Source organism: Stenotrophomonas sp. GD03794 (assembly GCF_029842145.1).
Classification (GTDB): domain Bacteria; phylum Pseudomonadota; class Gammaproteobacteria; order Xanthomonadales; family Xanthomonadaceae; genus Stenotrophomonas; species Stenotrophomonas riyadhensis.
Genome location: NZ_JAOCFV010000036.1, coordinates 1 through 47,204 on the forward strand (window position 1 = coordinate 1; position 47,204 = coordinate 47,204).

Annotated in this window: 42 protein-coding genes and 1 pseudogene; 14 read left to right on the top strand and 29 right to left on the bottom strand. The window is 66.5% G+C overall.

Features of this window, described 5'->3' with window-relative positions; translation table 11 throughout:
* Nucleotides 1-276 precede the first annotated feature (276 nt).
* Nucleotides 277-1,254: a 2-oxoglutarate and iron-dependent oxygenase domain-containing protein gene (locus tag N5D91_RS16885; protein WP_110712988.1), complete on the bottom strand. Its 978-nt coding sequence runs from the start codon at nt 1,252-1,254 to the stop codon at nt 277-279.
* Nucleotides 1,255-1,407: 153 nt separating this feature from the next.
* Between N5D91_RS16885 and N5D91_RS16890 the strand changes: the two genes are divergently transcribed.
* From N5D91_RS16890 to galE, 4 genes are all read left to right on the top strand, one after another.
* Nucleotides 1,408-3,288, top strand: coding sequence for a DUF3413 domain-containing protein (locus N5D91_RS16890; RefSeq protein ID WP_180853737.1), 1,881 nt, complete (start codon nt 1,408-1,410; stop codon nt 3,286-3,288).
* A gap of 18 nt (nt 3,289-3,306) precedes the next feature.
* Complete coding sequence (locus N5D91_RS16895; RefSeq protein ID WP_110712990.1) at nt 3,307-4,452, top strand: glycosyltransferase family 4 protein; 1,146 nt, start codon at nt 3,307-3,309, stop codon at nt 4,450-4,452.
* A complete protein-coding gene (locus N5D91_RS16900) occupies nt 4,445-5,302 on the top strand; it encodes a polysaccharide deacetylase family protein (RefSeq protein ID WP_014037956.1) in 858 nt (285 codons plus the stop codon). Before N5D91_RS16895 ends, N5D91_RS16900 begins: the two co-directional genes overlap by 8 nt.
* A 75-nt stretch (nt 5,303-5,377) precedes the next feature.
* Complete coding sequence (gene galE, locus N5D91_RS16905) at nt 5,378-6,400, top strand: UDP-glucose 4-epimerase GalE (RefSeq protein ID WP_180846264.1); 1,023 nt, start codon at nt 5,378-5,380, stop codon at nt 6,398-6,400.
* A 48-nt stretch (nt 6,401-6,448) separates the two neighbouring features.
* Here the strand turns inward: galE and N5D91_RS16910 are convergent, their stop codons facing one another.
* The 6 genes from N5D91_RS16910 to trpB form a co-directional block, all read right to left on the bottom strand.
* The gene (locus tag N5D91_RS16910; protein WP_180853738.1) at nt 6,449-6,931 is read right to left on the bottom strand and encodes an RcnB family protein; all 483 of its coding nucleotides are present in this window, start codon (nt 6,929-6,931) and stop codon (nt 6,449-6,451) included.
* Nucleotides 6,932-7,187: 256 nt separating this feature from the next.
* Nucleotides 7,188-8,549 (bottom strand): phosphoglucosamine mutase, encoded by a 1,362-nt coding sequence (glmM, locus tag N5D91_RS16915; RefSeq protein ID WP_110712993.1) that lies wholly within the window; start codon nt 8,547-8,549, stop codon nt 7,188-7,190.
* Complete coding sequence (gene accD / locus N5D91_RS16920; protein ID WP_110712994.1) at nt 8,549-9,424, bottom strand: acetyl-CoA carboxylase, carboxyltransferase subunit beta; 876 nt, start codon at nt 9,422-9,424, stop codon at nt 8,549-8,551. Before accD ends, glmM begins: the two co-directional genes overlap by 1 nt.
* Before the next feature lie 218 nt (nt 9,425-9,642).
* On the bottom strand, nt 9,643-10,452 hold the full coding sequence (gene trpA, locus N5D91_RS16925; RefSeq protein WP_110712995.1) for a tryptophan synthase subunit alpha: 810 nt from the start codon (nt 10,450-10,452) through the stop codon (nt 9,643-9,645).
* Between the two features lies 1 nt (nt 10,453).
* Nucleotides 10,454-11,134, bottom strand: a complete 681-nt coding sequence (locus N5D91_RS16930) for a hypothetical protein (RefSeq protein ID WP_164161529.1) — start codon at nt 11,132-11,134, stop codon at nt 10,454-10,456.
* The gene (gene trpB, locus N5D91_RS16935; protein WP_180853739.1) at nt 11,131-12,348 is read right to left on the bottom strand and encodes a tryptophan synthase subunit beta; all 1,218 of its coding nucleotides are present in this window, start codon (nt 12,346-12,348) and stop codon (nt 11,131-11,133) included. The genes N5D91_RS16930 and trpB overlap by 4 nt, the downstream gene beginning before the upstream one ends.
* A gap of 96 nt (nt 12,349-12,444) precedes the next feature.
* Between trpB and N5D91_RS16940 the strand changes: the two genes are divergently transcribed.
* Entirely contained in the window at nt 12,445-13,332 is an 888-nt protein-coding gene (locus N5D91_RS16940; RefSeq protein ID WP_180853740.1) for a LysR family transcriptional regulator, read from the top strand.
* A gap of 71 nt (nt 13,333-13,403) precedes the next feature.
* On the opposite strand, the gene N5D91_RS16945 is transcribed toward N5D91_RS16940, so the two are convergent.
* The 13 genes from N5D91_RS16945 to prmB form a co-directional block, all read right to left on the bottom strand.
* Nucleotides 13,404-14,513, bottom strand: a complete 1,110-nt coding sequence (locus tag N5D91_RS16945) for a toxic anion resistance protein (protein WP_110712999.1) — start codon at nt 14,511-14,513, stop codon at nt 13,404-13,406.
* 40 nt (nt 14,514-14,553) lie between these two features.
* On the bottom strand, nt 14,554-15,255 hold the full coding sequence (locus N5D91_RS16950) for a hypothetical protein (RefSeq protein WP_219629471.1): 702 nt from the start codon (nt 15,253-15,255) through the stop codon (nt 14,554-14,556).
* 2 nt (nt 15,256-15,257) lie between these two features.
* Complete coding sequence (locus N5D91_RS16955) at nt 15,258-20,660, bottom strand: DNA repair ATPase (protein ID WP_180853741.1); 5,403 nt, start codon at nt 20,658-20,660, stop codon at nt 15,258-15,260.
* 85 nt (nt 20,661-20,745) lie between these two features.
* Nucleotides 20,746-22,764, bottom strand: a complete 2,019-nt coding sequence (locus tag N5D91_RS16960; protein ID WP_180846267.1) for a hypothetical protein — start codon at nt 22,762-22,764, stop codon at nt 20,746-20,748.
* Nucleotides 22,764-23,438 carry an OB-fold-containig protein gene (locus N5D91_RS16965; protein ID WP_110713002.1) on the bottom strand — a complete coding sequence of 225 codons (675 nt, stop codon included), beginning with the start codon at nt 23,436-23,438 and terminating at the stop codon, nt 22,764-22,766. Before N5D91_RS16965 ends, N5D91_RS16960 begins: the two co-directional genes overlap by 1 nt.
* Nucleotides 23,439-23,606: 168 nt before the next feature.
* Complete coding sequence (locus N5D91_RS16970) at nt 23,607-24,263, bottom strand: phosphoribosylanthranilate isomerase (protein WP_049429515.1); 657 nt, start codon at nt 24,261-24,263, stop codon at nt 23,607-23,609.
* On the bottom strand, nt 24,260-25,030 hold the full coding sequence (truA, locus tag N5D91_RS16975; protein WP_180853742.1) for a tRNA pseudouridine(38-40) synthase TruA: 771 nt from the start codon (nt 25,028-25,030) through the stop codon (nt 24,260-24,262). The genes N5D91_RS16970 and truA overlap by 4 nt, the downstream gene beginning before the upstream one ends.
* 31 nt (nt 25,031-25,061) lie before the next feature.
* Nucleotides 25,062-25,424 (bottom strand): VOC family protein, encoded by a 363-nt coding sequence (locus tag N5D91_RS16980; protein WP_164161535.1) that lies wholly within the window; start codon nt 25,422-25,424, stop codon nt 25,062-25,064.
* Between the two features lie 26 nt (nt 25,425-25,450).
* Nucleotides 25,451-27,499, bottom strand: a complete 2,049-nt coding sequence (locus tag N5D91_RS16985) for a FimV/HubP family polar landmark protein (protein ID WP_110713005.1) — start codon at nt 27,497-27,499, stop codon at nt 25,451-25,453.
* A gap of 172 nt (nt 27,500-27,671) precedes the next feature.
* Nucleotides 27,672-28,700, bottom strand: coding sequence for an aspartate-semialdehyde dehydrogenase (locus N5D91_RS16990; protein ID WP_180853743.1), 1,029 nt, complete (start codon nt 28,698-28,700; stop codon nt 27,672-27,674).
* 91 nt (nt 28,701-28,791) lie between these two features.
* Nucleotides 28,792-29,829 carry a D-glycerate dehydrogenase gene (locus N5D91_RS16995; RefSeq protein ID WP_180853744.1) on the bottom strand — a complete coding sequence of 346 codons (1,038 nt, stop codon included), beginning with the start codon at nt 29,827-29,829 and terminating at the stop codon, nt 28,792-28,794.
* Nucleotides 29,822-30,925, bottom strand: coding sequence for a chorismate synthase (aroC, locus tag N5D91_RS17000; protein ID WP_005410486.1), 1,104 nt, complete (start codon nt 30,923-30,925; stop codon nt 29,822-29,824). Before aroC ends, N5D91_RS16995 begins: the two co-directional genes overlap by 8 nt.
* Nucleotides 30,922-31,851, bottom strand: a complete 930-nt coding sequence (gene prmB, locus N5D91_RS17005; protein ID WP_110713009.1) for a 50S ribosomal protein L3 N(5)-glutamine methyltransferase — start codon at nt 31,849-31,851, stop codon at nt 30,922-30,924. Before prmB ends, aroC begins: the two co-directional genes overlap by 4 nt.
* A gap of 122 nt (nt 31,852-31,973) precedes the next feature.
* On the opposite strand from prmB, the gene N5D91_RS17010 reads away from it, so the two are divergent.
* Together N5D91_RS17010 and asd are read left to right on the top strand one after the other, a co-directional pair.
* On the top strand, nt 31,974-32,624 hold the full coding sequence (locus tag N5D91_RS17010) for an SCO family protein (protein WP_180853745.1): 651 nt from the start codon (nt 31,974-31,976) through the stop codon (nt 32,622-32,624).
* Nucleotides 32,621-33,463, top strand: a complete 843-nt coding sequence (asd, locus tag N5D91_RS17015; protein ID WP_153855806.1) for an archaetidylserine decarboxylase — start codon at nt 32,621-32,623, stop codon at nt 33,461-33,463. The genes N5D91_RS17010 and asd overlap by 4 nt, the downstream gene beginning before the upstream one ends.
* 91 nt (nt 33,464-33,554) lie before the next feature.
* On the opposite strand, the gene N5D91_RS17020 is transcribed toward asd, so the two are convergent.
* Nucleotides 33,555-33,902, bottom strand: coding sequence for a ribonuclease E inhibitor RraB (locus N5D91_RS17020; protein WP_110713014.1), 348 nt, complete (start codon nt 33,900-33,902; stop codon nt 33,555-33,557).
* A gap of 23 nt (nt 33,903-33,925) precedes the next feature.
* Nucleotides 33,926-35,533 (bottom strand): transglycosylase SLT domain-containing protein, encoded by a 1,608-nt coding sequence (locus N5D91_RS17025; RefSeq protein WP_110713015.1) that lies wholly within the window; start codon nt 35,531-35,533, stop codon nt 33,926-33,928.
* Between the two features lie 122 nt (nt 35,534-35,655).
* Between N5D91_RS17025 and N5D91_RS17030 the strand changes: the two genes are divergently transcribed.
* Together N5D91_RS17030 and greB are read left to right on the top strand one after the other, a co-directional pair.
* Nucleotides 35,656-37,161, top strand: a complete 1,506-nt coding sequence (locus tag N5D91_RS17030) for a helicase HerA-like domain-containing protein (protein WP_110713017.1) — start codon at nt 35,656-35,658, stop codon at nt 37,159-37,161.
* 125 nt (nt 37,162-37,286) lie between these two features.
* Entirely contained in the window at nt 37,287-37,793 is a 507-nt protein-coding gene (greB, locus tag N5D91_RS17035) for a transcription elongation factor GreB (protein WP_110713018.1), read from the top strand.
* An 87-nt stretch (nt 37,794-37,880) separates the two neighbouring features.
* Here the strand turns inward: greB and N5D91_RS17040 are convergent, their stop codons facing one another.
* Nucleotides 37,881-38,720 carry a DUF3025 domain-containing protein gene (locus tag N5D91_RS17040; protein ID WP_110713020.1) on the bottom strand — a complete coding sequence of 280 codons (840 nt, stop codon included), beginning with the start codon at nt 38,718-38,720 and terminating at the stop codon, nt 37,881-37,883.
* Nucleotides 38,717-40,075: a 30S ribosomal protein S12 methylthiotransferase RimO gene (gene rimO / locus N5D91_RS17045; RefSeq protein WP_279908708.1), complete on the bottom strand. Its 1,359-nt coding sequence runs from the start codon at nt 40,073-40,075 to the stop codon at nt 38,717-38,719. The genes N5D91_RS17040 and rimO overlap by 4 nt, the downstream gene beginning before the upstream one ends.
* A 47-nt stretch (nt 40,076-40,122) precedes the next feature.
* Here rimO and N5D91_RS17050 point away from each other — a divergent pair, with 47 nt between their 5' ends.
* Nucleotides 40,123-41,748, top strand: a complete 1,626-nt coding sequence (locus N5D91_RS17050; protein WP_279908706.1) for a recombinase family protein — start codon at nt 40,123-40,125, stop codon at nt 41,746-41,748.
* 5 nt (nt 41,749-41,753) lie between these two features.
* On the opposite strand, the gene N5D91_RS17055 is transcribed toward N5D91_RS17050, so the two are convergent.
* Complete coding sequence (locus tag N5D91_RS17055; protein ID WP_343238108.1) at nt 41,754-42,101, bottom strand: hypothetical protein; 348 nt, start codon at nt 42,099-42,101, stop codon at nt 41,754-41,756.
* 405 nt (nt 42,102-42,506) lie between these two features.
* Between N5D91_RS17055 and N5D91_RS17060 the strand changes: the two genes are divergently transcribed.
* From N5D91_RS17060 to N5D91_RS17070, 3 genes are read left to right on the top strand one after another with little or no spacing between them, the layout of a single operon-like run.
* A complete protein-coding gene (locus N5D91_RS17060) occupies nt 42,507-43,457 on the top strand; it encodes a hypothetical protein (RefSeq protein ID WP_279922714.1) in 951 nt (316 codons plus the stop codon).
* A 1-nt stretch (nt 43,458) separates the two neighbouring features.
* Nucleotides 43,459-43,788, top strand: a complete 330-nt coding sequence (locus tag N5D91_RS17065; RefSeq protein WP_279908701.1) for an STAS-like domain-containing protein — start codon at nt 43,459-43,461, stop codon at nt 43,786-43,788.
* A 9-nt stretch (nt 43,789-43,797) separates the two neighbouring features.
* Nucleotides 43,798-44,259 (top strand): hypothetical protein, encoded by a 462-nt coding sequence (locus tag N5D91_RS17070; protein WP_279908700.1) that lies wholly within the window; start codon nt 43,798-43,800, stop codon nt 44,257-44,259.
* A 176-nt stretch (nt 44,260-44,435) separates the two neighbouring features.
* Here the strand turns inward: N5D91_RS17070 and N5D91_RS17075 are convergent, their stop codons facing one another.
* The gene (locus N5D91_RS17075; RefSeq protein WP_279908698.1) at nt 44,436-45,050 is read right to left on the bottom strand and encodes a hypothetical protein; all 615 of its coding nucleotides are present in this window, start codon (nt 45,048-45,050) and stop codon (nt 44,436-44,438) included.
* Between the two features lie 80 nt (nt 45,051-45,130).
* The gene (locus tag N5D91_RS17080) at nt 45,131-45,559 is read right to left on the bottom strand and encodes a BLUF domain-containing protein (protein WP_279908696.1); all 429 of its coding nucleotides are present in this window, start codon (nt 45,557-45,559) and stop codon (nt 45,131-45,133) included.
* Nucleotides 45,560-45,696: 137 nt separating this feature from the next.
* Between N5D91_RS17080 and N5D91_RS17085 the strand changes: the two genes are divergently transcribed.
* A complete protein-coding gene (locus N5D91_RS17085) occupies nt 45,697-46,362 on the top strand; it encodes an SOS response-associated peptidase (protein ID WP_279908694.1) in 666 nt (221 codons plus the stop codon).
* A 51-nt stretch (nt 46,363-46,413) separates the two neighbouring features.
* On the opposite strand, the gene N5D91_RS17090 is transcribed toward N5D91_RS17085, so the two are convergent.
* Together N5D91_RS17090 and N5D91_RS17095 are read right to left on the bottom strand one after the other, a co-directional pair.
* Nucleotides 46,414-46,647 (bottom strand): hypothetical protein, encoded by a 234-nt coding sequence (locus N5D91_RS17090; RefSeq protein ID WP_004152742.1) that lies wholly within the window; start codon nt 46,645-46,647, stop codon nt 46,414-46,416.
* Nucleotides 46,637-47,204: pseudogene (locus N5D91_RS17095) on the bottom strand (hypothetical protein); the annotation flags it as partial. The pseudogene N5D91_RS17095 and the gene N5D91_RS17090, both read right to left, overlap by 11 nt.

A 47,204-nucleotide genomic window follows, 5' to 3' on the forward strand; every position in this document is an offset into this window, starting at 1 on the left:
TGTCGACCAAGGTCGACACCTACCGGGAATCGCGATTTACCCACCGTCACCAGGAAACTGTCGGGGGTGGGGCGGTGTGGGTTGGCAGGACCGTTGGCGCCATGGATGGCGCCATCGAGCCCCCAGGGACGGGTTCACGGCGTGTCCTGCCAGCCCACACCGCCCCGCCAAACCAGCAGAAACCCAGAGCCGCTTTGGCTTTGGCTTTGGCCTCTGCAGGTGCAGGGCGGCAGCCCTGCAAAGAAAAAGGCCGCCTTTCGGCGGCCTTCTCACTCATTACTTCAGCTTGATCTCGCGCAGGCGTTCCTCGAGGAAGCCGTGGGCGGTGATCGCCTCCGGGTACCGGCTCGGGTTCTCCGGGGTGATGCAGGACGGCAGCACGTCGATCAGGTAGTCGGGGTTCGGATGCAGGAAGAACGGCACCGAGTAGCGCGGCTGGCGCGCCAGGTCACCCGGGGGATTGACCACGCGATGGATCGTCGACGGATACACGTGGTTGGTCAGGCGCTGCAGCATGTCGCCGATGTTGACCACGATGGTGTCCGCGTCCGAAGTGAACGGCACCCATTCGCCCTCGTGCGACTGCACTTCCAGGCCAGCGGCACTGGCACCGACCAGCAGGGTGATGAAATTGATGTCGCCATGGGCGCCGGCGCGCACGTTCGGGATGTCGTCGGTGGTGATCGGCGGGTAGTGGATCGGGCGCAGGATCGAGTTGCCGAAGTTGGTCTTGTCGGCGAAGAAGTCTTCCGGCAGGCCGATGTGCAGGGCCAGCGCAGACAGCACGCGCGACCCCAGGTTGTCCAGCGCCTGGTACAGGCCGTAACCGCGCTCACGGAAGCCCTCGACCTCGGTCGGCCACAGATTCGGCGCCATCACGTCACGGTACTTCGAGTCATCGGCGATTTCACGGCCGATGTGCCAGAACTCCTTCAGGTCGAAATGCTTGGAGCCCTTGGCGGTCTCCACGCCGAACGGGGTGTAGCCACGGGCGCCGCCGCTGCCGGCCACGTGGTACTTGCGCTTGACCTCTTCCGGCAGGGCGAAGAAGGCCTTGAAGGCATCGTAGGCCGCATCGATGTCGGCCTGCGGGATGCCGTGGTTGCGGATGCCCGCGAATCCCCATTGGCGGTAGGCCGCGCCCAGCTCGGCCACGAAGGCCTCGCGGTCGCTGTCAAAACGGGTGATGTCGAGGGTGGGGATCTGGCTCACAGCGGTTCCTGGCTTGTCGTTGGGTCTGGAGGGCCAGCGCATTCATGGCCCGCCTGAACATTGTGACAGATCGCCCGGCGAACGCGACTCGATACAAGGAAACAAACCGATACAATGCGCGACCCGCGCGCATTTAACGAATCCATTACGTTGCCGGCGCGCCGCCCTCCCGCGCCGCCTCAACCCGCCAGCACCATGCCCACAGCCCCTGCCCCCGCTGCCACCTCCTACGCAGGCCCCGCCCGCCGCTGGCGCCGGCTCGCATGGTGGTCCCTGTTCGTCATGGGCAATGCATTGCTGGCGATGATGATCACCCTCGGCAACGTGCCGCTGCGCGACAACCCGGGCGGCAGCCTGGGGCTGGCCTATCTGGCGATCGCCCTGCCCGGCCACCTGCTTGCCTTCGGCGCGCTGGCCGGCGTGCTGCCGCTGCTGCTGGGCCTGTGGCCACGCAGTGCGCGCCCGCTGAGCATCAGCGCCGTGCTGCTGCAGGGCCTGTGGCTATGCCTGTTGCTGGTTGATGCGAAGGTTTTCACTCTGTATCGGTTCCACCTCAATGCCATGGTGGTGAACATGGTGTTCGGCGGCGCGCTGCAGGACCAGGTGGCGCTGTCGTGGAAGACCTGGGCGCAGGTCGGCCTGCTGATCGCAGCGATCTTCACTGCCGAAGGCATCCTCGCCTGGGCCTGCTGGAAGCTGCTGCCTGCCGCGCCGCGCCGGCGGCGGGTACTCCAGGCCTGGATGGCGGTCGTGCTGCTGATGGCCGGCGGCCAGGTCGCCACCGCCTACTACGATGCGCGCGGCGACCGCGACGTGATCGCCCAGTGGAACTACCTGCCCTGGGTGCAGCCGATCACTGCCAAGAGCTTCATGCGCAGGCTGGGCGTGGTCAGCGAGCAGCAGGTCGGCCTGCCCGATCCACGCCATGCGCAGCTGTTGTACCCGCTGCAGCCACTGCGCTGCCAGAATCCCCACCGGCCGAATGTGCTGATGGTGGTGCTGGAATCACTGCGCCACGACGCCCTCACCCCGCAGATCATGCCGAACACCTCGGCACTGGCGCAGGACGCGCGCGTGTACGACCGCCACTTCAGCACCGGCAATGCCACCCGCTACGGATTGTTCGGCCTGCTCTACGGCCTTCCGGGCGGCTACTGGCAGAGCATGCTCGACGAGCAGCGCGGCTCGCAGTTGTTCAAGGTGCTGGGCCAGCAGGGTTACGACCTGCATCTGTACGGCAGTGCGCCGATGTACAGCCCAGAGTTCGACCGCACTGTGTTCGCGGATGTCCGCGACCAGCTGCACCAGGGGCCTTCCGAGCTGGGTTCGGAAGGACGCGACCGCAGCATCGTGGACGCGCTGCGGAAGGACATCCGGACCAGCCAGGCCGCGCACACGCCGTGGTTCGGGTTCGTCTTCCTCGATTCCACCCACGCGCCCTACCACATGCCTCCCGGCTACCCGCCGCTGGCGACCCCGATGGCGAGGGAAATCGACGTCATGAAGTTCGGCCCGGACCACGACCCGACCCCCGAACTGAACAAGTATCGGACGGCCGTGCACTACGCCGACAGTCTGGTCGGCACGCTGCTGGACGATCTTCGCGCGCAGGGCCTGGACCAGGACACGATCGTGCTGGTCACCGGCGACCATGCCGAGGAATTCAACGACCTCAAACTGAATTACTGGGGCCACAACGGCAACTTCTCCGACTACCAGCTGCAGGTACCGTTCGTGCTGCACTGGCCCGGAAAGGGCAATGCACATGAAACGCGCATCAGCTCGCACGAGGACTGGGTGCCGACCCTGATGCGCCACGCATTGGGCTGCGAGAACACGCTCACCGATTTCAGTACTGGCCAGGACCTGCTGGCCGAACCTGCGGGCGAGCGCGCGCTGGTGGTGGAAAGCTGGTCGCAACGGGCCGTCCGCCATGGCAACGCCATCTACGTGTTCGACAAGTTCGGCAACGCGACCTCGCTGGACCTGCACTACCGCCCACTGCCGCAGCAGGCCCCGGATGCCGCTGCCGTCCGTACCGCATGGGAAGCGTTGACCCGCTTCCGCAACCGCTGACCACAGAGGATGGTTTCCATGAAACGCGCACTGCGCATCCTGCACACCGAAGCCGCCAGGGGCATGGGGGGCCAGGAGATCTACATCTTCCGCCACATGCAGGTGATGCGTGCGCGTGGCCATGAGGTGTCGCTGCTGTGCCAGCCCGATGCACGCCTGGCCCAGCTGGCTCGCGATGATGGCTTCACCGTACATACCCTGCGCATGGGAGGCCTGGCACGGCTGCTGCGCGGCATCTGGTCGGTATCGCGCCTGGTGCGCCGCGAGCGCTATGACGTGGTCAATACCACCAGCCGCCGTGACGCGCTGATCGCTGCCGCCGGCGCGCGCCTGGGCGGTACACCGCTGGTGGTGCGCTCGCGCCACCTGATGAGCCCGGTCAACTCGCTGCTCACCTATACCCGCTTGCCGCACCGCATCATCACCGTCAGCGACTTCGTCAAGCAGCTGCTGGTCGATCGTGGCATCGCTGCGGAGCGCATCGGCATCGTGCCCCCCATGGCGACACCACCACGCTGGAACGCCTCCGGGCAGGCCGATGCGTGGACCCGCCTGCAGGACACCCGCGCCCAGGTGCGTGCCGAACTCGGTTTCGCCGAGCGCGACATCGTGGTCGGCTGCGTGGCCGTGCTGCGCGAGCCCAAGGGCCATGCCGAACTGCTGCATGCCATTGCGCCGTTGTGCAAGGCCAACCCCGACCTGCATCTGGCCGTGGTCGGCGACGGCGAGCCGGTGATGGGCCGCCTGCAGGCCCTGCGCGGCGAACTCGGGCTGGAGCGCCAGGTGCATCTGCTCGGCTTCCGCAGCGACGCCCACCGGCTGATGGCCGGTTTCGACATCTTCGCCCTGGCCACCCACAAGGAGGCTTCGGGCACGGTCTTCCTCGAAGCCGCGCAGGCGGCGCTGCCGATCGTCTCGCACCGCGTTGGTGGCGTACCTGAAATGCTGGTGGAAGGCAGCAATGCCATCCTCACCCGGCTGGGCGATGACGCCGCCCTCACCGGCGCGTTGCGCCTGCTGGTGGACGATCCGGAACGCCGGCGGCAGATGGGCCGTGCCGGTTGGGACTGGATCCGCAGCACTGCGCGGTTCAGCGCGGCCGGCCATGGCGAGGCCACCGAAAATTACTACCTCCAATGGTTGAAGGAGCTGGGTCATGGCTAATGCCAGAACCGTACCGGTGCTGATGCACCACCATGTCAGCAACTCTCCGGGCATGATCACCGTCTCCCCTGAGAACTTCGAGAGCCAGATCGCCTGGCTCGCACGTACCGGCTGGACATCGCTGACGCTGGACCAGTACGCCGACTTCCTTGCCGGCAAGCCGGTACCGCGCAAGTCGATCGTGATCACGTTCGATGACGGCTACCTGGACAACTGGGTCTACGCCCATCCGATCCTGCAGAAGTACGGCATGCATGCGGTGGTGTTCGTGGTCACCGGCTGGATGCACGAAGGACCGGTACGCCCGCACGCCGGCATCGAAGGCGCGGAGCTGCCGGTTACGCCGGAACACCGTGCCTGCGAAGACCTGATCTACAAGCAGGGCCGCAGCGACGAAGTGATGATGCGCTGGAGCGAAGCGCGCGCGGCGATCGAAGCGGGCACGTTCGAGGTCCACTGCCACACCCACAGCCACACCCGCTGGCTGAAGCGTGACGACCTGGATCGTGCACAGCGCCGCGAAGGCATCAGCGGTGACCTGGCGATGGCCAGGCAGACGCTGCTGGAGAAGCTCGGCGAAGTCTCCGACACGCTGTGCTGGCCCTATGGCGACTTCGACGATGACTACATCGAAGTGGCGCGCGAACAGGGTTTCCGCTACCTGCATACCACCCATCCGTTCGGCCGCAACGTGGTCGGTGGAGATCCGGAGCGCATCTACCGCTTCGCGATCCGCAACCGCCCGGCCAGCTGGCTTCGCAAACGCATCGCCTGGAGCTACAACCCGCTGATCGCACCGATCTTCAACGGCTTCAAGGCCCGGCAGAAGAAGATGGTGCCGGGCCCGTAAACGGCGCGAATGCACCGGTCCCGGCGATCGGGCAGCACCCGATTCTTGAATGGATTCGAAGGAACAGTGAAGGCAATGAACGTACTGGTGACCGGCGGCGCTGGCTATATCGGCTCGCATGCATGCGTCGAGCTGCAGCAGCAGGGGCACGATGTCGTCATCGTGGACTCGCTGTGCAACAGCGACGCCGGTGTCGTCGAGCGCATCGGGCGGATCACCGGCACGGCGCCGGTGTTCGTGCAGGCTGACATCCGTGATCGACCGCGCATGACCGCCCTGATGCAGCAGCATGCGATCGATGCCGTGCTGCACTTCGCGGCGCTCAAATCCGTGGGCGAATCGCAGAAGGTGCCCCTGCAGTACTTCGACAGCAACATCAGCGGCACGATCGCCCTGCTCGGCGCGATGCAGGATGCCGGGGTGACGCTGCTGGTCTTCAGCTCCTCCGCCACCGTGTACGGCAACCAGGAGCACTGCCCGGTGGCCGAGTCCGCTTCAACCTGTGCGATGACGCCCTATGGCCGTACCAAGCTGGTAGTGGAACAGCTGCTTGCAGACCTGATCGCCACGGGCCAGGACCTGCATGTGGCGACGCTGCGCTACTTCAATCCCGTCGGCGCGCATGGCACGGCATTGATCGGCGAGCTGCCGCAGGGGACACCGAGCAACCTGATGCCCTACATCGCGCAGGTTGCCGCCGGACTGCTGCCGGAAGTCCAGGTCTTCGGTGATGACTATCCGACCCATGACGGCACCGGCGTACGCGACTACATCCATGTGCAGGATGTAGCCAATGCCCATGTGCTGGCCCTGCAGTTCCTGCGCGATCAACGGCGCAGCATCACGCTCAACCTCGGCACCGGCCAGGGCCACAGCGTGCTGGAGCTGATCCAGGCGTTCGAGCAGGTCACCGGGACACGGATTCCGTTCCGCATCGTCCCGCGACGCAATGGCGACATCGCGGTCAGCTTCGCCGACGCCTCGCTGGCGCTGCGCGAGCTGGGCTGGAAGGCCCGGCACACGCTGGCCGACATGTGTCGCGACACCTGGAAGTGGCAGCGGGAAATGCCGACCCAAGCGCCACCGTCACGCCCGTGAGCGATACACCGCACCTGCCTGCGCCATGACGCAGGCTGGTTCCATCGGTCAGAAGAATCGCCCGTAGACGACCTGCACGATCTCGCCGTTGCCCGTGTTTATCAGCAGTGCATCGGGCCCATAGCGCACCCATTCAAAGCCCATCGGCGGCATGTCCAGGCCGAACAGCCAGAAATCGTTGAGGATATAGTCGCCGACCCAGTAGGGGCGCGGCAGGATCTGTCCGTAGTGCCAACGCTGGTAGGCGTAGCCGACCGGCGGATGATAGGGGCCGATGCGGAAGGCATGGTCGGCACGGAAATTGTGCCGGTAGTCTTCGCGGAACGCTGGGCGCGCATTACCCAGTTCGCGCGGGCGCTCCATCCGCGGGTAGCCCCACGGCGCCCGCAGGGGCTCGTCGCGTGGCGCGGACATGTGCGGCCCTCCTTCGGGCCGGCGTTCTGCGCTGGCAATGGAGACACCGCCCAGCAGCGGCAGCACCAGCAGCGCACCTGCCAGCAGGCGGCGGCTGTAGCGCAGTGAGGTGTTCATGGTCATGGTCCTTGCAACGAAGGAAGAAGGATGGAGCGTGGTCCGCTCCGACCGGGTCCCCACCTGCGCATGGCGTGCGTCGATGCAGGGATCCTGATGCCGGGGATACGCCGCGCATCGTTCAAAGCGCGTCACAAAGCGCACAGCAGCAGCTGAACGTGATCGCAGGTCGCGATCGGTTCAGCCAGTGGTGCTGGAAAGCGACATGGCCGCAGAAGCGGCCATGTCGGGGTGCCAGGTTGTACCGTCGCCAGCCTCAGGCCGCGGCGTCGCGCACCGCAGCGGACAGGCGGTCCAGCGTGTCCTGCATCAGCGCTGCGTCATCGGCCTCGACCGTAACCCGCACCACAGGCTCGGTACCGGACGGGCGCAGGAACGCACGACCACGACCCGCCACCGATTGCTGCGCGACGGCCAGCGCGGCCTGCACGCTGTCGGCCTGCACCGTGGCCTTGGCCGAGACATTGCCCAGCCGCACGTTGACCGTCTTCTGCGGCACCCGCATCAGCCCCTTGAGTGCCTGGCGCAGGGTCTGCCCGCTGTTGCGCAGCGCCACCAGTACCTGCAGCGCGCTGACGATGCCGTCACCGGTGGTGGCCCGGTCCAGGCACAGCAGGTGGCCGGAGGCTTCGCCGCCGAGCACGCCGCCGCCTTCGATCAGCGCCTGGTGCACGTAGCGATCGCCGACATTGCTGCGCACGAACGGAATCTGCAGGTCGGCAAATGCCTTCTCCACACCGTAGTTGCTCATCAGCGTGCCGACCACCGGGCCGCGCAAGCGGCCTTCGTCCTTCCAGGCGCGAGCCAGTATGTACAGCAGGTCATCGCCGTCGACCGGATTGCCCTGGTCATCGGCCATCAGCACACGGTCGCCATCACCATCGAAGGCGATGCCGAGATCGGCACGGGTTTCGCGGACCTTGGCCGCCAGGTTGTCGATATGGGTGGAACCCACGCCGGCGTTGATGTTGACGCCGTTGGGCTCGGCACCAATGCCGATCACCTCGGCGCCCAGTTCGCGGAACAGCAGTGGTGCGATCTGGTAGGTGGCGCCGTGCGCGCAGTCCAGCACCAGGCGCACGCCACGCAGATCAAATGCGCGCGGCACGCTGGCCTTGCAGAACTCGATGTAGCGGCCGACCGCTTCGCGCGCACGCGACGCCTTGCCCAGCTTTTCCGATTCGGCAGTGGTGAACGGAACGTCGAGCGCCGCTTCCAGGGCCAACTCGGTGGCATCGTCGAGCTTCTCGCCCTGGGCGGAAAAGAACTTGATGCCGTTGTCGTAATGCGGATTGTGCGAAGCGCTGATGACGATGCCGGCATCCACGCCCAGTGTGCGGGTCAGGAACGCCACCGCCGGGGTCGGCATCGGCCCCAGCAGCTGTACGTCGGCGCCGGCGGCGACCAGGCCGGCTTCCAGTGCCGCTTCGAACATGTAGCCGGAAATGCGGGTGTCCTTGCCGATCACCACGATCGGCCGGCGCCCGTCCTGGCCGCGCTGGGCGACCAGGACACGGCCCAGGGCATTGCCCAGGCGCAGCACGAAGTCGGCCGAGATCACGCCCTGGCCGACCCGCCCACGGATGCCATCAGTACCGAAGTACTTGCGGCCTCCCATCAAGCCACCTCCGGCGCCGGCTGACGGCCCAGCATTGCCAGCAGATCGGACAGGCGGTCGCGCATTTCACGGCGGTCGCAGATCTGGTCGATGGCACCGTGCTCCAGCAGGAATTCCGAGCGCTGGAAGCCTTCCGGCAGCTTCTCGCGGACGGTCTGCTCGATCACGCGCGGGCCGGCGAAGCCGATCAGCGCCTGCGGCTCGGCGATGTTGATGTCGCCCAGCATTGCGAACGAGGCCGACACGCCACCGGTGGTCGGATGGGTCAGCACCGAGATGTACGGCAGGCCGGCTTCACGCAGCTTGCCCAGCGCGGCCGAGGTCTTGGCCATCTGCATCAGCGAGAACAGGCCTTCCTGCATGCGTGCGCCACCGCTCTGCGAGAAGCACACGTAGGGCGCACCGATCTCGACTGCGGTTTCGGCAGCGAGCGAGAAGCGCTCCCCCACCACCGAGCCCATCGACCCGCCCATGAAGGCGAAGTCGAACGACGAGGCGACCAGCGCGCGGCCCTTGAGCAGGCCACGCATGGCGATCAGCGCGTCATACTCGCCGGTGTTCTTCTGCGCGATCTTGATGCGCTCGCTGTACTTCTTCTGGTCCTTGAACTTGAGCAGGTCGGTCGGGCCCAGCCGCGCACCGATTTCGGTGGTGCTGTCGGCGTCGAACAGGGCGGCCAGGCGTGCGCGCGCGCGGATCGCCATGTGATGGCCGCACTTCGGGCAGACTTCCAGGTTCTCTTCCAGTTCCGGACGGTACAACGCGCTGCCGCAGTTGCTGCACTTTTCCCACAGGCCCTCGGGGACACTGCGCTTCTTGCTGGGGGTGTTGTCGGTGCGGATGCCGGACGGCATCAACTTGCTGAGCCAACTCATGCGGGAGGACACTTCCGTTCAGGGCGGCCCAGGGGCCGCAAAGGCGGACAGTCTAGCTCCGCTTTCCCCGCCCGTGCACCCCCTTGCCGGCCACGGGGCAGCTGGAAAAAACCATGCTGGGACGTACGTTTAGGTGCGGGGAAGTGCCAGCCGCTGGCCGGCAACCCTTGTCGCACACGCGGCCCAGGCGTGTGCCGGCCAGCGGCCGGCACTCCCCCTCAGGCATCCAGCGCCTGCCGCAGCGGGGCGAGGAAGGCCCGGGCGCGCTGCGCGGCCTCTTCCGCCGAGCCCGCTTCGGCCAACGCCGCCACCAGCGCGCTGCCCACCACCACGCCGTCGGCCTGGCGGGCCATGGCCGCAGCACTGTCGGCATCCTTGATGCCGAAGCCCGCCACCACCGGCACCGACGCGCGCACGCGCAATGCCTGCAGGCGGGCACTGGCGGCATCGCTGTCCAGGCGCTCGGACGCGCCGGTGACACCGGCAAAGCTGACGTAATAGAGATAGCCACGGGCCAGCGTCAGCAGCTTGTCGGCACGCGCCTCGCTGGTGGTCGGCGACGCCAGCAGGACCAGCGCCAGGCCGGCTGCGTCGAACGCCTGCAGGGCCTCGCCCGCTTCTTCCGGCGGCAGGTCGACCAGCAGCACACCGTCCACGCCGGCGTCCACGGCGGCCTTGGCGAAGGCCGCGTAGCCGTGGATCTCCACCGGGTTCAGGTAGCCCATCAGCACCACCGGGGTCTGCGCATCGCGCTCGCGGAACTGCGCCACGGCCTGCAGCACATAGCGGCTGCCGGCCCCCCGCGCCAGCGCGCGCTCGGAGCTGCGCTGGATGGTCGGGCCATCGGCCATCGGGTCGGAGAACGGCACGCCCAGTTCGATCACGTCGGCGCCGGCGTCCACCAGTGCGTGCATGACCGGCACGGTCGCTTCCAGCGACGGATCACCCGCCGTGACGAAGGGAATCAGCGCCTTGCGCTGCTGCTCGCGCAGGCGCTGGAAACAGGCATCGAGTCGGGATACAGGCATCTCAGGCACATCCTTCAATCAGTTCAATCGCATCGCTGGTCCCCCAGTACATCCGGGTGACCTTCCCTTCAAACAGTTCCAGGCGGATGCCCAGGTCCGAACCCGGGTCCTGCCAGGTGAGGTACTCGCCCTGGTCACCGTCGTAGGCATGGGGGCTGGACACCGGCGGCTTCGGGAACTGGGCCACGGCCTGGGCACGGGTCATGCCGATGCGCAGGCCGAACGGTCCCGGCTGTTCAACCGGCAGCTCCGGCTCGTCGCCCGGCTTCAGATCAAAACGGACCACGCGATCGTCGTCGGTCATCATCGACACGCCCGGCGGCAGCCCCTTGCCGTCGTAGTACTCGCAGTCGCCTTCGAAGAATTCCTTCGCGCCCTGCGCCTTCCAGGGCCCCAGGGCGTTCAGGTCACTCATGTGCTGGCCGACCAGCACCTCGCCGGCATGGTCCAGTGCAACCGAGGCGACGGCGGGTGCGTTGTCGCCATTACTGGCTTCCACAGACGGCGGATCGTCGATCGGCGTGCGCGCCATCGGGTCGAGGGCATCATTGGCGGCTAGCTGCTGCGCCGGCTGCGTGGTGGCCTTGGCGGCCGGCGCCAGCACCGGTGGCTCCGGCGGCTGGCACGCGGCCAACCCAAGCGCCAGCAGCAGCACCCCGCTGTTCCGCAGCCGCGCGCTCACAGCACCAGCCCTTCGCGCGCAGCGATGGTGTGCACGTCCTTGTCGCCACGGCCGGACAGATTGCACAGCACGATCTGGTCACGCGGTCGCTCACGCGCCAGCTTGATCGCCTGTGCCAGCGCATGGCTGGATTCCAGTGCCGGCAGGATGCCCTCGGTATGCGCCAGCAGGTGGAAGGCCTGCAGCGCTTCCTCGTCGGTGATGCCGAGGTAGCGTGCGCGGCCGGTATCGGCCAGGAACGCGTGCTCCGGGCCGACACCCGGATAGTCCAGGCCGGCTGATACCGAGTGGGTCTCGATGATCTGGCCGTCGTCGTCGCACAGCACATAGGTGCGGTTGCCATGCAGCACGCCCGGCCGACCCGCCGCGATCGATGCAGCGTGGCGCCCGGTGCTGATGCCATCACCGGCGGCTTCGGCACCGACGATCTCGACCTGGCGATCGTTGAGGAAGGCATGGAACAGGCCGATGGCATTGCTGCCGCCGCCGACGCAGGCAGTAATCGCATCGGGCAGGCGACCGTACTCGGCCAGCATCTGCTCGCGCGCCTCGCGGCCGACGATGGCGTTGAAGTCGCGCACCATGCGCGGATAGGGATCCGGACCGGCGACCGTACCGATGATGTAGAAGGTGTCCTGCACGTTGGTCACCCAGTCGCGCATCGCTTCGTTGAGCGCGTCCTTCAGGGTGGCCGAGCCGGAGGTGACCGGCACCACCGTCGCGCCCAGCAGCTTCATGCGGTAGACGTTGATCTTCTGCCGCTCGATGTCGGTGGCGCCCATGTACACCACGCATTCCAGGCCCAGCCGCGCGGCAACGGTGGCACTGGCCACGCCGTGCTGGCCGGCACCGGTCTCGGCGATGATGCGCTTCTTGCCCATCCGCGCGGCCAGCAGCGCCTGGCCGATGGTGTTGTTGATCTTGTGCGCGCCGGTGTGGTTCAGGTCCTCGCGCTTGAGCAGGATCTGCGCACCGCCGACATGATCGCTCAGGCGCTGGGCGTGATAGATCGGGCTCGGCCGGCCCACGTAGTGAGCCAGGTCACGGTCGTAGGCGGCCTGGAATGCCGGGTCCTGACGGGCCTGGTCATAGGCCTGGGCCAGTTCCTGCAGCGGGCCGACCAGGGTTTCGGCAACGAAGCTGCCGCCGTAGCGACCGAAGTGGCCCCGGGGATCCGGGAAGGCGTGGTAGTCGGCAATGGGGGAGGCAGACATGGATACGACCGGTGGTTCAGACAGGTGGATACTCTAGCGCACGGGTCGTGACCGGAAAATGGATATTATCTGGCGCATATCGTCAGGAAATCTCACATGAGCCGCTCCCTGCTTCCGCCGCTCAATGCCCTGCGGGCGTTCGAGGCCACCGCCCGTCTTGGCGGCGTCGGCCGCGCCGCGCAGGACCTGCACGTCACCCACGGCGCGGTCAGCCGGCAGCTGAAGCTGCTGGAAGATCATCTGGGCATGGCCTTGTTCCAGCGTGCCGGGCGCGGGCTGCGCCTGACCGCTGCGGGCACGCGCCTGCAGGCAGCGTGCAGCGAGGCCTTCAGCGGCATCGAGGACTGCGTGCGTGAACTGCGACGGCCGGCGGCAGCGCAGGCGCTGGTGCTGGGGTGCAGTGGCAGCGTGCTGGCGCGCTGGATGATCCCGCGTCTGCCTGCACTGCAGGCCGCCCTGCCAGGCGTGCGCCTGCAGTGGTCGGCGCTGGATGGCAGTTTCACCGAAGCGCAGGCCGCACTGGATGCGGTGCTGCTGCTGGCGCAGGGGCCATGGCCCCGTGGCTGGCAGGTACGCGAACTGGCACCGGAGCGGGTTGGCGTCGTGGTGGCCCCCTCGCATCCGGCGGCGCAGCGCCTGCGGCAGGCACCGCCCACGGCACTGCTGCCGGAAACACTGCTGTACACCAGCTCTCGGCCACAGGCGTGGCCCGCGTGGGCGCAAGCGCACGACCTGGATCCGTCGAAGCTGCAGCTGGGCACCGCCTTCGAGCATCTGTACTACCTGTTGGAGGCGGCGGTGGCCGGGTTGGGCCCGGCGATCGCACCGGAGCCACTGGTGGCCGAAGACCTGGCCGCCGGGCGACTGGTCGCGCCGTGGGGATTTGCCCCCACGGGCGGGTTCTGGGTGCTGGCGCGGCCAGAAGGACAGGCCGATGCGCGCGTGGAGGCGCTGGCCGACTGGCTGGGCCAGCAACTCCGCTGACAACAAAAAGGGGACGGAGGGGATTAAGTCGCAGGTGGCACAAACGACTTAATCCCCTCCGTCCCCTTTTTTCAGCTGGCGGTCGGGGTGGCCAGCCGCTGCTGCAGGTCCTCGCGCAGGCGCGACAGTTCCACCTCCGCCTGCTGCCGCTGCTGCATGCCTTCGCGATGGATGCTGCGCACTTCCTCGACCGTGGCGATCAACTGGTCGTGCACGTGGCGCAGCGTGGCCACGTCGATCACGCCGCGCTGGTTGCTGCGTGCGGTATCCACCGACGCCTGGCGCAGCAGGTCGGCATTGCGGCGCATCAGCTCGTTGGTGGCATCGTCGATGGCGGTGGACAGCTCGACCGCGGCCTTCTGCTCGCCGAGCGAAAGCTGGATGGCGAACTGGCGCTTCCACGACGGGATGGTGATCTCGCGCACCGTGTTGAACTTCTCGATCAGCTGCAGCGCGTTGGCCTGGATCAGGCGGATCATCGGCAGCGACTGATCGGCGGCGTGCTGCATCAGCTGCAGGTCGGACACGCGCTTTTCGATCAGGCGGATCGCGTTGTCCACATCGCTCTGGCGGATGCGCTGCTGCGGATCCTCACTGCCCTGCCCGGCCAGCTGTTCGGCCTGCAGTTCGGCCAGGCGCTGCTTGCCGGCGGCGGCGTACAGGCCGAGCGCATGGCGTTCTTCGCGGACGATGTCATGCATGCGGTCGAACTCACCCACACGCTTGCCCATCAGTACCTGCTGCGCGCCGACGTCTCCCAGCAGCTGTTCGATCTGCGCATTGGTGTCGCTGAATTTCTGCACCAGCTCACCCTTGGAGGCGCGCAGGCGATCGATCAGGCCACCAATCAGCGGCACCCTGGACCGCTGCGCGACCCCATCGAGCTTGAGGCTGCGTGCAATGCGCACTACTTCACCCAGCTTTTCGCCGCTGGCGTCCAGGTCGCGGTTGCGCACCTGGTCCAGCAGCTGGCTCGAGAACGCAGCCGTGCGGCTGGCGGCATCGCGACCGAACACCTGCAGGCTGCTGGGGCGCAGGTCATCCAGTTCACGGCGGATCTCGGCGATGCGCGGCAGATCCTCGTGGGCCAGGCCAAGTGCCTTCAGCGTGCCTTCGTCGAGCGTGGAAACGGCGGTGTTGGCGGGCACCAGCGTGCCGGGGCTCTGACTGTCCTGGATCATCGGGCGATCTCCTTGCAATGGGTAAGCGGCGGCGGCCGATTCAGCGCAGTCTAGCCTGAGCGGCCGCAACCTCGTCATCGATCTGGGCGTGCAGCGTGGCAGCCTTGCCGGCCAATGCAGCGCCCGCGGCGGCCTGGTCGGCCAATGCGGCCTGTCGCCAGGCCGGCAGCAGGACATCATGGATGCGCGCGAAGCGTTGCAGCAGCACGTCGTCCTGGTCCTGCAGCAGCTGCCATTGACCGGCTTCCAGACGACGCAGCGTCGCCAGCCGTCGCAGGTGATCCCGCCGTTGTGACAGCGCGGCCTGGCCGGCGGCATCCAGCTGCGTCAGCCGCGACGTCGCCAGCTCGGCCCAGGCGTCCAGCGCCGTGGCCGCCGCTGAATGTTCGGCGATGGCCATGGCCCGCAGCTGCACGTGCTGCTGCAGGTGCTGTGCCTGCTCGCGTGCCCGCAGGGCCAGCACGCCCAGCTGCGACTGCAGCGCACGCCCTTCCGCCTCGCGATCGACATCACGCCCCAGCAGGCGCCCCCACCAGCTCTCCTGTTGCCGGATACGCGTCGGGTTGTCGGCCTGCAGGGCCAGCGCGATGCGTGCCAGTGCCGCCACCAGGCCCTCACCCGCACCCGGTGGCAACGCGGTCTCGCAGCGCGCCAGCGCCTGCAGCAGCGGTGCACCGTAATCGGCCAGCACGGCCACCTCGGCGGTGTCCGGCAGCATCGGTGACGGCAGTGGCGCCTGCATGGTCACAGCAGCGGCGGCGGCTGCGGCTGCGGCTGCGGTGTCAGCGTGGCGACGTCTTCGTTGTCATCCGGCGGCAACGACTCGCCGTAGAAGTGGCGCATCAGGGCTTCATCCAGCGCACGCTCTTCCGGCGTCGTGGCGCGGCGCACCCGCGCGCGCTGCGGCACCGCACTGCCAGGTCCGCCGCGCTCGACCTGCTGGCGCGCCCAACCGGCGAACGCGGCCAGGGTCTGCGACACTTGTACCTGCTGCGCCTGCGATGCCGCCAGCAGTTCCACCAACGGCGCAAGGCCGGCCTGCAGGTCCTCGGCCAGCAGTGTGGCCGGGCTGCTGGGTGCAGCAACGACCGGCATCGGTGCCGCGGGCACCGGCCGCGCTTCGGAAAGACGCTGCAAGGCATCCAGCAATGCCGGCCACGGTGCCGGATCTGCAACGGCAGTCACTTCCGGTGCGGCCGGGGGCAACTGCAACGCGCTGGCGATGTCAGCCAGCTGCGCCACTACACGCCCACCGACATCGCTGTCGTCGGCACCCATCGCCTTGTTGCGCAGGAAATCGCGCTTGATCTGCGCCCAGCGCTGCGCCTGCGTGTCATCCAGTACGCCGCGCAGTTCGGCCAGCTTCAACAGGTTCTCCTCGGCACCGGTGGTGAGCAGCTGTGCCTCGCCCAGGTAGTGGTCGGAGATCAGCTGCTGCAGCTCCTCCTCGTTCATCACCGGCGAGATCTTCTCGGCCAGCTTGTTCATGTTGCGGTAGCTGCCCTGCAGGCGGAACGGCGGTTCGGTGCGGTAGCGATCATCCTGCGCGGCACTGGCGATGTACTGCTGGTTGACCCGGTAGACCACGTCGCGCACGCGCAGCATGCGCTGCAGGGTGGCAGTGATCTCGTTGATCTCCGCGCTGCTGTAGGCATGGCTGAGGCCATTGGTCGAGACCTCCTTGCCCATCGCGCGCTCGACCAGTACATACAGATCGGCCATGTCACGCGTGGCCAGCGGCGCCAGCACCGGGTTGGAGGTCAGGCTGTTCTCGATGTAACTGAGCGTGAAAGCGGCTTCCATGCCACCGAGTACGTCGCCGAGGTTGTAGATGTCGGCACGGTTGGCCAGCATGTCGGGAATCTTGAACACCTCGCCGGACTCGGTATACGGGTTGCCGGCCATCACCACACAGAACTTCTTGCCACGCATGTCGTAGGTGCGGGTACGGCCGCGCCACACGCCTTCGATGCGGCGGGTGCCATCGCACAGCGAAATGAACTTCTGCAGGAACTCGGGATGGGTGTGCTGGATGTCGTCGACATACAGCATGGTGTTGTTGCCCATCTCCAATGCCAGATTGAGCTTCTCCAGCTCCTGCCGCGAGGTTGCGTCCGGTGCCTGGGCCGGGTCCAGCGAGCGCACCTCATGACCCAGCGCCGGACCGTTGATCTTCATGAAGACCAGGCCCAGGCGGTGCGCCACGTATTCCATCAGCGTGGTCTTGCCGTAGCCCGGGGGCGAAATCATCATCAGCAGGCCCATCAGGTCGCTGCGCTTGTTCTCGCCCACCGTGCCCATCTGCTTGGCCAGGTTGTCACCGATCACGCCCAGGTAGACGTCGTTGATCAGCTTGTTGCGCACGAACGAAGACAGCGGCCGCGCCTTGAACTCGGAAAGCCGCAGGGTCTCGCGCTCGCGGCCGATGATGCTCTGGCGCAACGCCTGATAGGCATGGAATGCCGGCACGAAGTGACGCAGGTGCTGCTGCAGGCGTGCCAGGAAATCGTCCAGTGACAACGCAAGCGTGCCATTGCCGATGCGCGCATGCTCGCCGAGCAGGCCATTGACCTCCACCCGCAACGCAGCGTCGCTGGCACGGGTGCGCAGCTGGCGCTGCACCAGGAGCAGTGCCGCCGCTTCATCGACATAGCCGGCATGCATGGCGTACGCCGGCGTTCCCGCAAGTGCACGCAGCCATTGCCTGGCCAGTGCCCAGCGCGTGGCCAGCGGATCCTGGCTGCGCTGCAGGGCACGCTCGACCGCTTCACGCTGCCCTGCCTGCTCCAGCTGTTGCGACAGTGCCTCCAGCAGGACCAGCGCATGGCGGCTGCTGCTGAACACCGGCTCGCCCGCCGCCAGCTCTTCACCCAGATAAGCCGCCGCAGCCTCTGCGGCATCGGCATCGAAAGGCAGGGCATGGGACTGCGCATAGGCCGACAGCGCTACGGCCATCTCCGCACGCAAGGCCTGGCGTCCCTCGTCGGATCCGAACAATCGCGCCAGTGCCTCGGCGCCGGCCTGCCGCGCTGGCCATTGTGCCACCGCCTCACGACGCTGCTCGGCCGCCCAGAACAGCAGTGCCAGCGCACGCACCTGCGGCAGGTGGCGCAGGCTGCCCGCGGCCTGCTGCAGCGGCAACAGTGCGCGCAGGATCAGCGCGGCATCGTGGTCATGGATGCCGCGCTCGTAGCCTTCGCGGTAGCGCGGTGCGGCGAACGCACGCACGCGCTGGTCCAGCGCTTCGGGCGTGGCGACGTCGTGCTGCAGCGTGGCCAGGTCAAGGCCGTCGCGGCCCTCCTGCGCGGCCATCAGCAAGCTGCCGGCCAGATACTCGCCGCGATACAGCGTGGGCGATTCCGAGTCCAGGGTGACTGGCCAGAACGGCTTCAGCGCATCCAGCTCCGGATCGTGCAGGGTCTCAAGGAAGTCCGTGCCGGTCAGGTGGATCGCCAGCGTGTCACCACGCGGCAGCAGGGTCAGGTCCAGCGCCTGGGTGTTGACGCTGAAGCGGTGGCGCGGTCCAAGCCGCACCACGTTGCCGCCGGCTTCGTACAGATCACTGCGGTCGCGCAGCTGGCGCACCGCCTGGTCCCGCACGCCCTTCAGCCGCGCCTCGATGTCGTCGGCCTTGACGTTGTCATGCAATGCGCGCAGGCGCTCGGCCAGCTCACGCAGCTTGAGGATCAGTGGATCGCCAGCGAAGAATGCGTTGAGCTCATCGGCGGTAGCGAAGCGCTCGGTGCGCTTGGCCAGGCCATCGAGAATGCGGTTGGCCGCATCCAGCACCGAGCGCGCCTTGCGCTGGCGGTCATCCAGCAACGCCTGCTTGTGCGTCTCGAAGGCTTCGACCAGTTCCTCGCGCTTGCTCAGGATGTCACCGAGGAACTGCTCATGTTCGCCGAACTGGCTCTCCAGCTCTTCCAGCTGCACCAGCAGGCGCGACAGCTGCTCGTCGGCGCGCTCCGGATCGGCAGCCAGGGCCAGCGCGCTGGTGATCGACTGTGAGAACAGCGCGAACTGTGCGGCGAACTGGGCCACGGCTTCGGCCGAACCGAGCGATCTGCGGCGCTGATCGGCGCGCGCACGCGCCTGGTTGAGACGCCCGTACAGCACTGAGATCGACTCGACCACGCGGGTACGGGCGGTGGCATCGTCCACCTTCAGGCCGGCCATCAGCTCGGACAGCATGTCCAGGTCGGCCGCCATGCCACGCAATCCTTCCAGCTGCTCGTCCAGCTGGCGGGCACTCTGTGCCTGCTGGGCCGCGTCATCCAGCGCCTGCAGGCGCGCGGTCAGCGGCGCCAGCGCGGCATCGCCAGCGAGGAAGTCACCCGTGGCGGCACCGACGCGATCCTGGGCCTCCACCAGTTCGGCCGTCATCGTCTCGATGCGTGCGGTGTCGATGTAGCGCAGCTCGCGGATGGTCAGCAGGCGTCCACGCAATGCGGTGATTGCGTTGAGGGCCTCGACGAAGGCCTGCACCTCGTTCCAGTTCTGCGGCTGCAGGCGGCCCAGCAGGGCTTTGTGCGCGGCCTCGGCCTCGACCATCGCCTGCGCCGACTGCTGGCGGATCGACTGCACCTTTTCGTATTCGTCCAGCACCGATTCGCCGGTGGCGCTGATCTGCCGCAGCAGCGCCTCTGCACCATCGCAGGCCGCGTCGCCCAGCCAGTGGTGGGCATCGAACAGGCGCCGGGTGTCGGCCACCAGGCGCTGGTAGCGCTGCACCGACACGTCCTGGCCATCGATCTCGCGCGCCAGGTTGAACAGGTTGGAAATGCCGCGCACCAGCTCGGCGTTGCCGATGCGGCCCATGAAGGTGTTGCCGGGCGGTCGGCTGGCAGCAAACTCGTCACTGCTGAACGGAGTCTGCCAGACCTGCATCGGGTGGATGCGGGTCGGTTCGTTGCCTTCGGCATGGAACAGCACCATGCGCCCGTCCTGCAGGAAGGCGTAGCCATGGCCGAACACCGGGTTCTGCAGCACGCGCTGGATGGTGTTGTAGACGAACAGCGCCGAGCGCCCACCCTCGCGCTCGTAGAAGATGTACAGCACATCCTCGCCATTGGGCGAGCGGATGCTGCGCTTGAACTGCATGCCGGCCATCGAGGCGTCGAACGCCTTGTGCTCGCCTCCCTGCAGGTAGTAGCCGCCCGGGAAGATCACGCCGTGGTCCTCAGGCAGCTGCACGCAGGCCTGCACGATCGCATCGTTGCGCACGATGCCGCCGGTCAGCGTGTTGTAGATCAGGCCCCGCCACTCCGTCTCGCGGTACGGCAGCACCTTCAGCAACACCAGCGAGCCCACCCGGGCGAATTCGAACTGGGCGTCGTCCAGCGACTGCGTGCTGTCCTCCACCGGTTCGCTGTAGATGCCCTGCCCGGTCTCGGTGTTGTTCTCGACCTTGATGGTGAGATCGCCGCCGGTAGTCTCCACGAACAGGGTGTCGAGGATGTTCAGGTGCGAATGGCGACCATTGACTGCCAGGTCGCGGGTGGCCTTGGTCCATTCGAAGTCGAACGGCGGCGGCAGCGCGATGTCACGCTCGCCGCGCGCATCCAGATAGGTCAGTTCGCCATCGCGCGAGAGTGCCCAACGGAACACGCGCACATCGCTGCTGCGTTCACCGATCTGGAACGAGGCCAGCAGCTTGTCGCCCACCACGATCAGCTGCAGCAGGCGTGCGTGCTTGTAGTAGGCGTACAGCTCGTTGAAGTCGTGCACGAAGCCGGGCTGGTCGAGGAAGCTGCCCTTCAGCTCCAGCGCGGCCACGTCGTAGCCATCGCTGCCCTGCACCAGCCGGTACAGGCCGAATACGTCCTCGATGCGGGTCTGGGTCTTCAGCCCGATGAACACGTTGTAGCCGAACAGCAGGCGGTCAGGACCCACCTGCACGATGTCGCGGCCGACGCAGTTGTTCTCGCTGCGGATGCGGAAGCGCCCAGCCACTTCCAACCGGCTGTCGCCGAATTCGGCCAGGCGCTGGCGGTTGAGCGTTTCGGCCAGGCCCTGCAGGCGCTGGCCCTGCTCGGCCAGGCGGCGGCGCAGGACTTCGTAGGCACCGCCCTGGGCGACGGCCTGGTCGACGGTGGTGCCGCCGGCCTCCGGCGCGGTGGTTTCGGCGGACGGATGGGTTTCAGACATCAGCAGGCTTCCAGCTCACGGGCGAACGGCCGCGTGTGCGGCCGGCACGGACGGGCGATGGCCACGGCGGCCACCGCCCCATGCATCAACGGGCGCTGTCGACCACGGTGGCCGACACGGTCGGCACAGCGTCGGCATCCTCGGTGATCTGGCGCGGGGCCGGTTCGGCCACGGCCACGCCCAGGTAGCGCTGCATCAGCTCCTGCACGATCGGGCTCTTGCCGGCGAAGCCTTCGATCGACTTGCCCAGCGAAACCGCCTTGACCAGATTCTCGAACATGCCGCCGTCGCCGCCGACCAGATCGATGTCGGCATTGCGCAGCGCACTGGCGATGACGTTGGCGTTCTCGCGCGAGACTTCCTTGCCGGCTTCGATCGAGGCCAGCGCCTGCTTCAGGCTGTTGTCCAGCATCATGCGGAACTCTTCGTGGCCACGTGCCTGGTCGCTCAGCGAGGCGATGGCCTCGAACTTGCGCACCAGGCCTTCGGCCTCGGCCAGCAGCTTCTTCTGCACCACGCCGGCTTCGGCATTGCCCAGCGATTCGGTGGCAGTGGCACGGGCCAGGCCCATCTTCTCCTCGCCCTGTGCCTGCGCCTGCAGGGTCTGCGCCAGCACCTGGGCCTCGTTGCTGCCCTGCTTCAGGCTGGCTTCGGCCTTGGCTTCGATCACGCGGGCCTCGGCGATGCCGACCTTCTCGATGGCCAGCGCGGAGGCTTCACGCACCTGCGCTTCGGCCAGGCCCGGCGCGGCCTGCTCGGCGCGCAGTGCGTCGGCCAGCAGTCGCTTGGCTTCGGCCTGCTTGCCGGCCGCTTCGTGTTCGGCCTGGGCCAGCGTGGTCAGTTCCACCGCGCGGTGCTTGGAGGCGGTTTCGCGTGCCTGCGCTTCCTTCACCTCGCGCACCAGCGATTCCTGCGCCTTGGCTTCGGCTTCCAGGATCAGCACCTGCTTCTGGCGGTCGGCCTCGGAGACCTCGCGCACTTCCTTGATGCGCTCCTCTTCCTGGGCCACGGTCTTGTCGATGGAGATGCGTTCGCGGGTGATGTTGGCCACATCCATCTTGCCCTGCTCGACCACCTTGTCGCGCTCCACGCCCTGCAGCTGCACTTCGCGGTCGGTGGTGACCTGCTCCAGCTGGCGCGCGCGCTCCACGCGCTCGGCCTCGATGGCCACGGCGCGCTGGCGGTTCTGCTCGGCCACTTCCACTTCGCGCAGGCGGTTCTGGTCGCGGATCTCGATCAGCTGCTGTGCTTCGATGCGGGCGTTCTCGGACAGCTGGCGCTGTTCTTCCTGCACCTTGGCGGTCTCGGCTTCCTCGCGGGCACGGATGGTCTCGATCTCGCGCTTCTGGCGTGCTTCGGCTTCGGCCTGCTGGCGTTCCAGCGCCAGCAGCGCTTCACGTGCCTCCACATTCTTCTTGGTGATGGCGAGCTTTTCGTTCTGTTCCAGCTCGTTGGTCACCACGTTCTGCGCGGCGGTCAGCTCGGTGATCTTGCGGATGCCCTGCGCGTCGAGAATGTTGAACTGGTCCAGCAGCGACTTCGGCGTCTGCTCCAGGTAGTCGATCGCCACGTCTTCCAGCACGTAGCCATTGAGGTCGTTGCCGATCACCGCGATGATCTCGTCGCGGAATTCCTGGCGCTTCTCGAACAGTTCGGTGAAGTCGAACTTCTTGCCAACCGTCTTCAGCGCTTCGGAGAACTTGGCGTTGAACAGCTCATCGACGGCGTGCTTGTCCGACGCACGGTCGGCACCGATGGCCTTGGCCACGCGCAGCACGTCGGCCTGGGTCTCGTTGACCCGCAGGTAGAAGGCCACGGCGATGTCGGCACGCATGTTGTCGCGGCAGATCAGGCCCTCCTTGCCGCGGCGATCGATCTGCAGGGTGATCAGGCTGATCCGCATCAGCTCGGCGCGGTACAGCACCGGGATGATCAGTGCGCCAGTGAAATGCACCTTGGGCGTGGAGCTCATGTCGTTGACGATCAGGGCCACACCCTGGTCGACCTTGCGGTAGAAGGCCTTGAACAGGCCGGCCAGGCCGAGCAGGCCGACCAGCAGGACCACCACGCCGATCAGGAAGGGGGCCATGGTTGCCAATGTCATCAGTGATTCTCCTTGTTGCCCGGAAGCAGGTTGTCCTGGAAATCGAGGGCGACCGCATCAGCGCGGACCACCCGGTAATAGTGTTGTTCGGCCATGTGCTCGACCAGCACGATGCGCTCGCCACGCTGCAGTTCGATGTCGCTGCGCACCTGCAGCACCAGCCCGGCACCACCGTCGTCGAAGGTGGCGTGACCGCTGCGGGCATCCACCCTGGGCGAGGCGACCACGCCGGTCCGTCCCAGCAGCGAGGCCTGCGCCACTGGTCGCAGGCGCAGCAGGAACCGGCGGATGGGCCGCAGCAGCAGCGCAGTGACCGGCACCGCTGGCAACGGCGCCAGCACGGCCACGACCGCGCCGATCGACCAGCGCAGCAGGTCGGGCAGCGGCAGCAGCACGAACAGATGGATGAAATAGGTGACGATCCAGGCGAAGAAGCCCAGCAGCGTCACCACCAGCATGAGCGGCACCCCGCCCAGGCCCCAGCGCGCCAGCAGCGCGGACAGGCCCTGCAGGTCGTGGTGATCGCCATGCAGCGCACCATCGGCGCCGGCATCGCCGAACCCGTCATCGACCAGGCCGAACGCCGCCAGCGCCCAATACAGCACCGCCACCGCCAGCACGATGCTGTACGGCAGGGTCGGGAAACCGAACACGACGGTGAGGAATTCCTGCATCGCTTTGCCTTCCTGGGCAGTGGGCGGTGTTCGCCCGTTCGGGACGCGCAGAGCGCGCCCCGTCGATCCCCGCGCCGGCCCTCTTGGCAGGCGCGTTGGCTCCATCCTATGTGAAGAATGCGTGCAGGCTCAAATCCGGCCGCAAATCACGACAAAGGGTGACGCGTATCACTCCAGAACCGTGCAGTCCGCGCGGCGCACTTCTTCGACGAAGGTGCGCATCTTGTACCCGTCCTTGATGCCCGGCTCCAGCTCGATGCCACTGGAGACGTCCACGCCCCACGGCAGCGTGGCCAGGACGGCGTCATAGACGTTTTCCGGGTTCAGGCCACCGGCCAGCAGGAACGGCCGGTGCAACCCGGTCGGAATGCGGCCCCAGTCGAACGCTACGCCGGTACCGCCACCACCACCCGGTGCGTGGCTGTCGAACAGGAAGCCAGCGGCGCTGGGATAGCGCAGCTGCAGGGTGCGGGCGTTGACCTCTTCACGCCCGCCCATGGCGATCGCCTTCAGGTAGGGCATGTTGAAGCTGCGGCAGAAGCTCTCGTCTTCCTCGCCATGGAACTGCAGCAGGGTCGGACGCACCGTGCGCAGCACCTCGCGCACCTCTTCCTTGCTGTTGTTGCGGAACAGCGCCACCACGTCGACCATCGGCGCGATCGCCTGGCGCATCGCGCGGGCCTCGGCCGGCGCGACCCGGCGGCTGCTCTCGCGGGCAAAGATGAAGCCCACCGCGTCCACGCCCAGTTCACCGGCCAGGCGGACATCGCCGGCACGGGTCATGCCACAGAACTTGATGCGTGTACGGTAGTAGGAGCGGCTCATAGCGTGACCTCGGCGGGCAGATGCCAGTTGTCGGGGTACAGGGGCCCAAGGAACACCAGGCCCTGCGGCGGTGCGGTGGGGCCAGCTACGGTGCGATCGCGCCCGGCCAGCAGTTCGGCGATCCATTCCACCGGCTTTTCGCCGCTGCCCACCAGGATCAACGATCCGACGATATTGCGGACCATGTGATGAAGGAATGCATTGCCCTGCACGGCGACCTCGATCACCTCGCCCTGGCGGCTGACCTGCAGTGACTGCAGTTCACGCCGGGCATGCAGCGCCTGGCACTGCACCGAACGGAACGCGCTGAAGTCGTTCTCGCCGAGCAGGGCCTGGCCGGCCGCATGCATCAGGGTCTCGTCCAGCGCCCGGCGCTCCCAGCTGAGGGTCTGGCGCTCCAGCGCCGGCCGCACTTCACGGTTGAGCAGGCGGTAGCGGTAGCGACGCGCACGCGCCGAGAAACGGGCATGGAAATCATCGGCCACCGGCACGCACCAACGCACTGCGATCGAGCGCGGCAGGCGGGTGGTGGTACCCAGCATCCAGGCGCGCGGATCGCGCACCACGTCGGTATCGAAGTGGACGACCTGGCATTGGCCATGCACACCGGCATCGGTGCGGCCGGCACAGACCACCTGCAGTGGCGCGTCGGCCACCGACGACAGGGCCTGCTCGAGGCTGGCCTGCACGCTGGAACCGCCCTCGCCCAGGTTCTGCCAGCCCCTGAAATCGCTGCCGTCGTACTCGACGCCAAGCGCGTAACGCATGTGCTACCTCGATGTTGCGGGTGGGCGGCGCTCAGGCCGGATCGCGTTCGGACCAGACCGCCAGTTCGTTGCCACCGGGCTCGACGAACTGGAAGCGGCTGCCACCGGGGAAAGAAAACACCGGGCGCACGATCTCGCCGCCGGCATCACGCACCGCCGCCTCGATCGGCGCCAACTGGTCGGCGTACAGCACCAGCAAAGCCGCGCCGCTGTCACTGGCCCGTTGCGGCTGGCCGCGGAAGAAGCCGCCCTGCAGGCGGCCATCGTCGAAAGCGGTGTAGTCGCTGCCATAGTCGACGAACGACCAGCCGAACACCTTCTCGAAAAAGGCGCGGCTGGCGGCCGGATCACTGGAGGCGAACTCAACGTAGTCGATGCGGCGCTCGCGGCTCATGGCACGGTCCTTGTCGGCAGGTTCGGTCACGGCAGGCGCGCCAGCAATTCGCGCGCCTGTGCCTGGCTGTGCAGGTCGCCGCCTTCTGCGACCTCCAGCAGCAGGGTACGCGCAGTCTGCGCGTCGCCCAGGTCGAGATAGGCGATGGCCAGCTCCAGGCGCTCCTGGCCCGCACGGGGCGACCAGCCAGCGTCGGTGCCCGCCGCCGCGGTGATCGGCGCGGCATCCTCGTGATGCGGGGCATCGATGCCGTCGCGGTCGATGGGCGCCTGATCGATGGCATCGACCGGAGCGTCGACGTCATGCGTTTCTGCCGGCAGATCGAACACGCCACGGAACTGCGGTTGCTGTTCGGCATGCAGCGCATAGTCCGGCACACCGATGTCGGCCGGGGCTTCCGGTGCAATCGGTTCATCCTGCACCGGCTCGACGACGACACCCTCGCCGCTGGCGGTCGCGGGTTCGTCCCAGCGCGGCAGATCGGTCACCGCCTCGGGCAGTACGACCACGTCTTCGTCACGCAGCGAGTCAGCCCGCCACTCGGGCGGCGCCATGGGGTCGGTGATCGGATCGACTGCGGCTTCGGCCTGCACCTCGGGCTCGCTCGCCCAGGCCGGCATCGCCGGCTCGTGGCGGCCGCCATCGGCTACCGCCGACGACCATGAAGACTGCTCGGCCAGCGTATCCAACGCCGCGCCCGCCGGCACCGCAGCCGTCAGGCCCGCGGCATCGTCTTCTTCACGCAGCGGCGGCAGCGGCGACGGCTTGCGACGGCGCAGCAGCCAGGCCGCACCGGCCGCCAGCAGCAGCACCGGCAGGCCCAGCCAGTACCACGGCGTCACCGCGTCACGGGCCCCCGGGGCCTGCGCCAGTCGCTGCTGCGCGGCCGCCAGGTCGTTGTCCTTCATCGCGATCAGCGACTGCTGCTGTTCCTTCAGCTTCTCCAGATCGGCCACGCGCTGCTTCAGCTCGCCGATCTCGGCATCGCGGGTGGCGATGTCTTCACGCGCCTGGCGCAGTTGTTCGTTGCCCAGCATGTCACCCTCGCTGCCGGCAGCGGTGCCGGTGGTTGTGCCCGCATGCGCGGCGTCGGACGCCAGCGCCGGAGCGATCTCAAGTCGTGCGCCATTGGCCGCAGCCGGGGAAGAAGCGCTCGTGGTTGCCGCCCTGGCGACCGGTGCGACCGTTCCCGCCGGCTGCGGAACGGTACGTGCCTGCCGCCATTGCGCGGCGTGCTCGCGCACCAGCGCAGCGGCCTCCGCCGCATCCACGGCGGCCAGCGCATCGCTGCCCGGCACACGCAGCACCGCGCCCTGCTTGAGTAGGTTGACGTTGCCACGGATGAAGGCTTCGGGATTGGCTCGCAGCAGGGCGATCATCGCGCGGTCGCGGCTGACCTGGTTGCCGCGCGCCACCGCACTGGCGATCTGCGAAAGGGTCTGACCGCGCTGCACGGTGATGCTGCCATCAACCGGAGTGGCCGCTACCGGTGCAGGTGCCGCACGCGGCCGTGCCGGTGCCGGTGGTGTCGCTGCAGCGGCACGGGTCGGCACATCGGGCGCCTCCGTTGCAGACACGGGCGCCGGCTCGCGGGCAATCGTGTTGGAAAGCGTGCCTGCCGGGGCAACGATCTCCGGTTCGGTTACTGCCAGCGCACTGGACGGTGCATCAACCAGCGCCGAATACTCGCGCACCAGCCGGCCCTGGCCCCAGTCGGCCTCGATCAGGAAGCTCAGCGACGGGGTCTCGACCGGCGCCTGCGAAGTCACCCGCACCACCGCCCTGCCCTGCGCATTGCGGGTCAGTTCGAACTGCAGTTCGCTGACCAGCCCGGTCGGCCGCTGCAGGCCGACACGCTCGAAGGTGACCGGTGAGGCCAGCGCGACGCGCAGGTTCTCCAGCTCGGACGGATCGGCCGAGACCACCGGGATTTCGGCCAGCAACGGCTGGCCCGGCTTGGACAGGACCCGGATATCACCCAGGCCCAGGGCAAACGCCGAACTGCTGGCCAGGGCCAGCAGCGCGGCGGAAAGATAGCTGAGCGGGCGCTTTGCGCCCTTGGCCCGTTTATTCATGGGCGACACTATAAAGCGTGCGGACCAAGGTCCGCACCCACCGGAAAGACCCTTGAGGTAGTGCCGGCCGCTGGCCGGCAATCCCTTCAACTGGTGGATCAGGGCAATGCCGGCCAGCAGCCGGCACTACCGACAAGCAGTCGAGCATGGCTCGACGCTACATAACCGGAGATCAGCGCTGCTCGGCGGCGACCAGTTCGGCCAGCTGCACGGCGTTCAGCGCCGCACCCTTGCGCACGTTGTCCGACACGATCCACAGGTTCAGGCCGCGCGGATGCGACAGATCTTCGCGGATGCGGCCAACGTACACCGCGTCGGTGCCCGAGGCGTGGGTGACCGGGGTCGGGTAACCACCGGCCTCGTGGCGATCCACCACTTCGACGCCCGGCGACTGCTCCAGCAGCGCACGCGCTTCGGCGACGGTGACCTTGTCGCGGGTCTCGATCGCCACCGACTCGGAGTGGCCGTAGAACACCGGCACGCGCACCGCGGTCGGGTTCACCAGGATGCTGTCGTCGCCGAGGATCTTGCGGGTCTCCCAGATCAGCTTCATCTCTTCCTTGGTGAAGCCGTTGTCCTGGAAGTCGTCGATGTGCGGGATCAGGTTGAAAGCGATCTGCACCGGGAAACGCTGCGGATCGATTTCCTGGAAGCTCAGCAGCTGGCCGGTCTGCTTGCCCAGCTCCTCGGTTGCCGAACGGCCACCGCCGGACACCGACTGGTAGGTGGAGACGTTGATGCGCTCGATGCCGTACTTGCGGTGCAGCGGCGCCAGTGCCACCAGCATCTGCATGGTCGAGCAGTTCGGGTTGGCGATGATGCCACGCGGACGGTTGGCGACCTGCTCCGGGTTGACCTCGGACACCACCAGCGGCACGTCATCGTCGTATCGGAACGCCGAGGAGTTGTCGATCACCACCGCACCGGCGGCGGCGAACTTCGGTGCGTATTCCTTGGACACGCTGCCACCGGCCGAGAACAGGGCGATCTCGACGCCGGTCGGATCAAAGGTGGCCAGATCCTGGACCTTGACCTTCTGGCCGTTGAATTCGATCTCACCGCCGGCCGAACGCTCGGAGGCCAGGACACTCAGGGTACCGACCGGGAAACCGCGCTCGGCCAGGATCGACAACATGGTCTCGCCGACCGCACCGGTGGCACCGACGACTGCGACGTGGAAACTGCGCTGTGCATTGCTCATGGGGGAAACTCTCACGAAAACGGGGATGGGAAAAAACACGCACGACAGCTGGGTTCGGGGAACCTCCTCAAGCGGGGCGCGCGGAGGTTCCCTATCGTTTCCCGGTTTTTTTGCCCAGAGTCACGCGCGCGGCCATCGCCGCGTCAGCGTTGATCGCGCTCGGCATGCGCGACGGGCCACCGTCCAGGCCGAGCCCGGCAACCAGATTATCCACGGCCAGCTGTACCATCGCCGTGCGCGTGGCCAGCGAGGCGCTGCCGATGTGCGGAGTGAGCACGACGTTGCGCAGCGCCAGCAGTTCGGGGCGTACCTTTGGCTCGCCTTCGTACACATCCAGACCCGCTGCAGCAAGGCGACCGTTGGCCAGTGCATCGGCCAGCGCGATCTCATCGACCAGGCCGCCGCGGGCGATGTTCACCAGCGTCGCCGACGGCTTCATCTTCGCCAGCGCGGCGGCATCGATCAGATGATGCGAGGCCGGCGTGTACGGCAGCACCAGCAGCAGGTGATCGGACTGTGCCAGCAGCGTGTCCAGGTCCACATAACGGGCCCCCACCTCCGCCTCGGTCGCGGCGGACAGCTGCGAGCGGTTGTGGTACAGCACCTTCATGCCGAAACCGTGCGCGCCGCGACGGGCGATGCCCTGGCCGATGCGGCCCATGCCAAGGATGCCCAGCGTGCTGCCGTGGATGTCGGCACCAAGCATGGTCTGGAACGACCACTGCTGCCACTGGCCCTCGCGCAGCCAGCGCTCGGACTCGGTGATGCGGCGCGCGGTGGCCATCAGCAGCGCGAAGCCGAGATCGGCGGTGGTTTCAGTCAGGACGTCCGGCGTGTTGCTGGCCAGGATACCGACCGCACTGAGCGCGTCGACATCCAGGTTGTTGTAGCCGACACCGACATTGGCGATCACCTGCAACTGCGCGGCATCGGCCACCTGCGCTGCGCCGATGCGCTCGTTGAGGGTGATGATGGCGCCGTCGGCGCTGGCCAGCTGCTCGGCGATCTGCTCGGGCGACCAGGCGGTGACGGTGTCGGTGCTGCGCAGCTGCACGCGATCGCGCAGCGGCGCGATGGCCGCGTCGATCAGCGGCTGGCTCACCCACACGGTCGGCCGCGTGTCAGCCATCGATCTGCCCGGGAATGCGCGGGGTGATCGTGCCGACATCGCCGCACTGCGCGCGATGGCGCAGCGCCTGGTCCATCAGCACCATCGCCACCATCGCCTCGGCGATCGGGGTGGCGCGGATGCCGACGCAGGGATCGTGGCGACCGGTGGTGACCACCTCCACCACGTTGCCGGCGGTATCCAGCGACGGGCCCGGCAGGCGCAGGCTGGAGGTCGGCTTCAACGCGATCGAGGCGACCACCGGCTGGCCGGTGGAAATGCCGCCAAGGATGCCGCCGGCATGGTTGCTGGCGAAGCCCTGCGGGGTCAGCAGGTCGCGATGTTCGGTGCCCTTCTGTGCGGCGCTGGCGAAACCGTCGCCGATCTCAACGCCCTTCACCGCGTTGATGCTCATCAGCGCGGCGGCCAGTTCGCCATCGAGCTTGCCGTAGATCGGCTCGCCCCAGCCCGGCGGCACGTTGTCGGCCACCACGTCCACGCGCGCACCGACCGAATCACCGGACTTGCGCAACGCATCCATGTACGCCTCCAGCTCGGGCACCTGTGCGGCGTGCGGCCAGAAGAACGGATTGTCTTCCACCGCCGACCAGTCGAAACCGGCCGGGGTGATGTCGCCCAGCTGCGACAGGTAGCCGCGCACGGTCACGCCGAAGCGCTCGGCCAGCCATTTCTTGGCGACCACGCCGGCGGCCACGCGCATGGTGGTCTCGCGCGCGGAAGAACGACCGCCACCGCGCGGGTCGCGGATGCCGTACTTGTGCCAGTAGCTGTAGTCGGCATGGCCCGGCCGGAACTGCTGGCCGATGTTGGCGTAGTCCTTGCTGCGCTGGTCGGTGTTGCGGATCAGCAGGGCGATCGGCGTGCCGGTGGTCAGGCCCTCGTACACGCCGGACAGGATCTCGACCTCATCGGCCTCGCGGCGGGCCGAGGTGTGCCGGCTCTTGCCGGTAGCGCGACGCTGCAGGTCGTGGGCGAATTCGGCCGCGTCCAGCGCCAGCCCCGGAGGGCAGCCATCGATCACGCAGCCGATGGCCGGCCCGTGCGACTCGCCGAACGTGGTGACGGTGAACAGCTTGCCGAACGAATTGGAACTCACGGGCGCTGCGCCGCCAGTTCGGTGATGCGGGCGCTGTGGGCGATCAGCTCGCGGCATTCGACCGCGAAGATGCCCATCTGGCCAACCTTGAATTCGATCCAGGCGAAGTCGACTTCCGGCAGCAGCTTGATCAGGTGCTGCTCGGACTCGCCCACTTCACAGATCAGCAGGCCGTCCTCGCTCAGGTGCAGCGGGGCATCGCGCAGGATCTTCAGCACCAGGTCCAGGCCGTCGTCGCCGGCACGCAGGCCCATCTCCGGCTCGTAGGAGTACTCCTGCGGCAGGGCATCGGTCTCGTCGTTGGTGACGTACGGCGGATTGGTGACGATCAGGTCGTAGTGGCGGCCGGTCAGGCCATTGAACAGGTCCGACTTGAGCAGGGTGACGTTGTGCGCCTGCAGGCGCTCCTTGTTCTCCTCCGCCAACGACAGCGCGTCGTCGCTCAGGTCGACACCGTCCACTTCCCAGTTCGGGTAGTAGTGCCCCATGGCGATGGCGATGCAGCCCGAACCGGTGCACAGGTCCAGTGCACGATGCACGTCACGACCTGCCAGCCACGGCTCGAAACCGCACTCGATCAGCTCGGCGATCGGCGAGCGCGGCACCAGGGCGCGCGCGTCGCTCTTGAAACTCAGGCCGGCGAACCAGGCCTCACCGGTCAGGTAGGCGGCCGGGATGCGTTCGTCGATGCGACGCTGGAACAGTTCCAGCACGCGCAGCTTCTCGGCCTGCAGCAGGCGCGCCTGGCCGTAGGCCGGGCCGAGGTCGTGCGGCAGGTGCAGGCTGTGCAGCACCAGCTGGGTGGCCTCGTCCAGCGCGTTGTCATAGCTGTGCCCGAAGGTCAGCCCGGCTTCGTTGAAACGGCTGGTGCCGTAGCGGATCAGATCGATGATCGTGTGGAGTTCGGCGGCCGTTTCAGCGGTCATGGCGGTACTGCGGGCAAAGTGGCCCCCGATTATAGGGGCTGGCGCCCGCGGCGGCATCCGTTGCGGCGGAAACGATCGGGCCGCAGCCGGTATGATGGAGCCCATTTCGCGCGGGAGCCCCCATGTTCAATCGCAACGCCGGCATCATCCTGCTGATCGCCCTGGCGGCGGGGCTCGGCCTGCTGACCGCCCAGCAGGTGTTCGCGCCGAAGCCGCCGGCCAACGCCCCGGCCACCGAAGCGATCACGCTGTACCCGCAACCGCGTGAACTGCCCGACTTCAACCTGGCCCAGTCCGACGGCACCCGGCTGATCCCGGGCGAGCTGAAGGGCCACTGGACCCTGGTGTTCCTGGGCTTCACCTTCTGCCCCGACGTCTGCCCAACCACGCTGGCCGAGCTGGCCGGCGCACAGAACCAGTGGGAGGCCCTGCCCGACAGCCTGCGCCCGCGCGTGCTGTTCATCTCGGTCGACCCCGACCGTGACAGCGCCACCCGCCTCGGCGAGTACGTGCACGGTTTCCACAAGGACACCCTGGCCGCCACCGCCGACGTTCCCTCGCTGGAACGTTTTGCCACCTCGCTGGGCTTCGTGTTCCAGAAGGTGCCGGGCAAGCACTTCGACGAAAATCCCGAGGATTACACCGTCGAGCATTCGGCCAGCCTGGCCGTGCTTGATCCGCAGGGCCGCCTGGCCGGCCTGGTACGCCCCCCGTTCAACGCGCCGGCGATTGCCCGCGACCTGCAGAAGCTGACCGAGAAAACCGCCCCATGAGTCTCACCACCGCCCTGACGTACGTCCTGCCCCACCGCCTGCTGTCCTCGATGGCGCGCTCGCTGGCGTACTCGGACGATCCGCGCGTGTCGCGCTGGCTGATCGACACGGTCACCCGCAAGTTCAACGTCAACCTGGACGAAGCGGCCAACCCGGACCCGCGCAGCTACGCCACCTTCAACCAGTTCTTCACCCGTGCCCTGAAGCCGGGCGCGCGCGTGGCCGATGCCGATCCGCGCAGCCTGGTGATGCCGGCCGACGGCCGCATCAGCCAGCTCGGCAGGATCGAGGCCGGACGCATTTTCCAGGCCAAGGGCCAGTCGTTCACCGCCGCCGAGCTGCTGGGCAGTGACGAGGATGCCAAGCCGTACAACGATGGCCTGTACGCCACCGTGTACCTGTCCCCGCGCGATTACCACCGCGTGCACATGCCGTGGACCGGCACCCTGCGCGAAACCGTGCACGTGCCGGGACGCCTGTTCAGCGTCGGCCCGGCGGCCGTCAACGGCGTGCCGCGCCTGTTTGCGCGCAACGAGCGCCTGGTCTGCCATTTCGACACCAGCTTCGGCCCGATGGTCAGCGTGATGGTCGGTGCGCTGTTGGTCTCCGGCGTGGAAACCGTATGGAGCGGCGAGGAGATCCCGGCCTATGGTGATCGCATCACCCGCAAGGACTACCGCGGCCAGGGCATCCAGCTGGAACGTTTTGCCGAGATGGCGCGCTTCAACTACGGCTCGACCGTGATCGTGCTGCTGCCGCCGGGCGTGGCCGAGTTCGCCCCGCAGCTGGGCGCCGAAAGCCCGGTGCAGCTGGGCCAGGCGCTGGCGAAGCTGCGCTGAGGCTTCGGTAGTGCCGGCCGCTGGCCGGCATCTCCGTTGATCCAACGCGACGAGCATTGCCGGCCAGCGGCCGGCACTACCGGTACGCGCGCTACTGCAGGGCCGGGGCCGGGCCGACGTCCATGCCGTCGTAGTCTTCCACGCCCTTTTCCGCGGCCAGGGCAGCGAATTCCTGGTTGCGGCGGTCCAGCGAGGCTTCGTCGTGGATTTCCACGCGCTCCACGTGCAGCACGTGGAACGGCGCGTCGCCCTCTTCCGGCTCCTGTTCGAACAGCTCGACAAAGCTGTAGCCCTGCGCCTGCAGGTGGTCGGCCAGTACCTGCAGCGGCTCGGCGCTGGAGTGGACGAAGAAATACCCCCACAGCAATGGGCCGTTGATGTCCCAGTCGGTGTTTTCGCGGAGGTTGGCGAACAGGTTGCGGGTGTCTTCGAGGTCCATGCGGGTTCCGGGGGTCGTGGGGATTACTTGTCGCAGCCCTGCAGCTTCAGCGTCTGGCCGTGGCGCAGACTGTAGGCCGGGGCTTTCAGGCCGTTGGCGCGGGCCAGGGTCGGCACGTCGCACTGGAACTTCGCGGCAATGGCGCCCAGGGTCTCGCCCTTGCCCACCTTGTGGCTGCGCACGGGTTTCGGTCGGGCCGGTGCCGGGCGTGGCGTCGCCACCGCGGCCACCGGTGCGGTCGGCACGCTGGTGGACGCTGCCGCATCGGCCACCGGCACCACGCCGCCCACCGCCACGCTGCCGGTATAGCTGGCCGCGGTCGGGCGCTTGATCGCCGCGTTCAGATCAGCGGTGATCAGGGTGCGGGCCAGGTCGGCACGCGGGCCACTGACGCAGTTGCGCTGGTACAGGCCAGCGATGCGGGTAGTGGCGTTGATCAGCGTGCCGGCCGGAATCCAGCCATCGGCTTCATAGCGCGGGTTGAGGTTGCGCAGCGCGCGCATGTAGCCATCACGGGTGCCGTGGCTGCCCAGGCAGATGGTCAGTTCGTAGATGGTGGTGGACTTGGCCAGGCGCAGCGTGGCCGGCTGCGCGCTGATCTTCGGGAACTCCACGCCGTACTGCTGCGGGTGCAGGAAGATCCAGGCCGCGGCGATCACCATCGGCACATAGTCCTTGGTCTCGCCAGGGAACTGGTTGTAGACGCTGTCGGTCCAGAAGCTCTGCCCAGCGCTCTGCTTGAACACGCGCGCGGCACGGCCTTCACCACCGTTGTAGGCGGCCACCGACATTTCCACGTTGTTGTTCAGTTCGCGCAGGCGTTCGTTGAGATAGCTGGCGCTGGCCTCGGCCGCGCTACGCGCGTCGAAACGGGTATCGAAGCCGGTGCCGTCCGGGCCCAGGCCGAAGCGGCGGCCGGTGGCCGGCATGAACTGCATCAGGCCAGCCGCGCCGGCACGCGAGGAGGCATGCACACGGCCATTGGATTCCTTGGCCATGATGCCGAACAGCAGTGCCTCGGGCAGGCCTCGCTTCTCCCACTCCGGCCACATCACCGCGCGCAGGTTCTGGTAATTCTCGTAGCTGGTCAGCAGCGCCGGGCGCATGTCGGTCAGCCAGCGGCGGATGCCGGCCTGCACCGCCGGGTTGTACTCGACCATGCTGTCGAAGGCGTGCCGCTTGTCGTTCAGCAGCGCGGCAGCGCGCGCGGCCTCCGGCACGTCGGCGGTGAGCGGGCCGATATGGTCGGGGTCGGCTTCCAGACGGTCGCCGCCCTCGTCGGCCACGTCATCGCTGGCAGCGGCATCGGCGTCATGCTTGAGCAGGCGCTTGTAGCTGGCCAGCAGGGTGCCCATCTGGCAGCCCTTCTGCTTGACGCAGTCGTTGAGGACATCCTCCATGTCCTCCAGCGCGGCGTCGGCCTCGTTGCTGCCCTTGGGGTCGGCATTGGCGACCAGCAGCAGCGCATCGCTGTAGCGCTTCTCGGCAACGGTCATGCGCTGCTGCAGCGCATCGACCTTCGCCTTGTCCCGGGCCGAAACCCGCTGCGCATGGGCGTCGGGCGCCAGGGAAACCAGGCCGGCCAGGGCCAGCAGCGGCCAACCACGGGAAATCAGGACAGGAACGGGCATTGATGGCACTGTGTGCGAAACAGGCAGGCAGAGTAGCGGCGCCGCCAAGGTCCGGGCAAGCCGACCTTCGGACCGTCACCGCCGGCGGTTAACATTGGGCTATTCACCACAAGGGCTGGACCATGGATCCGATTCTGCTCGGCAAAGGCATCACCGACGATATTGCCGTCACCCTGCTGCCGAAACTCGGCAACCGCCACGGCCTGGTGGCCGGCGCCACCGGTACCGGCAAGACCGTAACCCTGATGACCCTGGCCGAGGGCTTCTCGCGGCTGGGCGTGCCGGTGTTCCTGGCCGATGTGAAGGGCGATGTGTCAGGCCTGGCCGTGCCCGGCACCGGTGCCGAGAACCTGCTCAAGCGCGCGGCCGAGATCGGCGTGGCCGACTATGCGCCGGCCGCCAGCCCGACCATTTTCTGGGACCTGTACGGCAAGCTCGGCCACCCGGTGCGCACCACCGTCAGTGAGATGGGCCCGACCCTGCTGTCGCGCATCCTCGAATTGAACGACACCCAGGCCGGGGTGCTCGATATCGTATTCAAGCTGGCCGACGACCGCGGCCTGCTGCTGCTGGACATGGATGACCTGCGCGCCCTGCTCGGCCTGGTCGCCGAGGAGCGCAAGGACATCTCCACCGAGTACGGCCTGGTCAGCGCGCAGTCGATCGCCGCGATCCAGCGTTCGGTGCTGCGCCTGGCGCAGGACGGTGGCGAGAACTTCTTCGGCGAACCGGCGCTGGAACTGGCCGACATCATGCGGGTCAACCACGACGGCCGCGGCATGATCGGCATCCTCGCCGCCGACCAGTTGGTGCTCAAGCCCAAGCTGTACTCCACCTTCCTGCTGTGGCTGCTGTCGGAACTGTTCGAGCAGCTGCCGGAAGTGGGCGACCTGGACAAGCCGAAGCTGGTCTTCATCTTCGACGAGGCCCACCTGCTGTTCGACGACGCACCGGCCTCGCTGGTGCAGCGTATCGAGCAGGTGGTGCGCCTGATCCGCTCCAAGGGCGTGGGTGTGTACTTCTGCTCGCAGTTCCCCGACGACGTGCCAGGCAACATCCTCGGCCAGCTCGGCAACCGCGTGCAGCATGCGCTGCGCGCGTTCACCCCGCGCGACCAGAAGGCGGTGAAGACCGCCGCCGAGACTTTCGTGCCGAACCCCAAGCTGGACGTGGCCAAGGTATTGAGCCAGCTCGGCACCGGTGAGGCCCTGGTCTCCACGCTGCAGGACAAGGGCGTACCGATGCCGGTGCAGCAGACGATGATCGCGCCGCCGCGCTGCCGGATGGGACCGATCACCGAGGCCGAGCGCGCCCAGGTGCGTGCCGGCAGCCCGGTCGGCACCCGCTACGACACCGCGATCAACCGCGAATCGGCCGCCGAGCTGCTGGCCCAGCGCGCGCAGAAGACGGTCGAGCAGGCGCAGGCTCCCGCCGCCCGCAGCCGCGAGCAGGACGAAGCGCAGGAAGGCGGTTTCGGCCAGGCGATCAAGGATGCGATCTTCGGCACCAAGCGCCGCCAGGGCATGATCGAGACCATGGCCAAGCAGACCACGCGTACCGTCGGCACCAAGCTGGGCAACCAGATCGTGCGCGGCCTGCTGGGTGGCATCTTCGGCGGCAAGCGCTGATCTGTCGCTGCCGAGGTCAGAGCCCTTTCCCCGGGAAAGGGCTCTGACCCACGGGTCGGATCCCTCCCGCCAGGGAGGGCTCCGACCCCTCTCACCTTCGTCATCCAGAAAAGAAGTCGCATTGCATGTCCCGTTGGCGTCCCCCCGCAGAAAAAAGCACTGCCCTGATCACCGCCTCCGGCCATGCCCGGTTGAAGGCCGAACTGGATGAGCTGTGGCGGTTGCGACGGCCGGAAGTGGTCAAGGCCCTGGCCGCTGCTGCAGCGGAAGGCGACCGCTCCGAGAATGCCGAGTACACCTACCGCAAGAAGCAGCTGGGCGAGATCGACCGCCGCGTGCGCTACCTGACCAAGCGCCTGGAATCGCTGCGCGTGGTCGATACCACGCCGACCGATCCGCAGGCGGTGTTCTTCGGTGCGTGGGTGGAACTGGAGAACGTGGACAGCGGCGACACCAGCCGCTACCGAATCGTCGGGCCGGATGAGACCGATGCTGGCCTGGGCTGGATCAGCATCGATTCACCACTGGCGAGGGCGCTGCTGAAGAAGCGGCTGGATGATGAATTTTCGGTGGAACTGCCCGGCGGCCAGTTCACCTTTGCGGTGATCGGGGTGGAATACGCGCCTGTGTAGCGTCGAGCCCTGCTCGACTGCCTGCCCTTTGTAGCGCCGAGCCCATGCTCGGCTGATGGGCATACGCAGCCGAGCATGGGCTCGGCGCTACAACGGCCACCGCGCCAGCGGCAACGGGTACTGGCGGCCGGCACGCAGCGGTCGGAAGTAATCGGTACTGGCGTAGAAGGCGGCATCCTGTCCTTCGTACCAACCCGGGATGCCAGCCAGCGGCAGCGGACGCAACTGCAGGGGATCGGTCACAGCCCTGTGCTCGGCGATGGCGGCAGCCACCTCGGCAATGCTGGCCTCATCGTCCTTGCCCTGCACCACCACGCACTTGCCAACCAGCAAACGCCCCGGCAGCAGCGCCTGCTCCATCAGCGCATGACCGAATACCGCAGCGATGGCGATGTCACCGCTCTGCCAGCATGCCGGTTCGAACAGCACACGCCAGTCGTGCAGGTCCCACGCGCGCAGCAACGTGTTGTCGCGCACGCGCACGATCACACCGGTTTCGTCGAACTGGGTCAGTGCCGCCTGCGCGCGGTTGCGCTGGCCGGGCGGCATGGCCTCGATATGCCGGCATTGCTGCGCATTGAGCGCCAGCTTGAGCTGCGGGTAGCGGGCCCACACCAGTGCATTGAACAGGTCATGCCAGTTGTCGGCGCGGGTGGCGATGCGGCCCTGCGCGATGCGGGCTTCATAGTGCAGGCCGTCTGCCAGCAGCGTGGCATCCTGCTCGATCAAGTGCTTGCCGGGCAGTGACAGGCGCGCATCGAGCGCGGCGACGGCCGGCCACTCCGGGCCTTCCAACAGATCACGAACGTCGCGCAACCCGGCGAACACCGGGTGCGCGAACACCTGCGGATCGACCGCCGCACGCGGCGGCGGCACGAAGCGGCGGACACCGCTGCCGTCACCGGCGGCGGCCGTCGCCGCGGTCACAGCATCTTGAGATCGAATGCCGGGCGGGTGGCGGCCGGCAGCGCGTCACCATACAGGTCGTGCTCGTCGCTCTCGGTGATTTCCACGTCGACGAACTCACCCACGCGCAACGGCACCTGGTCGGCGTTCTGGATGTGCACCAGGCCGTCGATCTCCGGCGCATCGGCCTTGGAACGGGCCACGGCGATATCACCTTCGATGGCGTCGACCAGGCACTGCTGCACGGTACCAATCTTGGCTTCCAGGCGTGCGGCGGAAATCTGCGCCTGCTTTTCCATGAAGCGGGCCAGGCGCTCCTGCTTCACTTCCTCCGGAACCGCATCCGGCAGGTCGTTGGCGGTGGCACCATCGACCGGCGAATAGGCGAACGCACCCACGCGGTCCAGCTGCGCTTCGTCCAGGAACGACAGCAGCTCTTCGAATTCGGCCTCGGTCTCGCCAGGGAAACCCACGATGAAGGTCGAACGCACGGTGATGTCCGGCGCGATGCGGCGCCAGTTCTGCACGCGCTCCAGGGTCTTCTCGACCGCGCCGGGGCGCTTCATCAGGCGCAGGATGCGCGGGCTGGCGTGCTGGAACGGGATGTCCAGGTACGGCAGGATGCGATTCTCGGCCATCAGCGGCACCACCTCGTCCACGTGCGGATACGGGTAGACGTAGTGCATGCGCACCCAGGCATCCAGCTCGGACAGGCCTTCGCACAGCGCCTTCAGACGGGTCTGGTAGGCCTTGTCGCGCCACATCTTCTCGGCGTACTTCACGTCCACGCCGTAGGCCGAGGTGTCCTGCGATACCACCAGCAGCTCACGCACGCCACCGCGCACCAGGCGCTCGGCTTCACGCAGCACCTCATCCACCGGGCGCGAAACCAGCTTGCCGCGCATCGACGGAATGATGCAGAAGCTGCACTTGTGGTTGCAGCCTTCGGAAATCTTCAGATACGCGTAGTGGCGCGGGGTCAACTTGATGCCGTAGTCGGGCACCAGGTCCACGAACGGATCGTGCTTGGGCGGCAGCGCTTCGTGCACCGCTTCCATCACGCTCTGGTAGTCCTGCGGGCCGGACACCGCCAGCACGTTCGGATAGGCCTCGCGGATCTGCTCCGGGCGCTTGCCCAGGCAGCCTGTGACGATGACCTTGCCGTTCTGGTTCATCGCCTCGCCGATCGCGTCCAGCGACTCGGTCACCGCCGAATCGATGAAGCCGCAGGTATTGACCACCACCACGTCGGCCGAATCGTAGGACGGAACGATGTCGTATCCCTCGGACCGCAACTGGGTGAGGATGCGCTCGGAATCGACAAGGGCCTTCGGGCACCCCAATGAAACAAACCCTATACTTCTACGATCCGACACGACTTTGACCTGGCGCTATGGCTACAAAGGCGAGAGTTTACAGCTACTTGCGCTTCAGTGATCCAAAACAGGCAGCTGGCAGCAGTGCCGACCGGCAGCTGGAGTATGCCAAGCGCTGGGCGGCCGAACACGGCATGGCTCTCGATGCCGCCCTGTCCATGCAGGATGAAGGCCTCTCCGCGTACCACCAACGGCATGTAACCAAGGGCGCGCTGGGCGTCTTCCTGGCCGCGATTGATGAGGGCCGCATCCCGGCCGGCTCGGTCCTGATCGTTGAAGGTCTCGACCGCCTGAGCCGCGCAGAGCCCATCCAAGCGCAGGCCCAGCTGGCGCAGATCATCAATGCCGGAATCACGGTGGTAACCGCCAGCGACGGACGGGAGTACAACCGCGCCGGCCTCAAGGCCCAGCCCATGGACCTTGTCTACAGCCTGCTGGTGATGATCCGTGCGCACGAGGAATCGGACACCAAGAGCAAGCGCGTGCGCGCTGCCATCCATCGCCAATGCAAGGGGTGGCAGGACGGGACCTGGCGCGGGGTCATCCGGAACGGCAAGGACCCTAGCTGGACCCGGCTGGACCCGGAGACCAAGACGTTTCAGCTCGTGCCAGAGCGCGCCGAGGCGGTAAAGCTGGCAATCCGCATGTTCAGGGACGGCCACGGAGCCGTCAGGATCATGCGCACCCTTGCTGAAGAAGGCCTGCAATTGACCAACGGCGGCAACCCGGCTGGCCAGCTCTACCGGATCCTGCGAAACAGGGCCCTGATTGGTGAAAAAGTCCTGGAGATCGATGGCGAAGAGTACCGCCTGGCCGAGTACTACCCGCCCCTCATGAGCGCCGAGCAGTTCGCGGACCTGCAGCAGGCGACCGAGCAGCGGGCGAAACAGAAGGGCACTGGTGAGATTCCCGGCCTGATCACCGGCTTGCGGATCTCATACTGCGGCTACTGCGGGTCGGCAATGGTCGCGCAGAACCTGATGAACCGCGGTCGCCGCGAAGACGGCGGACCGCAGCACGGGCACCGGCGGTTGATATGCGTGGGGAACTCCCAGGGCATGGGCTGCGCCATTGCTGGCAGCTGCAGCGTCGTACCCATTGAACACGCGATCATGAGTTACTGCGCGGACCAGATGAATCTAGCCCGGTTGCTTGAAGGTGGGGATAGAACTGAGGCGCTGAGCGGCAGATTGGCTGTTGCGCGTACGCGGGTAGCTGACACTACCGCGAAGATTGAGCGGATCACCGATGCCATGCTGGCAGATGACGCAGGAGACGCGCCGGCCGCATTCATGCGCCGGGCCAGAGAGTTGGAAGCAGCGCTGGTCGAGCAACAATCCGAAGTAGAAGCGCTAGAGCACGAACTGGCAGCAGTCGCGAGCTCGCCCACACCGGCTGTGGCCAAAGCATGGGCCGAACTACAGGAAGGCGTGAAAGCGCTGGATTATGACGCGCGGACCAAGGCCCGCCAGCTGGTGGCCGACACCTTCGAGCGCATCTCGATCTACCACCGGGGAACCGAGCCGGCACAGACGCGATCCTGGAAGGGCACCATAGATCTTGTGCTGGTCGCGAAACGCGGCAGCGCGCGCATTCTTCATGTGGACCGCCAGACGGGCGAATGGCGGGGAGGCGAAGAAGTCCGAGATCTGCCGGATGATCCCATTACGTAGGCGGGTCAGACGCCGCGGCGTAGCTGCTGCAGCCCTGCCCTCATCCAAGCTTTGCTCGCGTCCTTCGGGCGGGGCTTGGTCTCCTTCGGCGGTCGGCGCGGCTCCAGCGCTTCCTTGATCCGCTCGATCTCCATCGCTCCGGCCTCGGCCAAGCGCCGGGCCTGTTGCTGCTGCTCACGGGTCGGCGGCAGGCCGGGCAGCGGTTCGAGCAGTTCGGCTGGCGTAGTGTCCAGCAGCCGGGCCACAGCCGCGCGCAGGCGCATCTCCGGGTAGAGCCGGACTGCGCACCACCGCTCGGCGTAGCGCTTGCCCTGGGCGATGCTGGCGGCCGGAACCTCCTTGATCTGCCACATCTTCCGAGCGTCCAGACGCACGCGCACAGCGCCATCCTTGCCGCATCTGATGTTGGCGATCTGTCGACCGCTCCACCACAACACCCAGCTCTCCCCCATCTGGACCCAGCCAGAGGGAACGGGAGCGGTGCGGAAGCCTTGGTAGCCGTGCGAGGGAAGCATGGCGGGAGAATACCCGGGGACGTCTCAGAAGCTGCGACTCTCGATACAATCACCTATCATTCACGGGTTCATTCGGGGGGAACCGTGAGAAAATCAGCCACATGGAAGCGGCGGCGCGTTGCTGCCAAGAGGGAGAAGCGACGGCTGGAGCGTCTGGTCATACGTGCAGCCCGATCAAGAGCAGGCAAGGAGACGCTAGCCCAGGTGCGGAAAGTTGCTCCCATGCGGCCACACTTCAACCGCTTGGGCAAGAAGATCAGCCGTAGGGTACTCACCCCTCCGCCAGTGCTCGACTTAGACGACAACTACCAAGCGACGATGGAGTTCTTCAGGAACGTGCGCGTCACCACGTCTCTTCAAGGCAACCATCTGATCGACCTGGCAGCGTTGAAGGATATCTCCCCAGCGGCAGCCCTACTGCTGGTTGCTGAGTGCGATCAATGGCGCGAGCGGACAGAGGCGAAATGGCTGCGCGCCTTCGATATTAACAATTGGACACCAAGTGTCCGACGCCGTCTGCGGGAGATGGGCTTTTTCGAGGTCCTGCACACTCGTCGAGTTGCAAATGATCCCATTGTTGCAGGTGAGGATCGATATGTTCCATTTCAGACAGGGCATAGGAGTCCAGGGGAGCCTGCCAGGCGGTTGCGGACCTCAATTGAGGAACTTGGTCCAACGGTGGCAGACCGAGAGGCCCTGTACGAAGGGCTCGTGGAGGCAATGACCAACGTCTCCCAGCATGCCTATCCTGACGATCGTGAATCGGGGCCCAAGCGCTGGTGGATTTCAGCTTCCGTGAACGCTGAGCGGCGTACGATGACTGTCATGGTAGTGGACCATGGTGTTGGCATTGCTCGGACGCTGCCGCGCAGCAAGGTATGGGAATCGATCCGCAAAGTTGTGCCGTTTGATTTACTGAAGGACGATGCCCATATCGTTCGAGCAGCGTTCGCGAAGGATGGTGAGAATAGATCGCAGACTGGAGAAGTTCACCGCGGCAAAGGCTTACGCGAGAACATCAAGGGTTACGTCGACTCTCATAATTCTCGCGGTCAGTTGCGTGTTATTACAAATCGTGCCTCGTACGTGTACAGCCGAGAGAATGAAGTAGAAAAGGAACGCTCTTTCGCTGTTCCCTCCCCCTTCGACGGAACATTTATCGAGTGGGTTATTGAAGACTATGGTCAAGAATGAAATGAAGATCATCAATATCAGCCGAGACTTCTCAAACGTTCCTGCTGGCAGGCACGAAGAAGACGGCGACTTCAGCGGCGAAGTCTTCCGTGACAAGTTCCTTGTGCCTGCGCTCAAGGAATATGACCAAGTCCAGGTAATCCTAGACAATACCGAGGGCTTTGGATCATCCTTCTTAGAAGAGGCCTTCGGCGGCCTGATCCGCTACTGCGGCTTTACCAAGGCGTATCTGGATAAGCATCTATCTTTGGTTGCGAATTCAACGGGCGCAATGCGATATCCGTCGCGTATATCTTCGTATATCGAGAAGGCCGTACCTCTAGGAAAGTGACTTCAAAATATGGATGACGGACTGTTCGCAGCTATCGTAGGCGGCGTTGTCGGTGGAGTTGCAGGGGCGGCTGCCGGCGGCCTCTTTGGGTACTTCTCAGCGCGTAGTGCGAACACAGCAAATCGCGCAGGAGCCCGCCTAGACCTACGGCTAGATGCCGTGGACAATGGCTTAGAATCACTGACGCGCGAGGCCATAGCGTATTGGCGAACGTCGGGAAAGGATGCTGCCGCGGAATCCAAGATCAAAGGCCTGTTCGAGGATGTTGGGAACAGAATCCACAACTTGAGCGGCTTTGGAGTATCAAGAACGACCATCGACGAAGCACAGCTCATCGGTGATGAACTAAATGCTGTCGTCACAGGCGGTACGTTCGAGCAAGCTCATCGCCAGCCAGACGACGAAAAGCTAGAGCAAATCCGCGTGCTCGCAGCAAGGATCTCGGCGAAGTTCCACCCGCATCGCCCCTAAGCATCCTCAATGCTCAGAATCTGACTCAGAAGACTAGCGTCTGTCGCTTGCTGCCTTAGTCATCAGGCAAATAGAACGTTAAGTAGGGCCTATGTCCTACACATGCTGGGCACGCCCGGCAGGACTACCCTCCGACCATGTGCGGCCGATTCGTCCAGCTCCCCTAGCCCATAGCGTCAGATCAGTCCCAGGTCCTTCACCACCGCCTGGCCCTGCTGCAAGAACCCGATCAACAGACGCCCTCCGGCGACTTGCCGGCCCATCTCCTCGTTGAGGTAGTTTGCCTGGAGACGTCCCGCCGCCATCAAGTCGACCTGCAGCATGCTCGGCGCCACGCCTTTGAGTGGATCACCTGGTGACGCGAACTGGCCGCCGATCGGCTGCACTGACGTAGCCTGCCGACTGTCGCTCTTGGCGTAGACCGTGGCAATCATTCTGCCGTTTCTAGGCGACCAACCACCCAGGACAATCTCGGCCCCCAGCTGTTCGATAGGCAGGTCAGCCTCTGCGGCCGCCTTCTCATAGTTCAACCAAAGTTGGTCCATTACAGGTCCCATCTCGGCCGAAAGCTGCTCAATGGAGAAGTCGGCCCGAAAGCTCGCCTGCAGAGCCAGCTCGTAGATCTTCAGGAAGAACTGGGCCCCGCCCCTCGTGGCCAGCAGCACGTTGTGCTGAGGTATCAGGAGCACCTTGGCACCAGCAGAGTAGGCGCCAGTCAGCGCATCCTCGGCAAGCGTATCCACTGCAACGACAAGCTGGTCACGGCTGATCAGAACGTTGAGGATGCTCATTGGGCACGTCCATTGGCCAGCCGTGACTATGGCCGTCGCCCTACCCTCTGTCCACTGCGCTTGCGCCAGCGCGGCGCTGCTTAAGCAGCCTCGGCGAATGGTTCGACCAGTGCCACCAGCATCTCCATGGCGGTGGCTGGGGCGACTTGATCGCCTCCCCGCTGCAGGAAGGAAGTCCAATCGGCCCGCACCAGCTGCACCAGCTCCGGCGGCGAAAGGGGGATGCAACGCATCGGCCAATAGGGAAGCCGGCGCTGCCCAACCCGACCCCGTGCAATCTCGATCAGGCTTGAATGGCTGGTGGCGCCCGCCGCTCTGGAGAAGGCCACATCCAGGCCGTCGGGCGGCCCCTCCATGTAAGCGAGGAACCTCTGTCCATCGAACAGCGTGACCCCGGTAACTCCGGCGGTGCGATTGAATCGCTCTGCGTCCGCCATGATCCTGGACAGGTGGGCCATGGTCAGGTCGCCGACCGCTTCGCTGACAAATACAACAGCCCTGTTGGGCATGTCTCTCTCCGGCCTCCATGGGGAGCCCGAGCGTAGAACCGCTACCGTAAGGATGACGTGCACGGCACCGGGCAGGCGTCACAGTTCGCCCGGGCCCTACACGCCCCGGCCACGCTCGGCCGGGCTAGGCTCCGGCCATGTGCGGCCGATTCGTCCAGCTCCCCGTGATCGACTTCGGCCAGCCGGGGTTGGCTGACCTTGCCCCCGGCCTGGCCGAGATCCAGCCCAGCTACAACCTGGCGCCGACGCAGCGCGCCTCAGTGATCCTGGATCGCGACGAAGGCCGGCAGGTCACCCGCCTGGCCTGGGGTCTGCTGCCGTTCTGGGCAAAGGCCAAGGGCCTGCAGGGATCGACCATCAACGCCCGCATCGAGACGGTGGCCACCAAGCCCTCCTACCGGTCGGCGTTCAAGAAGCGCCGGTGCGTGATCCCCATGGCCGGCTACTACGAGTGGTCGGTGAGCCCCGAGGACGGCAAGAAAGACCCGTGGTTCATCCACGCCACCGGGCCGCTGCTGGCCGCCGGCCTGTGGGAGGACACCAGCCCCCTGCTGCCCGACGGCAACCTGGGCACCTTCACCATCATCACAGGTGACAGCAGCGGCGTCTCGGCCGACATCCACGACCGCATGCCGGTGTGGTTGCAGGCCGGCCAGATCGATGAGTGGATGGCCGCCAGCCCCGACGACGCGATGGCGATGTTGCTGGCCAGCGAGCCTCCGGCCATGGAGGCCTATCGGGTCAGCCGCGCGGTGAACACGCCACGAAACAATCGCGAAGACCTGCTCGTGCAGGTCGTTTGATTTGCGCCGTTGCCGCGATGGTTGCCGACACCTAGGCAGCGCCCTGTTTCGTCAAACGGTCAATTCATAGAGCGGCAGGTTCGGAGCAGCTTCCACCAACCTACCGCCACGCACCCAGACGTTGTACGGAACCGTAAGCTGCAGCTGCCCGAACGCGCGCATCTGCACCCCGTCGTAGGTGGTCAAACTGCTGGTGCCATCAGAGTTGTGCGCGGTGACGGTAGCGATCAGCCGCGGGCTGCCGCCAACCAGATCGCCAAATTGATCCCAAAGGTCAGTCCGCATCGGTGTAGTGCCTCTCCAGGGTTGCTGTCTGCTCAATCACCACCGCCCGGTCGTCGGCAGACACTTCGATCCGCAGCGACTCGCACTGGCCGTGCCACGTGCCATCAGCACCGACAACCTCTACCAGGTCCAGCGGCAGCAGCAGCCCAACCTCCCCAGCCTTGAGTGGCTTCGCGAACAACGGCACAGTCAGGTCGACAGCAGCCTGCTCTCCGCGATCGCACAGGATGTTCCTGCCCCGCTCCGCGCCGGCTGCCGGCACGGTGATCAATGGGCTGCTGACCTGCTGGGCGTAAAGGCGCCCCTCCTCTCCCGACTTGCGCACCTTGCACGTGACTCCCTTCCCTGCCAGTTCCCCCGTCACCACCACCGCGTCGTACAACGGCGCGCTGCGCATCTGCAGGCTTTCAGTCAGCACAATATCCTCCTGCAGTACGTGATCCGGCTGCGTGGTCCGCCAATCCCACGGACTGGCCGGATAGGCAGCCCGCACGCGCATGGCGAGCGCGGCGAGGTCCGACTGGACGACACCCCCACTCGCTTCGGCGAGCGCGCTT

Bases quoted from the DNA above. Each gene is read 5' to 3' on its own strand.
- N5D91_RS17075 (WP_279908698.1), bottom strand. From the start codon at position 45,050: ATGAGCATCCTCAACGTTCTGATCAGCCGTGACCAGCTTGTCGTTGCA.
- truA (WP_180853742.1), bottom strand. From the start codon at position 25,030: ATGCGTTACGCGCTTGGCGTCGAGTACGACGGCAGCGATTTCAGGGGC.
- N5D91_RS16890 (WP_180853737.1), top strand. From the start codon at position 1,408: ATGCCCACAGCCCCTGCCCCCGCTGCCACCTCCTACGCAGGCCCCGCC.
- N5D91_RS17090 (WP_004152742.1), bottom strand. From the start codon at position 46,647: ATGCGGACTGACCTTTGGGATCAATTTGGCGATCTGGTTGGCGGCAGC.
- trpB (WP_180853739.1), bottom strand. From the start codon at position 12,348: ATGTCTGCCTCCCCCATTGCCGACTACCACGCCTTCCCGGATCCCCGG.
- N5D91_RS17055 (WP_343238108.1), bottom strand. From the start codon at position 42,101: ATGTGGCAGATCAAGGAGGTTCCGGCCGCCAGCATCGCCCAGGGCAAG.
- N5D91_RS16895 (WP_110712990.1), top strand. From the start codon at position 3,307: ATGAAACGCGCACTGCGCATCCTGCACACCGAAGCCGCCAGGGGCATG.
- N5D91_RS16945 (WP_110712999.1), bottom strand. From the start codon at position 14,513: ATGATCCAGGACAGTCAGAGCCCCGGCACGCTGGTGCCCGCCAACACC.
- N5D91_RS16965 (WP_110713002.1), bottom strand. From the start codon at position 23,438: ATGCAGGAATTCCTCACCGTCGTGTTCGGTTTCCCGACCCTGCCGTAC.
- accD (WP_110712994.1), bottom strand. From the start codon at position 9,424: ATGAGTTGGCTCAGCAAGTTGATGCCGTCCGGCATCCGCACCGACAAC.
- N5D91_RS17025 (WP_110713015.1), bottom strand. From the start codon at position 35,533: ATGCCCGTTCCTGTCCTGATTTCCCGTGGTTGGCCGCTGCTGGCCCTG.
- trpA (WP_110712995.1), bottom strand. From the start codon at position 10,452: ATGCCTGTATCCCGACTCGATGCCTGTTTCCAGCGCCTGCGCGAGCAG.
- N5D91_RS17030 (WP_110713017.1), top strand. From the start codon at position 35,656: ATGGATCCGATTCTGCTCGGCAAAGGCATCACCGACGATATTGCCGTC.
- N5D91_RS17085 (WP_279908694.1), top strand. From the start codon at position 45,697: ATGTGCGGCCGATTCGTCCAGCTCCCCGTGATCGACTTCGGCCAGCCG.
- N5D91_RS16985 (WP_110713005.1), bottom strand. From the start codon at position 27,499: ATGAATAAACGGGCCAAGGGCGCAAAGCGCCCGCTCAGCTATCTTTCC.
- N5D91_RS16980 (WP_164161535.1), bottom strand. From the start codon at position 25,424: ATGAGCCGCGAGCGCCGCATCGACTACGTTGAGTTCGCCTCCAGTGAT.
- greB (WP_110713018.1), top strand. From the start codon at position 37,287: ATGTCCCGTTGGCGTCCCCCCGCAGAAAAAAGCACTGCCCTGATCACC.
- galE (WP_180846264.1), top strand. From the start codon at position 5,378: ATGAACGTACTGGTGACCGGCGGCGCTGGCTATATCGGCTCGCATGCA.
- prmB (WP_110713009.1), bottom strand. From the start codon at position 31,851: ATGACCGCTGAAACGGCCGCCGAACTCCACACGATCATCGATCTGATC.
- N5D91_RS16885 (WP_110712988.1), bottom strand. From the start codon at position 1,254: ATGCGCTGGCCCTCCAGACCCAACGACAAGCCAGGAACCGCTGTGAGC.
- glmM (WP_110712993.1), bottom strand. From the start codon at position 8,549: ATGGGAGGCCGCAAGTACTTCGGTACTGATGGCATCCGTGGGCGGGTC.
- N5D91_RS17080 (WP_279908696.1), bottom strand. From the start codon at position 45,559: ATGCCCAACAGGGCTGTTGTATTTGTCAGCGAAGCGGTCGGCGACCTG.
- N5D91_RS17020 (WP_110713014.1), bottom strand. From the start codon at position 33,902: ATGGACCTCGAAGACACCCGCAACCTGTTCGCCAACCTCCGCGAAAAC.
- N5D91_RS16910 (WP_180853738.1), bottom strand. From the start codon at position 6,931: ATGAACACCTCACTGCGCTACAGCCGCCGCCTGCTGGCAGGTGCGCTG.
- N5D91_RS16990 (WP_180853743.1), bottom strand. From the start codon at position 28,700: ATGAGCAATGCACAGCGCAGTTTCCACGTCGCAGTCGTCGGTGCCACC.
- N5D91_RS16940 (WP_180853740.1), top strand. From the start codon at position 12,445: ATGAGCCGCTCCCTGCTTCCGCCGCTCAATGCCCTGCGGGCGTTCGAG.
- N5D91_RS16950 (WP_219629471.1), bottom strand. From the start codon at position 15,255: ATGCAGGCGCCACTGCCGTCACCGATGCTGCCGGACACCGCCGAGGTG.
- N5D91_RS16900 (WP_014037956.1), top strand. From the start codon at position 4,445: ATGGCTAATGCCAGAACCGTACCGGTGCTGATGCACCACCATGTCAGC.
- N5D91_RS17065 (WP_279908701.1), top strand. From the start codon at position 43,459: ATGAAGATCATCAATATCAGCCGAGACTTCTCAAACGTTCCTGCTGGC.
- N5D91_RS16955 (WP_180853741.1), bottom strand. From the start codon at position 20,660: ATGTCTGAAACCCATCCGTCCGCCGAAACCACCGCGCCGGAGGCCGGC.
- N5D91_RS16995 (WP_180853744.1), bottom strand. From the start codon at position 29,829: ATGGCTGACACGCGGCCGACCGTGTGGGTGAGCCAGCCGCTGATCGAC.
- N5D91_RS17070 (WP_279908700.1), top strand. From the start codon at position 43,798: ATGGATGACGGACTGTTCGCAGCTATCGTAGGCGGCGTTGTCGGTGGA.
- asd (WP_153855806.1), top strand. From the start codon at position 32,621: ATGAGTCTCACCACCGCCCTGACGTACGTCCTGCCCCACCGCCTGCTG.
- N5D91_RS17010 (WP_180853745.1), top strand. From the start codon at position 31,974: ATGTTCAATCGCAACGCCGGCATCATCCTGCTGATCGCCCTGGCGGCG.
- N5D91_RS16970 (WP_049429515.1), bottom strand. From the start codon at position 24,263: ATGAGCCGCTCCTACTACCGTACACGCATCAAGTTCTGTGGCATGACC.
- N5D91_RS16960 (WP_180846267.1), bottom strand. From the start codon at position 22,764: ATGACATTGGCAACCATGGCCCCCTTCCTGATCGGCGTGGTGGTCCTG.